Raw genomic sequence first — 57,671 nt, forward strand, 5'->3', positions numbered from 1 at the left:
CGCTTCGAATCGGGCGCTACACCAACTTTCTCGACACTACCTTCGCCTTCGTATCTGACATAGATACCTCCAAAGAACTCGAGACTGCATCGCATCTCGCTTCAACGTTTGCACAAGGCAAACGTTCTATGACGTTCTATAGGTTACCAGCAGCTTTTCTCGCCATCAAGATAATTTCAAACTGATTGCCGCAACGCGGTTGAACGGTTGCGTTTGCGCCGTGAACGGTATGGAAACGCCCGGTGAGATGATCCACCGGGCGCTTTCATACGCAATGTCCTAGATGTCAAAAACGTAGCGAGACCCAACGATCCGCTGACGACCGATGATAAACGGCCGCCGCTGCTCATCGAAAAAGAAGGCTTCCATATAAAACAAGGGTTCGCCAACGGGAACTGCCAACAACCGAGCGACCTCGGGCGACGCACACGCGATCTCAAGCGTGCATGGGTCGGTAAACGCGGGCGTGCGGCCCGTCAGGTTGCGCACGAACTCAAAAATGGATTGGTTAGATAGAGGTGCCGTTGATAGATAGGCGTTGTCCTCGTAAACATATATGTTGTTCTCGAGCATGACAGGGACGCCATCGGCAGTACGCACGCGCTCAACGCAGATCAAGTCAGTTCCAACGGGAACACCAAAGAACTGTGCTTCGGTGGAATCCGCCGGCAGCATCTTTCTCGAAATGACACGCGCCCCCGGTTCCATTCCGTTAACGCGGCATGCGTCCGAAAAACTCTGGACGTCATCCTTCTGGCGAATCTTGCGCTTGAGCTTGGGGGCATTGACAAACGTGCCTTTCCCCTGTCGCTTCGTTAGATAGCCCTGTTGGACGAGCTCCTCAATAGCGCGTCGCACGGTAACGCGGCCAACTTTATAGCTCTCAGCCAATTCGAATTCGTTGGGTATCCGCGCACCTGCCTTGTAGGCACCGGAGTTGATTTCGTTTTTGATGATATCGATAACCTGTTGGTACAGCGGTATCGCTGCTTTACCGTCAGTTAGCCCTTCAGTCGGTGGCATATACCCTCTCCAAGCACAATTAAGCCTAAAACGGACTTAGGGGCATTCAACAAGTCCTTAAGCCCGCATTAGCTTAAAGTATGCTAGGTGTCGCACCAAAATGTCGGCTATTTACTCATCAGACCCGAAAAACGCGCAACTACCGCGCTCCTAAGAAAGCTCAAGCAGTTCCGGCAGCTGGTCGATGATCTTGTCCGCAGCATCTTGGCTAAAGCCAAAGCGCTCCTCGCGCTTGGCAATAACTGTCAGACCGGCGCGCTTGCCGGCAGTGATGCCAGGCACCGAATCCTCAACGCAGCAGCAGCGATTCGCGGGCAGCCTCAGCAGGTCCAGCGCATGCAGGTAGATGTCGGGCTCGGGCTTGCTCTCCTTAAACTGCTCGCCACTCACCACATACTCAAAGGCATCCGACAGCCCGCACGCATTGAGTACTTCCTCGATGCTATCCATGGGCGACGAGCTGGCAAGCGCCACGCGAACGCCGCGGCGCGGCAGCTCTCGAATCGTATCCACGGCGCCTGGGTTAATCAAAGCCTGATAGTCGCGCGGACGTTTATGCGCCCACTCATCCCAACGGGCCAACGCTTCCTCGCCAGTAAAATGCCCTTTACCGGCGCGCTCAAACCAATCGACTAGCATATGCAGGAAGAACTGATGTGAGGTACCAACCTGCCCGTTCAACTCCTCTTGGGTCAGATTCAACCCAAGCTCCTTGGCAAACGCGGCAGTCTCGCCCAGGTAGTAATACTCGGTATCGACAATGACACCGTCCATGTCAAAGATAACGGCGTCGAACGGAAATGCGGACACGGCACCCTCCCTAACAAAAGGGCGCCCGCAAGCAGGCGCCCAAACCATGCATTAATCGGCGATTCTAACCCAGCAGCTTATCCAGCGCCACTGCAATACCGTCTTCGTTGTTGTTGGCGGTCACCATCTGGGCCACGGCCTTGACTTCATCGACAGCGTTACCCATGGCGACGCCGGTACCAGCCCACTCGATCATAGACTTGTCGTTCTGGCCGTCGCCAAACGATACGACCTCGCTGGCATCGATGCCGAGCTTGGGCAGGGCACCCTCGAGCGCACGGGCCTTATCGATACCGGGCGCCGTGTACTCAAAGTACCAGTCGGCCGTAAACATGCCCGAAAGCGTCTGCTTAAAGGGCGCATACATCTCCTCGTAATGCGCCTGCAGGTAGGCCGGATCGCCCGCCGTCAGCAGCTTGTCCACGGGATAAGTGTCCACGACCTCATGCAGGCTCTCGACCTCGCGAATCTTAAGGTCGCACGCATCGCGCTCGTATTTGACGATGTTTTTCTGCGAGCCGTCAGGCAGCGTGATCATGCAATGGTACGAGTCCTCGACGTGCAAATCGCGACCGAGCGAGATGATGGGGATCACGTCAAAATTACGCAGGTGATCAATCAGGCGATGCAATTCGTCGGCAGGCATAGCCTGATCGAACAGCACCTCGTCGGTCTGAGCATCGACGACGTGCGCGCCATTAAAGGCAACTAGCAGACCATCATGGTTCTGAAGGTCGAGCTCCTGCGCCAAGGCATGCAGCCCCCATGCGGGACGACCCGAAGCCAAGATAAGCTTAATGCCCGACTCCTGCGCCGCGAGCAGTTTCTCGCGCGTACGCGGGCTGATGACCTTTTGGTCGTTGGTGAGCGTACCGTCGATATCCATTGCGATGGCTTTGATTGCCATACATGCCTCCCTGACATTGAACAACCTTGTCTGAGCCATCATACAGAACACCCACGGCGGCGTTGTTTGCAACGGGAAAAATGTCATATTGTCCCAAACATGAACGGCGCGCCTTCGACGATTGCGATGCCCGTCGAGGCGCCTCCCGATACATTCCATCCTATCCAAATAGCAAAGGGCCCGCATCCCAACGGATACGGGCCCTTGTCGGCTATGCGTTAGTTTTCGCAGCGAATCCTACTTGCGGTGAGCTCGGTAGAACTCGATGAGCGCCTGGGTCGAAGCGTCCTGTTCGGCCTTGGCGGCGTCGTCGTGGAAGGCCGGGGTGATCTGCTTGGCAAGCTGCTTGCCAAGCTCGACGCCCCACTGGTCGTAGGAGTCGATGCCCCAGACCGTGCCCTCGACAAACGTGATGTGCTCGTACAGGGCGATGAGCTCACCAAGCGCGAACGGGGTCAGCGTGTCGCCAAAAATCGAGGTCGTCGGACGGTTGCCCTCAAAGCAGCGGGCCGGGACGATCTGCTCGGGCGTGCCCTCGGCACGCACCTCATCGGCCGTCTTACCAAAGGCGAGCGCCTTGGTCTGGGCCAGGAAGTTGCCCAGGAACAGCTCGTGCACGTCCTGACCGCTGTCGGTCGCAGGGTTGGCGGTATTGGCAAAGGCGATGAAATCGGCCGGGACCACCACGGTGCCCTGGTGCAGCAGCTGGTAGAAGGCGTGCTGACCGTTGGTGCCGGGCTCGCCCCAGAAGATCTCGCCGGTATCGGAGGTCACAGCGCTGCCGTCCCAGCGGACATGCTTGCCGTTGGACTCCATGGTGAGCTGCTGCAGGTAGGCCGGGAAACGGTGCAGATACTGGCAGTACGGAAGCACGGCGTGGCTCTTGGAACCGAAGAAGTTGACGTACCAGACGTTGAACAAACCCATCAGCGCGACGGCATTGTTCTCGAGCGGCGTGTTGCAGAAGTACTCGTCGATGGCGTGGAAGCCCTCAAGGAACTGCTGGAAACGCTCGGGGCCGAGCACGACGATCAGCGACAGGCCCACGGCGGAGTCGACGGAGTAGCGGCCGCCGACCCAGTTCCAGAAACCAAAGGCGTTAGCCGGGTCGATACCGAAAGCCTCGACCTTCTCGAGTGCGGTGGAAACGGCGACGAAGTGCTTTGCCACAGCCTCGGCGTTCTGCTCATCGGAGCCATCGATGGCGCCCTGAGCCTTGAGCTGCTCGAGCATCCAGGTCTTGACCTCGCGGGCGTTGGTGAGGGTCTCGAGCGTGGTGAAGGTCTTAGAGACGATGATCACGAGCGTGGTCTCGGGATCCAAACCCTTGAGCTTCTCGGCCTGGTCGTTGGGGTCGATGTTGGAGATATAGCGGCAGTCGATACCGGCGTCGGCATAGGGACGCAGGGCCTCGTAAGCCATGACCGGGCCCAGATCGGAGCCGCCGATGCCGATGGACACCAGGTGCTCAATCTTCTTGCCGGTAACGCCCTTCCACTCACCGGAGCGCACGCGCTCGGCGAAGGCATACATGCGATCGAGGACCTCGTGCACGTCGGCGACGACATCCTGGCCGTCGACGATAAGCTGGCCTTTCTCGCTTGCCGGACGGCGCAGCGCGGTGTGCAGGACGGCGCGGTCCTCGGTGGTGTTGATGTGCTCGCCGGAGAACATGGCGTCGCGGCGCTCCTCGAGCTTCACCTCGCGGGCAAGATCGCACAGCAGCTTGACGGTCTCATCGGTCACCAGGTTCTTGGACAGATCGAAGTGAAGGTCGCCGGCGTCAAAGCTCAGCTTGTTCACGCGGTCGGCGTCAGCGGCGAACCAGGCCTTGAGGTCGATACCTTCGGCCTCGAGCTTCTCCTGATGAGCCTCGAGCGCCTTCCAAGCGGCAGTCGACGTAGCATCGATAGGTGCGGCAACAGTTGCCATAGAGTCCTCCTCAGCATACGAGCGCACGCCTCCATGCGCCCGGACATTCAGATGCCACTATTCTAGCGCAGGTCAAGACTATAATCAGCGAGCGTTGCCAATCGGCCCCCAAACGGCAACCGACCAAAAAGGGACAGGTTTATTTTGGCAGGTCAAACGCTTTACAAACCAAAAATAACCTATCCCTTTATGGTAAATATTAGGCCGCGGCGCACACACTGCCGAGCAGCTCGCGCAAGGGCGAGCCGATACCCTCCAGCAGTTCGGGAGCGATGATGGCGAAAACGGGAACCTCGCCGGCACCCACAACGGCGGGCACTTTTCCCTCGGAGACGATGCATCCGTAGGGAACAAAGCCGTCCTCGCCGGCATCGAGCACGGCCATGCGACGAGCGAGTTCGCGCGCAAAGCCCGCCGTATCGGCATCGCCGATCGCCAGGACAAAGTCCACGCCTTCGTCGGTCGCCAGGGCCACGGCTTCGTCGATCAGCTCGTCTCCCCCGTCGCCCTCGACCGAGCCGCAGCGAAATAGCGCGCGCTCGAGCAGAGCTCGATCAAGCGAGCCGAGCGCCGCCGAGACAAGCTCATCGCGTGTATGCTTGTCACCGCCCAGCACCACCAGCGCCTTGGTGCCGCCATAGTGGGCAACCAATCGCCCGCACCAGCGAGCCACGTCCCCATCCGCAACCAAGCGCGTCGGCATACCAAACCCATAGTTAACCATTATCCCCACAACCCTTCCGTGCTTTATGGTGGCATCAATCGTTAGCCTCATGCTACGAAGCGAGCTTTTCCGAGCTGTTTCGCGCTCTTTAGGGCTGCGTTAAAAACTCGATGCAGCCGCACGACCATACCTGCCAAATAGGGACAGGTTTTGACGGTGTCCGGTCGAGCAGGTATTATCGAACAGGTATTCGATAAGAACATGTGTTTGATGGGAGGCACGGATGGCGCACGAGCAGCACACCTACATCTGCATCGACCTCAAGACGTTTTATGCCAGCGTCGAATGCGTCGATCGTGGGCTCGATCCGCTCACCACCAACCTGGTCGTTGCCGACGAATCGCGCGGACGCACGACTATCTGTCTCGCTATCACGCAGGCTATGAAGGACCTAGGGATTCACAACCGCTGTCGCCTGTTCGAAATACCCGATGGTATCGACTACATTAAGGCCGTACCGCGCATGCAGCACTACATGGAGGTGTCGGCGCAGATCTACGGTATCTACCTGGAATACGTCAGTCCGCAAGACGTTCACGTCTACTCAATTGACGAGTGCTTTATCGACGTGACACCCTATCTGGACCTCTATCACACCGATGCGGAAGGCTTCGCCCGTATGTTGCGCGATGAGGTCCTCGCGCGCACCGGCATCACGGCGACGGTCGGCATCGGCCCCAACCTATTCCAGGCCAAGGTAGCACTCGATATCACCGCCAAGCATGTGCCCAGTCGCATCGGCACACTCGACGACGAGACCTTTCGCAAGGAGATCTGGCCCCATCGCCCCATCACCGACATCTGGGGCATCGGCCCCGGCGTGGCGGCCCGTCTCGAGAAATACGGCGTCTACGACCTGATGGGGGTCGCGGCGCTCGACGAAAACCTGCTCTACGACGAGCTCGGCGTCAATGCCGAGTATCTTATCGACCACGCCTTCGGGCGTGAGCCGACAACCATCGCCGATATCCAAGCCTATCGCCCGCAAGCGACTTCGACCACCACAGGGCAGGTGCTCTCGAAGGGCTATGCCTACGAGCAGGCCTACACCGTCTTGCGCGAGATGGTCGACAACGCCGTGTTGGACCTAGTCGATAAGCACGTGGTCTGCGACAGCATCTCGCTCTTTGTGGGCTACGCAAGCGAGCGCGCCGACATACGCCGCCTCGACGCCAGCGGTACAGCGCAATATGTGGACGGATGCGGGCACCTGCGCTCGAGCACGTCGAGTATCGAACCCACCGCAACCGCCGGCCCTGAACTCGCGCCCCGTGCGCCCAAGCCCGTCCAGCGCGATGACGAACGACGCCGCCTGGTGCGGGAGGCGCAGGCTATCGATGGCATCTTTGTGGGAGAGCATGGCGGCAAACCGCGCGGTGGCTATGCCGCACTCTTTGCGCACTCCAACGCCTCGCGCAAGCTGCCCGAGCGCACCAATTCGTTTAAGAAGATCATGGGCTATTTCGATGAGCTCTGGGCGCAGACTGTCGATCCCAAACGACCAGTCAAGCGCATCAACCTGGGATTTGGCAACCTCATGCCGGAGGAGTTTGCCACCATCGATCTGTTTAGCGACGTCGAGGCCGATGAGCGCGAGCGCGACCTGGCCCGTGCCGTCCTGGCCGTAAAGGGCAAATACGGCAAGAACGCGCTGGTTAAGGGACTGAGCTTTACCGCCGGCGCCACCGCACGCGAACGCAACGATCAGGTAGGGGGGCACCGTGCCTAAGCCCCAACAGCAGCCGATGCGGCCACCGACACCTTTTGAACGCCTAGCGGACCCCGAGGGAAGACGTCGCTCCGCCGACCCCAAGCTCACCGCTAACGGCGCCGTCCGTGCCGGCCGTGCCGCGCAGTTTATGCCCTTTGCCGCCCTCACGGGATACTACGAGCTCGTGCGCAAACAAGAGATCACTGTTGAGCCCAAATGCGAACTCACAGAAGAAAAAGCCCTCGAGCTTTCGAAAAAGCTCGAGGGCCTCAAACGCGGCGATTTGGTGCGCGTCACCTATTACGATACGTACGGCTATCGCGCTCGCACCGGAATCCTCGACGAGGTACTGCCTGCCTTTAAACTGCTCAAGCTCAAAGACATCGCCATCGATTTCGATGACATTCTTGACATCGAACTGCGCGGACGAGCCTAGACAAGGAAGTGCATCCAAGGCGGCGCTTACAGCGTCATGACGTAGTAACCCGCATCCTTCACGGCCGCCACGAGAGCACCGCGATCGATTGGCCGCTTGGAGCGCACGCGCGCCGTGTGGTCCGCGTACGTTACCGTTGCCCACACACCATCCAGTGCATTCAGGGCATTGGCCACGTTCTGAGCGCAGCCATCGCAGCTCATGCCGCCGATGAGCAACTCATCGCTATAGGGGTAGTGGGACGGATCGGTATCCGCAACCACTACCTTCTTGGCCTTCTTGCCGCTCGCGCCATCGCTGCAACAACTCTTCCCGTGTGTCGAAGCGACAATGCGACGCAGGCCAAAGAACATGCCAACGACAATCACGGCAAGCACGATGAGATTCGCAGGGTTGAGCAAGTCACTCATGCATTCCCCTTTCAAGTAGCCCTATCTAGATACCCCCATGGGGTGTCCTCATCTTAACCCAAAATCATGTCCGTTCGGTCAATTAGTTTCCCTCTTCAAACTTTTTTGTTGACCAAGGCTTACTTTCTTGTATAAGTTTTCCTAGGTTAACAGTTTAGATTCGTAAGGAGCGCCGTGACTCGAACCATAGACATCCCAACGTTTCAGTCAGCAGTCGTGCGCAACTGCTCTCCAACGCTCGCGGGCATCAAGCCGGCATCGCTCTTTACCTATCCAGGCACCTACGCCCACGGGGACGGCTCGTCCGCAACCGAAAACATCGCAGAACGCCGAGCACGCCTGCTCAACGTTATCGCCCAGTGCAATCGCGAGCTTGACCCACTCGGCATCCACCTGAGTGTTTTGGTCTGGCGGCCCTGCGGAGCGCTCGTGTACGTGTACCGAGCCAAAAGCCTCGCCACCTATTTCGCAGACCCTCGCGCCCAAACGGCGCTCGCCTCGGAAGGCTACGACACGAGAGACCTTTCGACATGCCTTGTGCATTTGGCATCACGCATCACGCTCGCGAGCAATAACGTCGCGGAATGCGCCTGCAGCCAAACTCGATGCGCACTACCCCAGCAAGCTAGCTGCAGCAAAGACTGCGTCTGCGAGTTTCCGCACGAAATAGGTTACTTCCTTGGATATCCCTACGACGACGTGCACGAGTTTATCGTCCAGCGCGGCGAGAACTACAAGGTCTTTGGAGCCTGGAAGGTCTACGCAAATGTCGAGCAGGCGCTTGCGACGTTTGATGCCTACCGTGCCTGCACCCAATACTTCACCTTTGTCTATCAGCAGGGCTGTAGCCTGGCGCAACTTGCCCAGGCAACCCGATAGAACGTACGAGCCGCGGCCAGCGCCGCACAACCGAAAGGACAAAACATGAGCAAGATCGCCGTCGTCTATTGGAGCGGCACGGGCAATACCGAGGCCATGGCAAACCTCGTCGCCGAAGGCGCCACGTCCGCGGGTGCCGAGACTGAGGTCATCCCCTGCGCCGACTTCTCTGCCGACAGGGCCGCCGACTACGACGCCTTCGCCTTCGGCTGCCCCGCCATGGGCTCCGAGGAACTCGAGTACGATGAGTTCCAGCCGATGTGGGACGAGGTCAAGGAGACTCTCGGCGACAAGAAGGTCGTCCTCTTTGGCTCCTATTCGTGGGCCGAGGGCGAGTGGATGGACAACTGGAAGGCCGACGCCGACGAGGCAGGTGTCAACGTCGTCGATTCCGTCATTTGCTACGACGCCCCCGACGATGAGGGCGAGGCGGCCTGCCGCGCCCTTGGAGCCGAGCTCGCCTAGCGGCAATGAGCTCCGCCCGTAACGCGCTCTGCACCAAAACACATTCGCATCCCAACAAAAACGGGAGCTGGATCACATCCAGCTCCCGTTTTCTGCTATGTCAGTCATATAAAGCGGCTACGAGATATTGCCCAAGAACGCCTTGGTGCGTTCGCTCTTGGGATGGTCGAAGACCTCGCTCGGCGTGCCCTCTTCCACGATAACGCCGCCGTCCATAAAGACGACGCGGTCGGCGACGTCGCGGGCAAAGCCCATCTCGTGCGTCACCACGATCATAGTCATGCCATCACGTGCCAGGTCGCGCATAACGCCCAGGACGTCGCGAACAAGCTCGGGGTCGAGCGCCGACGTGGCCTCGTCAAAGAGCATGACGTGAGGGTTCATCGACAGGGCGCGGGCGATGGCAACGCGCTGCTGCTGGCCGCCCGAGAGCTGGCTCGGCATAAAGTCGATGCGCTCGGCAAGACCGACCTTGGTCAGCTCCTCAATGGCAATCTTCTCGGCCTCTTCCTTGCTGCGCTTGAGCACCTTTTGCTGCGCGAGCATGACGTTCTTTTTGACTGACAGGTGCGGGAACAAATTGAACTGCTGGAACACCATACCCAGATGCGTACGTACCTTGTTAAGGTCGACGCCCTTGGCGCAAACGTCCACGCCCTCAACGACGATCGAGCCGCTCGTGGGATGCTCCAGACGATTGATGCAGCGAAGCATCGTCGACTTGCCCGAGCCCGAAGGACCCAGGACTACGACGACCTCGCCCTTGTGCACATCCAGATCGATATCGCGCAGGACCACGTTATCGCCAAAGGCCTTCTGGAGGTTCTTGATGCTGACGACGACCTCGTTCGAGTTATTGGTTTCGCTCATGATAGGACCTCCTTACAGACCGGCGATGTGATCGGCGGGCGTCGCGACGACCTGTCCGGCGCTCTTGGTGGGACGCTTCTTCTTGACTTCGGCCGTACCCAAAAGCCTCGCCTCAAGACCGCTCACCAAGCGAGCAAGCGGCAGAGTGATGACCAGGTAGAACAGGGCGGCAACCACATACGGCGTAATGGAGCCCGTCGTGGCCACGATGGTTCGGGCGTTCATGACGATCTCGACCACACCCACGGCGGCGAGCAGCGACGTATCCTTATAGAGCAGGATAAACTCGCTAGTCAGCGTAGGCAGAACATTGCGGAACGTCTGCGGAATCATAACGTAGAGCAGCGTCTGGAAGGCGTTCATGCCCAGCGAGCGAGCCGCCTCGTTTTGGCCCTTGGGGATCGACTGGATGCCGGCGCGGAAGATCTCGCACAGGTAGGCGGACGAGTTCATGGCCATGACGATGACGCCCAGCACATAGTCGTCAACCTTGACGCCGGCCAGCGGCAGACCGAAGAACGCGATGTAGATCTGCAGGAACGCCGGCGTACCGCGGATGATATTCACATAGATGCCGGCAAGGCAACGCAGGATGCGCGACTTGGAGATGCGCATGAGCGACAAGGCAAAGCCAAAGGGAATTGCCAGCGGAAACGCCACGAGCACGATCGAGAGCGACATGAGGAAGCCTTTGAAGACGATCGGCAGGCTCTGGACCAAAATGACCGGGTTCAGGAACAGGCGAAGGAACATGTTGGAATTCCATGCCTCGACCCACGGCTGCTCCTTAAGGTCGGCCAGGAAGTTATCGAATGCCGTCACGCCCTTAATCTCGACGGAAGGAATCTTAGAAATCTTCTTGGTCGAACCGTCGGCGAGCGTATAGGTGCCGCTGAAGGCCTCATCGCCGCCCTCGACGGGAAACGTCACGCCGTAAACCTCGACACGGAAAAAGCCTCCGGCAGGCGCCGTCTCGCCAAAGTCGATCTTGAGCGTCTGGCCGTCAGCCTTGCACGTGGGCTTCATGGGCGTACGATCCATGAGGTCCTCGCCCGAGAGCATCGTCAATCGCGTGTCATCGGTACCAAACGTCGTGCCGTCGACAAACGTCAGCGAAAGACCGCTCAGCTCCTCGTCGGCATCGGCCTGAACTTCCCAGGTAATGCGCGTCTCGGTGCCGCCGACCACAGCGCTGCCCGAACCGGTGTTGGGTCGGGCAGTAATCTTTGCGGTCTCAAGCGCCTGGGCGGTCGTGGGCGCATATGCCCCCGCGCACACCAGCGCGAGCGCCACGGCCATGACGCAGGATAGCTTTTGGAGCAAGGCGGGCAGTGAAAAACGCTGCTCCGTGGCCCCTTTGTTCAGTCGAGACAAGGTGGCTCCTATCGTAGAAGTTGCCGACAAAACGAGACGGAAACGCTCTCCGTCAAGAGAGGCGCAAAGGCCCTCTCCGCAAAACGGAAAGGGCCCGCGCGCAATCAAGCATTAATTTACTTGATGTTGTACTTAGCCATGAGGGCGTCAACGGTACCGTCGTCGGTCAGGTCCTTGATGGCCTGGTTGATGTCGTCCTTGAGCTTGGTGTTGCCCTGGTTGATGGCGATGGCGTACTCCTCGCCGGTGCTGACCTGCTTGATGGTCTGGCAGGTGTTGAACTGCTCGGCGGTCAGCTGGCTGGCAACGGAGCGGTTGGTGACTACGGCATCGCCCTTATCGGACTGCAGGGCGCTGAAGCACTCGGTGGCGTCCTTGTAGGGAACGATCTTAGCCTTGGGGAAGTTTTCCTGAGCAAAGGCCTCGGCGGTCGATCCAGACTGGACGATGATGGTAGCGTCGGCGTTGTTGAGCTTCTCGCTGTAGTTGTCGGCCGTGATGTCGGTGTTATCGACCTTGGTCACGATAGCCTGATCGTCCATGTAGTAGGAATCGGAGAAAGTGACTTCCTTCTCACGCTCGGGCGTGTCGGTGATAGCCGCGATGGAAACGTCATACTTGGCGCCCGAAGCGACACCCGGAACCAGCGTGTCAAAGTCATTGTTGACGTACTCGACATCCAGGCCCAGCTTGTCGCCGATAGCCTTGATAAGCTCAAGGTCAAAGCCCTGATAATCGCCGTTGTCATCCTTGTACTCAAACGGAGCGTACTCGGCAGAGGTGCCGACGGTCAGCGTACCGTCCTTGACGAGCGCGTACTCCTTGGAGCCGTCGACCTTCTCGACCTTAGCGTCGTCAGAGCTGCTGGAACCGGCATCAGAACCAGAGGTGGCGTTGGACGAGCCGCAGCCCGTCAGTGCGAGGGCGAGTGCCATGGCGCCCGTGGCGGCAAATGCGCCAAGCTTCTTCAGCTTCATAATCAGTCTCCTTCCGGTGACCCCGTTTGATTCAGAGGTCTGCAAAAACTGTTGGTTATTATGCGCCCGTTTGGAAGAATCCGCAATTAGAAAACTGATTGAAACAAACCCATAACGTGAATGGAACACTCCACTTTATGACAGTCATTACTGCTGCAATGACCTTAACAGTTTGATTTCAGCCGCATAACCTGCAAGTTCGTTCGGTGTCTCCAAAATGAATGGCAATGCGCGCAAGCGGCCATTCGATACAATATTCTGCATAACCTGCATACCGCCGCCAAACTCCTCGCTGCCAAGGTAGCCCTTGCCGATGCACTCGTGACGATCTTTATGGGCACCACTGGGGTTCTTCGAATCGTTGATGTGTACTGCACGCAAGCGGTCGATACCCACCACGCGGTCGAACTCGTCGAGTACGCCGTCCAGATCATGGATGATGTCGTAGCCGGCATCGCTCACATGGCAGGTGTCCAGACACACGCCCAGCTTGTCCGATAGCTCTGGACGCCTGGCGGCAGCACCCTCGATAATGCGCGCCAGCTCTTCAAAGCTACGGCCCACCTCGGTACCCTTTCCCGCCATGGTCTCGAGCAGCACCGTCGTCTGCTGCCCCTCAAACATCACCTGACACAAGGTGTCGACGATCATCTGAATGCCGGCATCAGTCCCCTGCCCCACATGCGCGCCGGGGTGGAAGTTGTAGTAGTTGCCGGGCAGCGCTTCCAGACGCTGCAAGTCCTCGGCCATTGCCTCCAAGGCAAACTCGCGTGCCCGCTCTTTGGCAGAACAGGGGTTGTAGGTATAGGGGGCATGAGCCACAAGCGGGCCAAAGTCGTTTTTCTCCATAAGCTCGCGCAGGGCCGCCACGTCATCCATGTCAAGATCTTTCGCCTTGCCGCCGCGCGGGTTGCGCGTGAAGAATGCAAAGGTGTTGGCGCCAATGGATAGCGCCGTCTCCCCCATCGCCCGATAGCCCTTCGTCGTCGAAAGATGACACCCAATCGTCAGCATCTCCAGCTCCCCCTCATCAGTTGCGGTGAAATAGTTCCTGTCGATGCCCTATTCTGCCGCAAACAGGAACTATTCCACCGCAACTTATAAAAGGGGCATCAGGAACGCGTTTTGCAAAAGGCTTTAAGCGCGGCCGTTACGGGGCCAGGCTGGAAACGTCGGCGCACATCGTCGAGACGCTCAGGAATATCGATGTGCTGCGGGCAGTGACGTGCGCATTTGCCGCATTTGACGCAATTGCTCACCAACTTGGGCTCACTCGTCCGCACCGCGCTCGCCGTAAAATACTGCGACAGGCCCGTAAACCAGCTGTGCGCATAGCTTGCGTTGTAGGCGGCGAAACACCCAGGGATATTGATGCCTTTGGGACACGGCATGCAGTAGCCGCAGCCCGTACAGGGCACGCGATTCGATTTCTCAAACTCTCCCAGCACACGCGCGATGGTATCGAGCTGCTCTGTCGTCATCGAATTCGGCAGTGCGCGATCCGCCAATGCCGCGTTCTCGTCCACCTGCGCGGTATCGGTCATGCCCGAAAGCAGCATCGTGACTTGAGGATGGTTCCACACCCACGAAAGGCCCCAGGCGGCAGGAGTGCGCAAATGCGGGTCAGGGGCGCCATCGAGCACAGCGCGGGCCCGCGGCGGCAGCTTGCCCGCTAAACGCCCGCCCAGCAGCGGCTCCATCACAAACACCGCGAGCCCGCGCTCCGCAGCCGCCATGAGTCCCGCCGTTCCCGCTTGGTAGCGCTCTCCAGCGTAGTTGTACTGGATCTGGCAAAAATCCCAGTCATACGCGTCAAGCATCGTGAGGAAGTCCGCCGCACTGCCGTGGTACGAAAAACCTATCTGGCGAATACGCCCCGCAGCCTTTTGGTGCGCAATCCAGTCCTCGATGCCCAACGCCACCACGCGCTCCCACTGGGCGGGCGAGGTAATGTTGTGCATAAGGTAGTAGTCGATATGGTCGGTCCGCAAACGGTGCAGTTGCTCGTCAAAAAAGCGGTCGAAATCCTCCGCACATTTGCACGAAGCGTGCGGCAACTTAGTCGCCAGCAACACCCGGTCACGCAGCCCCAAGCGCTCAAGTGAGGCGCCCACGCACACCTCGTTACCGGGATAAAGATACGCAGTATCCAGATAATTAATCCCCTGTTCCACCGCACGGGAAATGATGGCATCGGCCGTCTTCGCATCGGGGTGTCCCGGCGCACCGGGAAATCTCATGCAGCCCAGACCCAGAGCAGATATTCGGTTACCACTTTTGGGGTCAACGCGGTATTGCACGGCCCCTCCTTTCGCCATCAGCGCCCCGGCAAGACGAAACACAATGGTCACGCGACCGAAACATCGTGGAATCGCAATCGAGAACGTATCGTAACGCAGCAGAAATCGAGCCGTCACGACACCGCTTTAACATCAGCAAAAAGCCCGATGAAAGGAGCAACAAACAAATACGGCCATCCGGTGCACGCAGCATGGTCCGGCGGCATACAATCCATCAGGCGCCCTTTACGCGGGCGCCTTTTATATGGGGAGATGATTCACATGCAGATCAACAAGGTCGCCTTTATCGGCAAGGGCGGCGTCGGCCTGCTCTACGGCAGTATGATTGCCAAGGCCCTCGGCAATGACGCCGTCGAATACGTTATGGATGACGCCCGTTTTGAGCGTCACGCAAACGATGCGCTCACCGTCAACGACAAGCCCTGTGCGCTCAAGTCCGTCCGCGCCAGCAAGGCAACGCCCGCCGATCTGGTCATCCTGACGGTCAAGACCACCGGTCTCGACCAAGCACTCAAGACTATGGAGCGCGTCGTGGGACCCAACACGCTCATCGCCTCGCTGTGCAACGGCATCACGAGCGAGCAAAAGATTGCCGAGCGCTTTGGCTGGGAGCATACCGTTCTTGGTATTTGCCAGGGTATGGACGCCGTGTTCCTCAACGGAGAGCTCACCTTTACCAACACGGGCGAAATCCGCTTTGGCGCGGCGGCCGGTACGGACCCCGCAACCATCACCGCAATCGACGAGCTCTACACGCGCTGCGGCATCGCCCATACCGTCGAGAGCGACATTGCGCACCGCATGTGGGCCAAACTCATGCTCAACGACGGCATCAACCAGACCTGCATGGCCTACGGCGGCACGTACGGAAGTGCCACGGAGCCGGGCTCCGAGCAGCGTCGCTGCCTTGTTTCCGCCATGCGCGAAACGCTTGCGGTCGCCAACGCCGAGGGCGTTGAGCTGACCGAGGCAGACCTGACGCAGATGGTGCACCTCATCGAAGGAATCGATCCCGCCGGCATGCCCTCGATGGCGCAAGACCGCGTCGCGCGGCGCAAAACCGAAGTCGAGGAGTTCGCCGGCACCATCTGCCGTCTGGCGACCAAGCACGATATCCAGGCACCGCAGAACGAATGGCTCTATCAGCGTATTCGCGATATCGAGGCAAGCTGGTAGCGCCCGACTCACCACGTCAACAGACTCAACAGCAAAGCCGCCGCAAGGGCACTCCCCTTACGGCGGCTTTCATCTTCATCTATAACCAGTAGTCGATGTCCCGACGGTTAGAGCTGCGACTCCGAGGCCTGGCCCTCATCGTCGCGACAAAGGACTACACCCGCGCTTCCCAGCAGTGCGGCTGCGATCAGCGCGCCAACCACGATTGGAGCAGCCCCGCATGACCCCTGCATGCCCGCAATGAGCGCGGCCGTAGGACCAAGGCAACCAAGCGTCAATGCAACGGCGGCAACGGCGATATCTCGAGCATTCACAAGACCACTTCCTCCACGAGAAAGACTTTGTTTCTCGTGACTTAGTGTGCCTCGTGCCCATATGCGCGGCGTACGGCCACGGTAAGCGCTCTGTTAACTCAAGCATGCACAAAAAACGGACGCCTTTACGTTGCCCAAAGGCTCGGTAAAGACGCCCGCCCGTCATGTCCAATTGGCTTATGGCAGATTACCAACCGGTATAGTAGTCGGTGGTTCCGGCTGCGCAGCCGGAGTCATAGACCTTGCACTCACCCTTGGAACCGGTAAACGTGGAGCCTTGGGCCTTATCGCCCGCGGCAACGACATAGTAACCATCGGAATCGCGCCAAAAGCCCTCGGAATCCTGCGTCCACTCGCCCGTGCGGTGGTGATACAACACGTTGCTGCTGTAATAAGTCTCGCGGCGGCCGTTATAGTTATTGACGCCGCTCGAGCGCGTCAGACCCGAGCCGTTCGCGTAATACGCAGCAGACGTATAAGACGAGCCGAAGCCGGCGTTGTAATACGAAGCCTGAACGGCCTCAGCGGCCTCGGCTTCGGCTGCGGCAGCCTCGAGCGCCTCGCGCTTGGCATCCTCAAGCGTGGAGCGAAGCTCGTCGAGCTCGGTCGACTTGGCGTCGACTTCCCCCATCGTCAACAGGCTACCCGCACCGTCGATGCAACCCTGCAACACAGCGCGCTCGTCATCGGTAGCATAGTCGCCATACATATTCATAATGATCTGAGCGCGCATCTCCAGGGAATCGCGCTTTGCCCCCATCGAGGCGTTCCACTCCTGCATAGAGCCATAACCGTCGCCGCGGTAGTCGACGGGCTGCACCAGCGTCGCCTCGGACGGCGCAGATCCGACCGTATCGGATAGTGTTGCCGCATGGGCATCAGTTGCGCCGGCGCCCGCCAAAAGTGCCACGGTCAGAGCGGCGGAAAGGGCGGCGGCTTTCGGTTTTCGTGAATCGATCCTCATGTAGCTGGAAACCTCCGTAGTGCGTTTTTGCTGCGTGTGAGCTGCGTGTGATTCAATCGCGCTGCATAGTACCCCGAGCAAATCGCGACCTGCGGTTTTACTCAAAAGGCGCACGTCAATTGCGTAAAACTCACATCCTCTCAACAGGAGTTTTCCACAACTCGAATGCATAAAGCATGTCAAAAACCCTGTTTTTGCACCCTCTCTATGCAAAAAAGGCGCCTGTGCAACCATTGTTCGCACAGGCGCCTTGAGCAGGCATTTTATGCAGTTATACCTATCGAGTCGCAAGGGGTCCTTGCACAAGTCGCCTTACTCGTCCAGCGCGGCGAAGGCCTGCTTCAGATCCCAAATGATGTCCTCGGCGTTCTCGGTACCGATGGAAAGACGGATCGTGGAGGGCGTGATGTTCTGCTCGGCGAGCTCCTCGGCAGAGAGCTGGGAGTGCGTGGTGGTAGCCGGGTGCACGACGAGCGACTTGACGTCGGCCACGTTGGCGAGCAGCGAGAACACCTGCAGATGATCGATGAACTTCCATGCAGCCTCCTGGCCACCCTTAATCTCAAAGGTAAAGATCGAGGCACCGCCACGGGGGAAGTACTTCTGATAGAGCTCGTGATCGGGGTGCTCAGGCAGGCTCGGGTGATTCACCTTGGCGACGTGGCTGTCACCAGCCAGGAACTCAACGACCTTCTTGGTGTTCTCGACATGGCGGTCAACGCGCAGCGACAGAGTCTCGGTGCCCTGGAGCAGAACCCAGGCGTTGAACGGGCTGATGCAGGCGCCCTCGTCACGCAGCAGGATAGCGCGGACATAGGTTGCGAAGGCGGCGGGACCGGCAGCCTCGGCAAACGAAACACCATGGTAGGAGGGGTTGGGCTCAGCGATCTGGGCGTACTTGCCACTCGCCTTCCAATCGAAGTTACCGCCGTCGACGATCACACCGCCCAGCGAGGTACCGTGGCCGCCGATGAACTTGGTTGCGGAGTGGACGACGATGTTGGCGCCGTGCTCCAGCGGACGGAACAGATACGGGGTGCCGAAGGTGTTGTCGACGACAACCGGCAGACCGTGCTTCTTGGCAATCTCGGAGATGGCGTCGATGTTGGGGATGTCGGAGTTGGGGTTGCCGAGCGTCTCGAGATAGATGACCGTGGTGCTGTCCTTGATGGCACCCTCAACCTCTTCCAGGTTATGGGCATCGACAAACGTGGTCTCGACGCCAAACTGGGAGAGCGTATGCTCCAGCAGGTTGTAGGAGCCACCGTAGATGGTCTTCTGAGCCACCACGTGGTCACCAGCCTGGGCAAGAGCCTGCAGGGTATAGGTGATGGCAGCAGCGCCGGAGGCGACGGCAAGACCTGCCACGCCGCCCTCGAGCGCGGCGATACGGTCCTCGAAGACGCCCTGGGTGGAGTTGGTCAGACGGCCGTAGATGTTACCGGCGTCGGCAAGACCAAAGCGGTCGGCGGCGTGCTGGGAGTTGCGGAACACATAGCTCGTGGTCTGGTAGATAGGCACGGCACGGGAGTCGGATGCGGGATCGGCACTCTCCTGGCCAACGTGCAGCTGCAGGGTATCGAAACCAAAGGTGTGCTCGGGGTTGTTGATGAACTGGCTCATGATGATCTCCTTGATCGAACGAAAGTAAGTAAAAGGAGAGAAGTAAGTCGCTGTCTCCTGATCACGCCGACGGGCGCAAACAGGAGCCCGGCATTCGTCTTGGTAAGCAATTCATATGCGGGCCTCCTTTCGCGTCCCGATTCCGTAGTCGGCTTAATAACCTACCGCCTTTGTGTGTTTTGAATAGTACGGGCATTGTCTTCCTCGGTCAATCACTTAAAAGCGCTAACTTGTTATCTGTTTTATAGATAACTATCGAAAGGATGGTGTCGATGACCCTTCAGCAGCTTCGTTTTCTGATCACCGTGGCAGAGTCCGGCTCAATCAACGCCGCAGCTCAACGCCTCTATACTGCTCAGTCCAACATCTCAAACGCCGTCAAAAGCCTGGAACAGGAGCTCCATCTGGAGATCTTTACGCGCTCCAGCCGCGGCGTCACGCTCACCAACGACGGCACCGAGCTTTTGGGCTATGCGCGCCAGGTCGTAGAGCAGGCCGACATGCTCGAGGCACGCTACGAGGACGGCGGCACCCCGCAAGCCCGCCTCGCCATTTCCGCCCAGCACTACGCCTTTTCGGTCGAGGCCTTTGTCAACGTAGTCGAGCGCTGCCGCGACAGCAAGTTCGAGTTCATCATGCGCGAGACCACCACATCGCAGATCATCGACGACGTGCGCGCGTTTCGCAGCGACATCGGCATCCTCTATCTGGACGACTTTAATACCCGTGTCTTGCAGAAGGCCTTCGCCGATGCCCGCGCAAGCTTCCATCCCCTCTTCGACGCGACGGTCCACGTCTTCGTCAGCGAACGCCATCCGCTCGCACGCCGCCCTCAACTGTCCCTTGCCGACCTCACGCCCTATACGCGCTACAGCTTTGAGCAGGGAACCTCAAACTCCTTCTATTACGCCGAGGAACCCTTTAGCTATATCCCTTGCGACCGCAACATACGAATCTCGGACCGCGGAACACTTACCAACTTACTTATCACGTCGAACGGTTACACCCTGTCGACCGGTGTCCTCTCCAATGAAATGCAATGGGGCATGGCATCGATCCCGTTAGCAGACGCCCCAACGATGCACGTTGGCTACATCATGCACGACGAGCGCAAGCCCTCTCTCCTCTTGCAGCAATACCTCGACGAGCTCAACCGCATCATCCATGCCAGCTAACAGTCGGAAGACGGGGCAGAAATCGTAGATTGCTGGCCCCCGGCGGGCATGGCGCTACAATGGTCACTCACATGAAATGCACTCAAAGAAAGGAAACCCGTGAAGGTCATCATCTATACCGACGGCTCGGCCCGATCAAATCCGGGACGCGGCGGCTACGGCGCCGTGCTCAAATACACCAACCCCGCCGGCAAGACCTTTACCTCCGAGCTTTCGCGCGGCTACGCCAAGACCACCAACAACCGCATGGAGCTCATGGCCGTTATCGTGGCGCTCGAGGCACTCAACCGCCCCTGCGAGGTCGAAGTCCATTCCGATTCGCAGTACGTCGTCAACGCCTTCAACAGGCACTGGATTGACGGATGGAAAAAACGCGGCTGGAAGACCGCCAACAAGCAACCTGTCAAGAACCGCGATCTGTGGGAGCGCCTGCTCACCGCAAAGAGCAAGCACAAAGTGGAGTTCATCTGGGTTAAGGGCCACGCCGGCCATGAGCTCAACGAGCGCTGCGACGAACTTGCCACCACGGCGGCCGACGGCAGCAACCTCGATATCGACACTGGCTTTAACGAGAGCGACCTGTAACGGCGTTTTCGTACGCTATTTCCTGCCTCCTCGCGCTACACTCATCCTGTAAACCGAACGGCACGAGGGGGATACATGCTGCGCATAGCGACCATCGGCACATCCATGATTACCGACGACTTTATCCAAGTCGTCAACGCCAATGACCAAGCCGCGTTTGTGGGCACGCTTTCACGCGATGCCGATCGCGGTGCTGCCTTTACCGCCGAGCGCGGTGGCGAGCGAAGCTTTACTTCACTCGATGAGCTTGCGGCAGCCGCCGACGTCGACGCCGTCTACATCGGCAGCCCCAATGCGCTCCACTACGAGCAGGCGCTCGCCTGTATCGCCGGCGGCAAGCACGTTATCGTCGAAAAGCCTTTTTGTGCCACCGAGGCGCAAGCGCTCGAGGTCTTTCGCGCAGCCGAGGCGGCGGGCGTCGTAGCCCTCGAGGCCATGCGCCCGCTCCATGACCCTGCTTTCCACGCCGTCGAGGACGCCCTGGGCGAGATTGCGCCCATTCGTCGTGCATCGTTGCGCTTTGGCAAGTATTCTTCGCGCTACAACGAGGTTCTCGCGGGGCGCGCCACCAATATCTTCGACTGCCACATGGCATCGGGTTCCCTCATGGACATCGGCGTCTACACCGTCGAGCCCATGGTCGAGATCTTCGGCATGCCCTCCGGTCTTACGAGCATGACTACTCTGCTCGACCCCACCACGCGACAGCTCACGCACGGCCCCATCGACGGCTGCGGCTCCATTCTCGCCAGCTATGGCGGAGGCCGCATTTCCGTCGAGCTTGCGCATTCCAAGATCACCAACGATCTGCTGCCCTCGCAAATCGAAGGTGAGCGCGGCACCATCCAGATTGATCATCTGTCCACGCCCCGCAACGTACGCATCGACTATCGCGGCGACGTCGTACGCGGCTCGGCGACCGAGGCACCGCGCGAACAGGGCGACAATGGCCGCGTGCTCGACCTGCCCAAATCGTGCAACACTATGGAATACGAACTCGCAGACTTTATCACCGCTATCGGCGGCATCGATAACGTTAAGGAAGAGATTTGGGAGACCCCAGCGGGACGCCACGAGCTTGGCCACTACCGCGATGTCACGCTCGTGTCGCTGCGTATCATGGATGCCGTGCGTCAGCAGGCGGGTATCGCCTTCCCGGCCGACGCAGGCAAGCAGGCATAGCGATGGGCTTCTTCGATACGTTCTTCTCCAGCGTCACCGGAGGCAGTCGAGAGCCTCAAAAACCATCAAACATTGAGCTCGAGTTGCGCCGCAGGCTTACCGTGCTCGCAAGCGACGAGGCCACTCAAGACACTCCCCTGCGCTATTTCCTGCGCTGGGCGGGGCAAGTCCAAGGCGTTGGTTTTCGCTTTACCAACACCAACCTCGCGCAGGCACGCTCCCTCACCGGCTGGGTGCGTAATATGGAAGACGGCTCAGTCGAGATGGAGATACAGGGAGCTCCGGCAAACGTCCTATCTCATCTCGAGGCGCTTCATGCCTCCTACGAGCGCATAGGTACGCGTTTTCGCCTCGTAGACGCCCAGGCCCGAGCCCCACTTGCCAATGAAGACGGTTTCACGCCTCGTTATTAGTATTGTGTGCTAAATACGGTATCATTTACCTACGACCGTTGATAGAAAAGAGGCGAGGCGCATGGCGGTGCAAAGAAGGAATACCAGGCAGCGAAAGTTGGTTCTTGACGCCGTGCGCCAAAGCTATAACCATCCCACCGCCGACGAAATCTACAACGTCGTGCGCGCGCAGGATGACAAAATCAGCCGCGGTACGGTCTACCGCAACCTCAATCTCTTGGCCGACGCCGGCGAGATTCTCTCCATCAAGACGCCGGGCGGAAGTCGCTTCGATCGCACGATCGAGCCGCATGCGCATATCATCTGCACCTCATGCAGCCGCGTCATCGACGTACCGCTCCCCTTCGATGCCCAGCTCGACGCCAAGGCGTCCGAGCAAATCGGCTGGCACGTCACGTCGCACTACACCATCTTCGAGGGTCTCTGCCCCGACTGCCGGTAGATGTTCAGGACATGCCTTAAAATCCACCTTTCCGCGCTTTGCAGCAAAAAATAGATTTCTAGGCATGTCCCAAATATCTACTCAGCAAGCAGGCGATGCAATTCCTCTTCGACCGTGCGCACGTAACGGACGCGGTCGTTGATGCCACGCATAGAGGGATTGCAGCTCTCCATTAGATAAGGATGGCCCACGACGTTGAGCATGTCGCGGTCGTTTTCGTTATCGCCAAACGCCATCATCTCATCGGGCGAAATCCCCAGCGCACAACCATAATCGGCAAGCGCGGACCCCTTGCCCGAATCAAAGCCGATAAAGTCGGTCCATTCGGTTCCCGATGTCATCACATCGACCCGGTCGCTAAAGCGACGCACAAAATACTCCAGCGCCGCCGGCTGCTCCACCTCGGGCGTCTGGAAGGCAATCTTAATGACGCCCTCGTCGATGTCCTCTGGACGGTCGACCACCGCCACATCGCAGTGGACCTCATAACGCAGGTGGTCAACAAACGCGTCGTTGCCGCTCATGGTGTAGAGGTGCCCCTCACACGAAAGGGTCACGTCGGCATGGGGGTACGCAACCACGGCATTCGCGATATCCATGGCCAGGCCACGCTCCATAGAACGCTTGACAACGGCACGCCCCTCGCTCATGACCAGGGCTCCGTTTTCGCATACATAGGCGAGTTCATCGGCCACCGGGGCAAACAGGTAGCGCAGGCTCGCATATTGACGGCCACTCGCCGGCATAAACACGATACCGCGACGATGCAGCTCATCGATAAGCTCAAAGGCCTCGGAACGCGGCTCGCGCTCCCCCGGGTGCAGCAACGTGCCGTCCAAATCGCATGCAATCAGCTTGATTCCCTCAAGACCCATATGCTTCCCCCAAAGCCTCCTATCAACAGCAAGACGGACCTTGATCGGTCACCCCTCAAAGCCCGTCTTGCGCATACGCGCGCTTAGTCGCGAGTCTTTTTAACGATGGTAAAGTCCGGAGCCATGCTCACGACAACATCGGCCGCGCTCGACGCAAAGCGTCGGCCCGCATCGAGCTCGCGCGAAACGATCGAGATCCGAGCTCCCTCGACGCCGCGAAGCATGCGGCCCAAAACAGGCTGCACCGGCGTATACATGCGCACGGTATGCTCGTCCGAATCGCCTCGGAAAAGCGGCGCGTGCATATTGCCGATCTCCCAGCACGCATGCGCGAGCGCAATCGGGTCCATGCGGTCAACTTCGACCAAATAAACCTCGGCACTGCGCAGGCGCACGACAACCGCCACGGGCACCATGCCCGAACGGTCGATGGCGAGCACGTCGCCGTCGGCAAGACGACTGCCGTCGGCAGCATCCAGCCGAACATCGATCGTGCGCCCCAGCTCCGTCACGCCCGCAAACGCGCATACATCAGCCCGGTCCCAATCGAACAGTAGCTCGTCAACTTCAAAGACGCCGCCCAACTTCCGGCGAAGCAGGAGTTCATAGGACGGATCGTTGAGATTTCCCAAGCATGTCGTCGAAACCAAGCGTTCAGGCATACTCTAACCCTCGACCTCAACGAGCTCGATATCAAAGTTGAGGTCCTTGCCGGCCAGCTCGTGGTTGGCGTCGAGCGTCACAGCCTCGGGCGTTACGTCGATGACCACGGCGGGAACGGGCATACCGCTCGGCGTGGACAGGAAAAGCTTCATGCCCTTCTCGATCTGCTCGATGTTGGGAACCTGTTCGGCCGGGAAGGTCAGAACCATCTCGGGATTGTGCTCGCCGTAGGCATCGGCAGCAGGAATGTGCACGGTCTTCTTCTCGCCCACCTGCATGTCGACAACAGCGGCGTCGAAGCCCTTGATCATCTGACCGGCGCCGCAGGTGAACTCCAGCGGCTCGCCGCGATCGTAGGAGCTATCGAACTGCGTGCCGTCATCGAGCGTGCCGCGATAATGGGTCTTGACCTTCTTGCCCTGGTTGGACATGGTAACCTCCGTGATAAGGGCGGCGCACAACGCGGGCCGCCGTGAACATATGGCGCTAACTATACCCTAGTCATACAATTCAATGACAGTTTGCAAAGAAACGCTGCAACCGGAGGAACCATGGCATATCCCGTATTTGACCTACACTGCGACACTGCCGACCGAATCGGCTGGGCCACGCTCGATCTCGACCTGCGCTTTACCGCCGGCACCGACGGTTATTTCCCCGGCGACGAAACGCATCCGCAAGATTTCGACCTCATCGAGGGTAACGCCTGTGCCATCTCGCTCGCAAAGATCGGCAACACGCCGTGGGCACAGTGCTTCGCCACGTTTGTCCCCGACGAGATTCCCACCGCCCACGCCGCGCGCTTCCAGGCGCAGATCATGGCGCATATGAGCGGCCAGGCAATGCTCAACCACGACCGTATGGTCAACGTGCGCAGCGCCGCAGACATTCGCCCCGCGCTCAAGGACGGCAAGGTCGCTTGCATCCACACCATCGAAAACGCCACGTTCTTTGCCGAGGACCCCGCGCTGATCGAGGTGCTCAAGAGCCTGGGCGTGCTTATGTCGTCACTCAGCTGGAACGCGCAGGGACCGCTCGCGAGCGGCCACGACACCCACGCCGGCCTCACCGCCGCCGGCATCGAGGCGCTTACGCAGATGGAGCACGCCGGCATGGTGCTCGACGTCTCCCACCTCAACGATGAGTGCTTTGACGAGGCCGCCGCCCGCGCCACGCGTCCCTTCGTCGCCAGCCACTCCAACTCCCGTGCGGTTTGCGGCGCCAAACGCAACCTTACCGACGACCAGTTCCGCACCATTCGCGACATGGGTGGCATCGTCGGCCTCAACTACTGCAGCGAGTTCCTTTCCAACGACGCAACCGACAAGACCGCCGCAGACGTCACCTTCGACCAGCTGGCGGCGCATATCGAGCACTGGCTCGACCTGGGCGGCGAGGACGTCATCGCGCTCGGCGGCGACTGGGACGGCGCCACGGTGCCCGCTTTCCTCTCCGATGCCAGCAAGATGCCCGAGTTCCAGAACATGCTTTCCAAGCATTTTGGCAAGACCGTGATGCAAAAGCTCTGCAGCGACAACGCGCTTGCCTTCTTCGAGCGTTATTAATTTCACATCCCTTGAGCGGGCCGGCATGCCGAACGGTCGACATGCCGGCCCGTCCCCGATCTGAAGGACCGCTTTTGACGCAGCAGTTTACGATTTCCGCATCCCGACCGGATGGGACGACCATCCCCGTCGTCGTTACCAAAAAGCGCGTCAAGAACTTCAACCTACGCGTCACATCGAGCGGCGAGGTCCACGCCAGCGCACCGATCGGCGCCAGCCGCGAGCGTATCGAAGCGTTTGTGAAGCGCAACAGCGCCTGGATTATCAGCCGACTTGCCCAGCGCGAGCAACGTCAGGCGACGGCACGAGAGCCGCTCAGCCCCTCGTCCATCATTGCACTTTGGGGCAAGCCCATCACGGTACAGGATGCACTCGATCACAACTTTGCATCACCCGCACCGCGACCCAAACAGGCCACCTTCGCAAGTTTTATGGGTACCGATGAATCGGACGAAGGCCCACAGGCCAAGCGGCACGCAATCCTCGACGGCCTAACGTCCGATGAGCTCCAAGCCCGTATCGACCAGCTCTATGCAACCGAGGTCACCACGGCACTGTACGATATGGTGCACGCGTACGAAATCGCAATGGGCGTCACCGTGGCCCGCGTCTCCGTGCGCAGCATGAAAACGCGCTGGGGATCATGCACGCCCAAGACCGGCGCCATTCGCATCGCGCGCGAGCTCGCCGCCTACCCTGTCGAATGCCTCGACATGGTTGTCGCCCACGAGCTCGTCCATCTGCTCGAGCCGAGCCACAATCAGCGCTTTCACGCCCTGCTCGACACGTACTGTCCCAACAATAGAGCACTGTCTCAGCGGCTCAAGCAGCCACCCCTCAACAAGCTCTAGCGTCGACTAGCGCACGCGCTCGATCTCGACGCCGCAGCTTGCCAGGGGCAGGCCAACAGGAGCCCACGGCTTATCGAGCTTTATGCGCACACCAAGCAGCGAGGGATAACGGCGCAGCAGCATCTGGGCTGTCCCCTCGGCTGCCGCCTCGATGAGCTTAAACGTATGCTCGCGCAGATAGCCATCGACATCGTGGCACACCGAGCCGTAGTCAATCGAGGCGTCCAGGTTATCGTGCTCCCCCGCCGCGCGCAGGTCGGCATAGAGCACCAGAGAAACGATGAACTTCTGACCCAGCGCGTTCTCCTCGGGATACACGCCATGGTTGGCAAAAACCTCAAGACCGTCAATGACAATACGATCGGCATGGCGCAAATCGTCATAGCTCACGTGAGGCACCGCCGTTGCGGTGGATATTTCGCCCCTTCCACGGCGGGCGAGCTCGGCGCCTTCGGTCTTGGTTGCATTCTCGGGCAGTTTCTTGTTACTCAACGCGATCGTCTCCTTCGTTTAGAACCCCGACCGCGCAAACTAACTACACGCGAATCGACAGGTTCTTTTTATCATCGCTCCAGTTGCAAGCATTGCGCGCGGGGCATGCAAAGCAGGCGCGCGACGCTTTGTCGGCTGCATAGAGCAGACGCTCAAGCGGTTGGCTGTTCACGCGCAGCTTTCGATGGCCCAGAATGGCCGTCTTAATGGCTGCGGCATCGGCCGGCTCAAACGCCACGTCATCGGGCATGCCGCCGAGAATCGCATCAGCGACGCGTTCGCTTGCAACATCATGGGATATACCCGATTCATACTGTTCATCTTTGCCGATATCGTGAAGAAGTGCCGTGGCGTAGATGACCTCGCGGTCAAATTCGAGCTGTTCCTCGAGATTCTTGATCCACATAATGCGAGCGACATCGAGCAGATGGTCAATACCGTGGCGGCAGAAGATGCGCCCCGATTCCAACTGTACGATGTTGCCCAGGTGCCGCCGGAACAGCCCGTTGGCACAAATGTAATCAATGCGAGGCATGGCACCAAAGGGGGCCAGGCCCGAAGCCATAAAGCCGCGACGCGACGTCCCCTCATCGGTCTTCGATGTAAAGTCGTTGACGACTCTCATGGTTAGCGGCCCAGCATCCTAAAGAAACGCTCCTCGAGCGCGGGATCGGTCTCAAAGACGCCGCGGCGAGCAAGCGTCACGGTCTTGGTGCCGGGCTTTTGCACGCCACGCATCGTCATGCACATATGCTCGGCCTCCATCAACACAATCGCTCCCTGGGGAGCGAGATAATCCATGAGGGCATCGGCAACCTGTGCGCACAGTTGCTCCTGCAGCTGAAGACGGCGGGCATAAACCTCAACCGTGCGGGCGAGCTTGGAAAGCCCAGCCACCCGACCGTTAGGGATATAACCAATGGCGGCCTTGCCATAAAACGGCAGCAGATGATGTTCGCACAGCGAGTAGAACGTGATGTCGCGCTCGATAACCAAATCGTTCGAAGCGACGGCAAAGGTTTTGGACAGGTGTTCCTCGGCACTCTGGTCCATACCGCCGGCGATCTCACCATACATACGGGCAACGCGCGCCGGGGTCTCCAGCAGGCCCTCACGAGTTGGGTCCTCGCCTATGCCCTCAAGCAACAGCTTAATGGCGGCCTCGACTTTTTCCTGATCGACCATCTGGGCCTCACTTTTCCGATTTCACGTTCGCGCTATGGTACCACGCCCTTCGGCATCGACCACAAGCTACATAGTATGGGTCGAATAGACCGGATCATCACGCCAAAGTTCAACCGCATCACAAAGCGCAACGCCCTCGCGCTCAGCACGGGCGCGCGTAGCGTTCATATCGATCACGCGCTGGTTGCTCGAGCCCCTAAAGCGCAACGAGATATCGTACAGGTCCTGAACAAACGGGCCGTCCACCAACATGTCAAGGCAGGCAAGGATGCGATCCGTCACCTCGGTATGATGGCAACCGCCCGGCATAAGCTCCTCGAGCACATCGCCGGTAAAGCACCAAATAGTCTTCCCCGACTCCATCGGGTAAGCCGCACGCACGCGCTCAATGAAATCAACGAGCCCCGCCTGATTCTCGGGCTCCATAGGCTCGCCGCCCAGAATCGTCAGGCCATCGATAAAGGGATGATCGAGGCTCTCGATAATCTTGTCCTCGACGGCACGATCAAAGGGCTCGCCCGCAGCAAAGTCCCACGCAACAGAGTTAAAGCAATTCTTGCACCCACGACGGCACCCGCTCACAAACAGAGAAGTGCGGACGCCTTCCCCATCAGCAATGTCGAAATACTTAATGTTCGCGTAGTTCATAGGTAACTCTCCCGGGAGGCCGGGACATATCATCCCGTCCTCAAACATTCTCGGCCTGCGGCCTGCGAAACTGCGGGCGGGACGATATGTCCCGGCCTCATGCAAAAGGCAACTCAATGAACGAAGCGAACATCGAGTATAGGGTTCGAGGTCCAATAAAAACTGGGTTGCGGCTCAACCGCCATCGCAAGTAAATCGCAGCTGCAGCTCGAATTATTTCCGCTAAGAACTTCGAGGAGTGAGCAGACCGCATGCTGCATCTCAGCTACATCAACTTGGCCGCCCCGTAGCGAGGCCCCGGACCTTTGCTCGATATGAGTTCCGCACGAACAGGAGGCGCCAGTGGCGCCTCCATCGTGAGCCAGGACTGTCCGAAATAGCGAGTAAAGGTCCGGGGCCTCGCTACGGGGCGGCCTGGGATGGTTATTAGAGATGCAGCACGCGGTCGCGGATCTCCTCGGTTCGGCCCTGGTTCCAGAACTGGGTACCGATGTAGCCGCACGTACGACGAGCGACGTTCATCTTCTCCTGGTCTCGGTTGCCGCAGTTGGGGCACTCCCACACCAGCTTGCCATCGTCCTCAACAATCTTGATCTCGCCATCGTAGCCGCACACCTGGCAGTAGTCGCTCTTGGTGTTGAGCTCGGCGTACATGATGTTGTCGTAGATGTACTGCATCACGCGAATGACAGCCTTGAGGTTGTCCTGCATGTTGGGAACCTCAACGTAGGAGATAGCACCGCCCGGCGAAAGCTGCTGGAACATGCCCTCAAACTTAAGCTTGTCGAAAGCATCAATCTCCTCGGACACGTGGACGTGATAGCTGTTGGTAATGTAGCCCTTGTCCGTCACGCCCGGAATAATGCCAAAACGACGCTGCAGGCACTTGGCGAACTTGTAAGTCGTCGACTCCAACGGCGTACCGTACAGCGAGAAATCGATATCGCTTTCGGCCTTCCACTCGGCGCACTTGTCGTTCATGCGCTGCATGACGGCCATGGCAAACGGCGTGCCTTCCTTCTCGGTGTGGCTGTGGCCCGTCATGTACTTGACGCACTCATACAGGCCAGCATAGCCCAGGCTGATGGTAGAGTATCCGCCCACGAGCAGTTTGTCGATCGTCTCGCCCTTCTTCAGACGAGCGAGGGCGCCGTACTGCCACAAAATCGGTGCGGCATCCGAAAGCGTACCCATCAGGCGCTCATGACGGCACAGCAGGGCACGGTGGCACAGCTCAAGGCGCTCGTCGAAGATCTTCCAGAACTTGTCCATGTCCTGATGCGAGCTCAGCGCGACATCGGGCAGGTTGATGGTCACAACACCCTGGTTAAAGCGGCCATAGTACTTAGGTTTGGTCGGGTCATAGTTCAGCGCGTTGGCTACGTTGTTAAATCCGTTACCGGAGCGGTCGGGCGTCAAGAAGCTGCGGCAACCCATGCAGGTGTAGCAATCGCCGTTGCCGGCGGTCTCGCCCTTAGACAGCTTGAGCTCGCGCATCTTCTTCTCGGAGATGTAGTCGGGCACCATGCGCTTGGCGGTGCACTTGGCAGCCAGCTGGGTCAGGTAGAAGTACGGGGAATTCTCGTGAACGTTATCGTCCTCGAGTACATAGATGAGCTTGGGGAATGCCGGGGTAATCCACACGCCGGCTTCGTTCTTAACGCCCTCATAGCGCTGGCGGAGCGTCTCCTCCACAATCATGGCAAGGTCGTGCTTCTCCTGCGCTGAGCGAGCCTCGTTGAGATACATGAAGACCGTCACGAACGGCGCCTGGCCGTTGGTGGTCATAAGGGTCACGACCTGATACTGAATCGTCTGGACGCCGCGACGGATCTCGTCACGCAGGCGGTCCTCAACAACCTCGCGGACCTTTTCGGGAGATGCGGAAACGCCGAGCTCCTCGAGCTCGCGGGCGACCTCGCCGCGAATCTTTTGACGGCTCACCTCGACGAACGGGGCAAGATGGGTCAGCGAAATCGACTGGCCACCGTACTGGGAGGAAGCAACCTGGGCGATAATCTGCGTCGCGATGTTGCAGGCAGTCGAGAAACTGTGCGGCTTCTCAATCAGCGTGCCCGAGATAACAGTGCCGTTCTGGAGCATATCCTCCAGGTTCACTAGGTCGCAGTTATGCATGTGCTGGGCAAAGTAGTCGGAATCGTGGAAGTGGATCAGGCCCTCATTGTGGGCATCCACGATCTCCTGGGGCAGCAGCACACGCTGAGTCAGGTCCTTGGAAATCTCGCCGGCCATGTAGTCACGCTGAACGGAATTGACGGTCGGGTTCTTGTTGGAGTTCTCCTGCTTGACCTCTTCGTTGTTGCACTCGATGAGCGACAGAATCTTGTCGTCGGTCGTGTTCTTCTGGCGCTTCAGGCTCTGAACATAGCGATAGATGATGTAATGGCGAGCGACCTCGTAGCAGTCGAGACGCATGATCTCGTCCTCGACCAGATCCTGAATCTCCTCGACCGACACGGTGTGGCCCGCGTTCTCGCATGCCTCGGCGACGTTTTGCGCCGCATAAACCACCTGGCGGTCGGTAAGACGAGAGCCCTCCTCGACCTCCAAGTTGGCGGCGCGAATCGCATTGACGATCTTATCGATGTCAAAGACAACCTCGGTGCCGCTGCGCTTGATGATCTTCATCCTCTTGCCTCTTTCGCGTCGTAGTCTCATTGCGTTTCAGAGCCAAACGATGCCCGGCAGGGCTTACCCCCGTCTTGCGGCGCCGTCGCGCAATCTGTGTTCTCGATAAACCATAAGCCTCAATGCGGACACTCCCAGGAGCCGATCAAGCGGCTCAAGGACACGTTCAAAAGAGGCAGTTAAGGTCTTCGTTCTCTGTCCGCCATCTATCATACGACAAAGAGGCATCTATATCCTGTATTCTTTTTTTAGGTCAAACACAACATATAGTGTTTCAGCAGGTCAAAGCAATTGGTCATTTTGCAGACGCATTAATTATGAGGGGTTCTTGGCAAGTCGGTAAAACGTTACCAGCACGGCTACCTGCATGGCAGTTATAAAACCCCCTTAGTTAGGCCGCTGACAAATCCTACCAAAACCAAGCCACTCACGCCAAAAGAATCCAAAAGATTATGCTTGACCAACATGTTGCGGTCGTGCCTTGCCGAGCCTCATGCAACCGCGGCACGAATCCTTGAAAGATATGTGTATGCAAACGGAGAAGACGAGAGTTTCCTCGGATGACTGCTGAGAAGCATCCCGGAAGATCAAAAACTCGAAATTTGGTGACGTATTTGGCGACCAAAACAAAACAGCTCAGGGGCTAAGCCTCTGAGCTGCGAACATTTGGTGGGCGTTAGAAGATTTGAACTTCTGACCTCTTCCGTGTCAGGGAAGCGCTCTCCCCCTGAGCTAAACGCCCAAATGGAGCAGACAACGGGGCTCGAACCCGCGACCCCAACCTTGGCAAGGTTGTGCTCTACCAACTGAGCCATGTCCGCTTACGAGGATTAATCTTACGTGATGCCCGCATCCTATGCAAGAACTTTTTTTGAAAAGTTTCGCGACGCCCTCGCGAGCCTCATGAAGGCATCAGACACCACGGAAGGCGCAGGCAAACGCAAACTCGCCGCAAGAGGCCCCTACAACTCAGCGAGCATGATCCAGGCAGAGCTGTCCTGCACGAGCCTGCCGTCTGCGAGCGGTGATGAGGTGAGCAGGACCCTGCCCGCCGGCAGCTCCACGGGCGCTGCACCGAAGTTCGTCACACACGCCCAGCCGTTGTCGCGGCGATAGGCGATGACGCCGCCCTCAGCGCCCTCGGCACCATCCGCAAGGCCGGTGCGCCCGTCAAGATCGAGCCACGCGAGATCGTTGGCGCACCCGCGCAGCTTGCGCCGCAGCCAGAGGGCGTCACGATAGAGCGCAAGCATCGATGTCGGGTCCGCTTCTTCCCTATCGGCAGCGTAATCGGAAAACCATGCAGGCTGCGGCAGATGGGGCGCCGCATCGGCGTCCGCCGGTGAAAACCCAAACGATCCGCCCTGCGCGGGATCGTCCGCCGCCACCCACGGCAGGGGGACACGGCAGCCGTCGCGCCCCTTCTCGCGCTTCGGTCCGTGCGTATTGGTCGCAGTAGGATCTTCGAGTACAGCCCACGGAATGTCAGCCACCTCAAAAAGGCCGAGCTCCTCACCCTGATACACGTATGCCGAGCCCGGAAGCGCCAGCTCGAGCAAAAGGGCCGCCCGCGCGCGGCGCTCGCCGAGTTCACGTTCCTCGTCATAAGACGACCCGTCGCGTAAGAGCCAGTCGAGCGCAATCTGGTGGTAGCGCGTCGCCTTGATCTGCGGCAGGGCATAGCGTGTCGCCACGCGCGGCACGTCGTGGTTGGAGAGCACCCAGGTCGAGGCGGAATCGGATTCTATAGCTGCCTTCAAGCCCTCCTCGATTGCAGCGTGCATGTCATCATAGGTCCAAGTGGCCTTGGCAAACTCAAAGTTGAATGTCTGGCCAAGCTCGCTGGGACGCGCGTAGAGATACTGGCGATCGGGCAGCACCCACGCCTCGGCAACGGCGCTGCGTGGCGGATCATAGCGGTCGAACACGCGGCGCCACTCGCGATAGATCTCGTGGACCTCGTTGCGGTCCCACAGCGGATGGGTGCCGTCCTCAACCATGTCATCGCCCTCGGCGAGATGCCACCGGTCGAGGTCATCGCGGTCGAGATCCTTGGCGAGACCGTGCGCCACATCAATGCGAAAGCCATCGACGCCTCGATCGCTCCAAAACGCCAGGACGTCGCAAAAGAACGCATGAACCTCGGGGCACGACCAGTCAAAGTCCGGCTGCTCGGGCGTAAACATGTGCAGATACCACTGACCGTCCGCGACACGCGTCCAGGCGGGGCCGCCAAAGTTGGCATTCCAATTGGTGGGAGGCAGCTCGCCATGCTCGCCGCGACCATCGCGGAAGATATAACGGGTGCGCTCGGGCGATCCGGGGCCGGCGGCAAGAGCGGCTTTGAACCAAGGATGCTGGTTAGATGAATGGTTGGGCACGATGTCGACGATGACCTTGATGTCGCGCGCATGAGCCGCAGCGATCATGTCATCGAAGTCATCAAGCGAGCCGAGACGTGGGTCGACATCGCAGTAGTCCGCCACATCATAGCCGCCATCGACAAGAGGCGATGGGTAAAACGGGCTCAGCCAGATAGCCTCGATGCCCAGCTGCTCAAGATAGTCCATCTGCTGGGTAATGCCCGCGATATCGCCCAGACCCGAACCAGTCGAATCCTTAAACGAGCGCGGGTAGATCTGATAGATCGCGGCGTCGGACATCCATGAGCGCGAAGAAGACTTTTCTGTAGCCATGGGGCGTATCTCCCTTGCAACGAGGTTATGCGAGATGCCCACGATGATACGCCCAAAGCGGACATTCGCGGCAAACAACGCCACAGCCACGCCCCAAACGCTCGCTCCCTCTCGGGTTCGAGTCTCCTGGGACGAATCGATCGATCAGTGAAAAGAACGGAAGGCCCACTCCTCCGGCCACGACAGCGAGCGGGCTCCGGGTGCCCCAAGTTGCCGCGAAAGAGGAGGGAAGCGTACTTTATGTACGCGACCGACGATTGAGGGGCAAGATGGGGTGCCCGGGGCTCGCGCAGCGTCAACAAAAAACGCGGTTCGTTAGAACCGCGTAAGATAGTTGGAGCGGACAACGGGGCGTCTGCGTATCCGCTTCGCGGATCCGCACCGGCTTCGGTCGCCTGTCGGCGTCCTCGCCAGCTCGCTACAAACGCTCCGCGTTTGCTTAACGCTCGCTCCCTCTCGGGTTCGAGCCCATACGATGGGTACGAAAAAGCCCGGCTACCGTAGTAGTCGGGCTGTTGCGTTTGGAGCGGACAACGGGGCTCGAACCCGCGACCCCAACCTTGGCAAGGTTGTGCTCTACCAACTGAGCCATGTCCGCATATGTAAAACAAAACGGGCGCCGGAGCGCCCGGATGTTGCTTGGAGGCGAAGCCCGGATTCGAACCGGGGGTAAAGGCTTTGCAGGCCTCTGCCTTACCACTTGGCCACTTCGCCGAAAAAGGACCGCCTAAACGGTCCGGAAATGCAATGGAGCGGACAACGGGGCTCGAACCCGCGACCCCAACCTTGGCAAGGTTGTGCTCTACCAACTGAGCCATGTCCGCTTGCGGGTTATTAATTTACGCGAGTTGTCCAAAAGACGCAAGTACTTTTTTCAAAAAACTTGTCTGCCGCATGTTCTTAGTAGCTAAACGCGCTAAAGCGATTGGCTAGGCACACGATTCCAGTGCTCCGCTAAACAGCTTCACCATCTGCACGCGCGTGCCAGCGCCGTCCGTACGACGAGCAACCTCCACGTTATCGACGAGCATACGCATAAGCTTGATACCGCGGCCGCGTTCCTCGGATGCGACCGGCTCGCTCGTTTCATCGATAGAATAGCCAGCACCTCGATCAAGCACCTCAACCACAACGCGATCGCCATAGGCCTGAACCGTCAGGACGCACCCGATACCGCCCGCATGGTCATAGGCATTACCCAGTGCCTCCCCCGACGCCAATGCGACATCGTAGCGCTCGTCACGGCGCAACGGAAGCGATTCAAGGAGTTCGGCGATGCGATGTCGGTAGTATGGAAGATTCTCGATACCCTGACGGACCTCGACGCTCTTACTCCAGCGAGGCAGCTCCCCCACCGGAATGGCGGGAATAGGCTCCCGTGCCGGCCCCGCGACATGAAGGATATCGACAAGACGAGCAATCTCCAAAAAGCGAACAACTTCACCTGATGCATTGACGAGCGAAAGCAGGCCTTCTCGCCTCATGAGCTCACGAGCGCGCGTAAGCAGGAATGCCAAGCCCGTCGAATCGATAAAGCTAACAGCCTGACAGTTGATGACGACACGACGCACGCCGCGGCCAATCAAAGCATCCAACCGCCGACGCAGCGCAGGCACCGTGGCGATGTCGATATCGCCTGGTGGCGTCAAAACCGCTATGTCATTCCACTCATTCATACGACCATGGTTCCCCAAAAGAGCTTGTTCGATGCATGCCTTTCCGCAACCGTGCGGATTCGGCGCGCCCAGCGTCGCTGTTTAGGACCGGCCCCGCAAAAACTCAAGAGACACTAATGCGATGTCATCGTCCAGCGCCGATTCGGTAAATCGGTCGAGCTCGCCCAAGACCTTGCCGCAGATTCCCGATACGCCCTCACCCGAGACAGAGAGCAGAAGATCACGAAGGCGCTGCTCGCCAAAGAACGCTCCGGTGCGGTCGCGGGCCTCAATCGTTCCATCCGTATACATGAAGAGCATGTCGCCAGGAGCGAACGTAAACACGCCCGTCTCGTAAACCATGCTCTCAAATGCACCGATTACGCCCGATTGGCATCCAAGCAGCTCGACCTCTCCCCCACGGGCCTCGCCGCCACCCAGCGGCATCGACTCTGGCCTGATGACCATGGTCGGAGGATGGCCCGCCGAACAATACGTTGCGCGTCCGGTTTTAAGGTCAATCTTGGCGATAAAGGCCGTCACGAACGTCTCGACCCTCGAGAAGCCCATGAGCATGCTGTTAAGGGAGCGTGCCATGCGGGCCGGTCCAGCGCCCTCCCAAGCATATGCCGTCAGGGCCGTCTTGACGAGCGCGGACATCGATGCGGCCTCAATGCCTTTGCCAGACACATCACCCAGAATCATGACGGCGCAGTCGTCGGGAAGACGGATGAGCGTATAGAAATCGCCGCCGACCAACGCCGAGTTCGTGGCCGACAGGTACACCGAATCGGCGGCGATTCCCGGAACATCCCCCAGGGAATTTCTCATGCCAATCTGAAGGGTCTGAGCGATATGGCGCTCCTCGCGCTTTTGAGATTCGCCTTCGTAGATCAGTTCAAAGTCATGCGCCAAGTGCACCAAGTAGTCATATTCGAGGTCATCAATCGGCTCTTGGCTACCATCACGAAGCAGCAGCGCGCGCGTCGTCGGCCCCTTCGCAACAGAAGCAGGAACAATCGCGTCGTTACTGTGTTTGCCATCACCCTCAGAGCGCGGGCGCCCCGCCTCGATGCCGGAGTCGACGTAGAGACCTTGACAAGGCAGACCATGCGCCCTAAGCCAGCCTCCCATAGGCATCGATTCGTCAACGCGAGTTATACGGACGTGTTTAAGGTCCTCGGCACTCGTGCCGCCCAAAACAGATGCCTCAAAGCCATCAGGGCCAGCCCCCAGACGTGCCGCCGGCGCCGTCGTGGAAAAGAATAGCTTCTCGGGATCGTCCGGCAAAACAACGCGACTGCCGCCTTCAAAATCTATGACGTAGGAGTCCAGACTGGCGTCATACTCAACAGGACAAAAATGGCAGTTGAGCATATTGCAGATCTCGGACGATACCGCCTGGGTAGCCGCGGCGGAATCGTCTAGAAAGGTAAACAACTCATCCCGCAAGACATTGAGCGAGCGGCCAAGCTCGGCCGTGCGACGGGAGCGAAGGCTCGATGCCATGCCGACCAGCTGGATAGACAGGTAATCGCAAATGACCTCAAGTACATTAACATCATAAGCGAGCGGTGCCTGGGGGCGTTTCCAACCAACTTCCAGCACGCCGAGGATCTGCGTACCGTAAAAAACGGGAAGACAGATTTCACTGCGGTACGGAGGCATATCCTGCATGCGCAACAGGTGCTTAGAACGATTATCCAGGTCCATGAACATACCGGAGGCGGCCTTATCGCCCTCAAGGTCCTGTTGAATCGACAAGCGACAGGCACGCGACTCGCGAAGAACATACGTCGGAATGCCAGCGCCATACGGCAAAAACTCGGGCAGGTAGCTGTCGAGCAGCTCCTTGGAAACACCGCGGAGCTTAAAGCCGCCGCTCTCAGAAAAATAGATAGCAGCACCCGAAGCATCGAGCGTTCCTACAAGCTGGTTCAAAACGGTATCAAGCAGGCTGGGTAACTCATCGGAGCCCACAGTGCTCATAATGACCGAGAGCGTGCCAGAGAGACGCTTGTTCGCCACTCTAAGCTCCGATAACGCACGCTTGAGTTGCCGGTCGTGAGAATACTGTTCCTCAATACTGTGAAGCGCCACCAGGACACGTGGCGCGCGGCGCCCAAAGATACGTGGAGGCGTTACGGAGCCTGCGCGAACCAATACGGGAATAAAGGAGCCATCGCTCAGCTTGAGCATCAGTTCGCTCTCGGAGCCATCAGTTTCAAATGGCAAACGATGTTCCGTCGCACGTTCAAAAGCGGACGAGTACAGGACGTCTTTAACATCTCCACCGATGACGTCGGCGCGTTCCTCGCACATCAAACCAAGTAAGCGATTATTCACATGCAGAATGGTTCCGTCGAGCTCGCAGATGATGACAGCATCGCTCGTGATCTCGACTAGTTGGGCAACGTCTGCCCACTCGTTGCGTTCAAGCGTTTCCATCGTGGACCCCACCGTCTATCGGTAACAAAAAAGCCTCCGAAGAGGCTTCTCAAATGCGATGGTGTCGGAGGCGGGACTTGAACCCGCATGACCAAAAAGCGGTCACTAGCACCTCAAGCTAGCGCGTCTGCCAATTCCGCCACTCCGACATGCTATGTTGTTGATTCGCAGTTCGTTTTGTTCGACCCGCGCGTTCAACGAAGAAGATGATAACCTATGATTCGAGAACTGTGCAAGCACTTTTTAAAAAAAGTTTACGAATTTGTAAATGCGCTGGTAGACGGACCTGTTCGGGTCGGAATGAGGTTGCTTTCCAACGCGTCCTCGGGCATGCGGCATTATTTTGATTCGCGCTTCGCGCTACAAAATAATGCCGCCCCCTGCGGAATGCGTTGGAAAGCAACCTCATTCCGGCCCTAGGAGTATGTACTCCGGGCACAGTTCTCAAATATGTTCTGGGGCTGATAAGAATTTAGTGGCTCGGCTTTGCCGAGCCCTTATATGGGAAGGCCGGAGCCAAAGCTCCGGCCTCGCTCAATTTCCTATTAGATTAAGTGAGCGATCAAGGAATCGCCCCCCCTGCAGCGGTAACACAGGGCCCGTGCTGGACTTAGTTTTCAGAACATTCCGCAGACCAGGAAACCCCCTTATCCGCAGCTCCGAAGGAGCAGGATAAGGGGGTTTCCATGGTCGAGGACGTTCTGAAAACTAAGTCCAGCACGGGCCCGAACGATAACAACCGACTACAGGTCGATGTGCGATTCCTTGATCGGGAACGGCTCGGCGAAGTGGCAGGCGCAGCAGTGACCCGGTGCGACTTCCTTAAACTCGGGAAGCTTCTCGGAGCAGATGCCCTGCGCGATCGGGCAGCGCGTGTGGAAACGGCAACCGGTCGGCGGATCCAGCGGCGACGGCGGATCGCCAGCGAGAATGATGCGCTTGCGGGTCTTCTGGATATCCGGATCGGGCACCGGCACGGCAGACAGCAGCGACTGCGTGTACGGGTGGTGCGGCTCACTGTAGAGCGTCTTCCAGTCCGAAACCTCGACCATCTTGCCCAGATACATAACGGCAACGCGATCAGAAATGTGCTGCACGACAGAGAGGTCGTGAGCAATGAAGAGATAAGCCGTACCGAACTTGTCCTGGAGCTCCTTAAGAAGGTTCAGAACCTGGGCCTGAATGGATACGTCAAGCGCAGAGACGGGCTCATCGCAGATAATCAGCTTGGGCTTGAGCGCAAAGGCGCGGGCAATGCCGACACGCTGGCGCTGGCCGCCCGAGAACTCGTGCGGATAGCGGTTGATGTGCTCGGGGTTCAGACCGACGACGTCCAGCAGCTCGCGGACGCGCTCGATACGCTCTTCCTTTGTACCCACGCCATGAATGGTCATGGGCTCAGAAACAATTTCGCCGATGGTCATACGAGGGTTGAGCGAAGCATAGGGGTCCTGGAAGATGAACTGCATCTCGCGACGCATATCCTTGATCTCGTGCTTGCTCATCTCGGCAACGTCTTTGCCCTGGAAGAACACTTTGCCTGCCGTCGGCTTGGTCAGGCGCATGATGGTGCGGCCCGTCGTGGACTTACCGCAACCAGACTCACCAACCAGACCAAAGGTCTCACCAGGATAAATCTCAAACGAGATGTCGTTTACAGCAGAGACGACGCGCTTGGAAAAACGCTTGGCGAACATGCCGGACTCTGCGGGGAACTCCTTAGAAAGGTGCTCGACCTTCAGCAGCGGAGTGCGCTCGTTATTGTCTGCCATTTACGCCTCGCCTCCCTTCTTGGAATCCTTGCGCGTGCGGGACGTCTCAGGCGCGTTCTTGAGGAACTCGGGGTCACCGGAATAATGGCACGCAGAATAGTGGCCGGACTCGGTGACAACGCGCTCGGGGCGCTGCTTGCGGCACTTGTCCGTCGCATAGGGGCAGCGAGGAGAGAAGACGCAGCCCTCGGGCAGGTTCATGAGCGAAGGCGGGTTGCCGTGAATCGGCGTCAGCGGCTTCTTCTCCTCGATGGCCTGCTCCGGAATGGAACGAATAAGACCCCAGGTGTAGGGATGGCGGCTCTCGTAGAAGATTTCCTCAGCTGTACCGAACTCGACGGGACGGCCGGCGTACATAACCATGATCTTATCGGCCATATCGGCGACGACGCCCAAGTCATGGGTAATCATGATAATGGCGTTGCCGTTCTTCTGCTGCATCTCCTGCATGAGCTCGATAATCTGAGCCTGAATGGTAACGTCCAGAGCCGTCGTGGGCTCGTCGGCAATCAGGATATCGGGATCGCAGGCAAGCGCCATGGCAATCATGACGCGCTGACGCATACCGCCGGAGAACTGGTGCGGATACTCATTGACGCGCTTCTCGGGCTCGGGGATACCCACGAGGTCCAAAAGCTCGGTGGCGCGCTTGAGCGCCTCCTGCTTGGAGTAGCCACGGTGCAGACGAAGACCCTCGCCCACCTGCTTGCCGATCTTATAGACCGGGTTCAAGGAGGTCATAGGATCCTGGAAGATCATCGCGATGTCGTTACCGCGAATGTGTTGCATCTCTTCCTCGGTCATCTCGAGGATGGAACGACCGCGATAGCGAACGTCACCGCCCTCAATCTTTCCCGGAGGCATCGAGATAAGGCCCATGATGGTCATGGCGGTCACGGACTTACCAGAGCCGGACTCACCGACGACACCCAGGGTCTCACCGCGATCGAGCGTGTAGGACACGCCATCGACAGCGCGAACGACGCCATCCTCGGTGTGGAAATACATCTTAAGGTCATCGACCTCGAGCAGATGCTGGCCCTCGGGAACCGGCTGGTCCTTCAGGTCCACATAGTTCTTGTTCTTCTTCATCCTTATGCGTCCTTCATCTTGACGTCGAGGGCGTCGCGCAGACCGTCACCCAGCAGGGTGAAGGCGAGCACCGTCGAGAGAATTGCCAAACCGGGCATGATCATCATCCAGGGAGCAGTCAGAAGATACTGCTGACCGTCCTGAATCATGGAGCCCCACGAAGGCGTAGGCGGAATAACGCCCATGCCGAGGAAGGACAGAGCGGACTCGGTCAAAATGGCACCACCAATGTTCATGGTCGCGTAGACCACGATGGAGGCGACGGAGTTCGGGAAGATGTGACGCACGACGATACGAGCATCGGATGCGCCCATCGCGCGCGCAGCGTCAACATAGTCGTTCTCTTTGACCGTTAGGATCGCGGATCGGAAGACGCGCGCAATCGAAGGCCAGCCGAGAATGCCGATGGCGATAAAGACATTCTGAAGACCACGACCGATAACGGCAATCATGGCAACAACGAACAGCACGTACGGGAACGCCAGGAAGATGTCCGCACAGCGCATGATGATCGTATCCCAGATGCCGCCATAGAAACCGGCGAGGGCGCCCATGACCAGACCGATCACCGTGGAGATGGCGGTGGCCATAATACCGACGGAAAGCGAAACGCGTGCACCGTAGATAACACGGACGAGAATGTCACGACCAAGAGAGTCGGTGCCAAACGGATGCTCGGCACACGGAGCCAGCAGAGAAGTCTCGGCCATGGTGGTCGAGTCGGAAGCCGTAGGAGAGCCGAGCCAGGGCTTAGCCCACAGATCGGCGGTCAGGGCGACCACAACAACGATGATGATCCAGCAGACACCGATAACGGCGAGCTTGTTCTTACGAAGACGCTTAAAAGCGTCGCCCCACAGCGTGCGGGACTTGGCGGGAGCAGATGCGGCCTTGGTGGCGGTAGCCTGCTCCTGAGACTGAGAATCAGTTTCCTGCATGAGACGTACCTCCCTTAGGCCTTATCCGACGGACCGCCAAGGCGGATGCGCGGGTCGAGGAATGCATAGCTAATGTCGACGAGCAGGTTGATCACCATAACGACGACAACAATGAGCGTAACGCCGCCCATAACGATGGGCCAGTCGCGCATGCTGATGGCGCGGTAGACCTCGAAGCCGATGCCGGGCCAGTTAAAGACCGTCTCGGTCAGGATGGCGCCCGAAAGCATGCCGCCGAAGTCGACACCAATATAGGTAACGACGGGGATGAGTGCATTCTTAAGCGCATGCTTGACGATGATCGCGCGATTGGAGAGACCCTTGGCCTTTGCCGTGCGGATGTAATCCTGGTTCATGACGTCGAGCAGCTGCGAGCGCATGATGCGGGCAGCATAGGCGGTCGAAACCGAAGCCAGCGTAATGGTCGGAAGCACGTAGTGCATCCAATCCTGATACTGGGAGCTGGCACCGCCGGCACCCGAGATCGGCATGGAGAATGCGCCGCCGGTGGCATCCTTAAGGATGACGCCGAAGAACAGCTGCAGCAGCATACCGAGCCAGAAAGCCGGGACGGCAACGAGGATCGACGTGGTCAGCGTTACCAAAATATCCCAGAAGGAATAACGCTTGACCGCCGAAATAATACCCGCACCGATACCCATGATTGCCTCGAGCACGATAGCGCACGCGGCAAGTTTGACCGTATACGGATACTTCTGGGCAAAGATTTCCGTAACCGGCAGCTTGCGCTGGTACGAATTGCCCAGATCGCCATGAAGCAGACCGTTCATGTAATACAAATAACGGTCCACGAGCGACGTTTGAACGGGATCGCCGTTCTCGTCAAGGATCGCGTTGCCGTCCTCGTCCGACTGGACCAGGTGATAGCGCACGCGAAGCTGAAGCTCCACCTCGGGGGACAGAGCCTTGTCTCCACCGATCAGCTTGATCGGGTCTCCCGGCACGATATTCTGGAGGGCGAACAGAATCAGCGTAACGCCCAAAAATACCGGGATGAACTGAAGCACACGTTTAACGATGTACTTACCCATACCACTCCCCTATCTAGGGATTAACCTAAATGGGATGCCGATCGCCAGACCGGCATCCCAAAATTACCATCAGCCAGTTTACCCCAGGTTAGGGAGAACTGTATGTTTCCCATGAGGTCTACGTAAATACTTGACCCTCACGGAAGCTGCAAAACCCTTAGGCGAGCTCGGCGGTACCCAGATCGGCGTGCTTCTGCGGATCAACATAGAGATGCTTGACGCGGTCAGAGCCAGCGATGGTGTGCGTGTAGAACATCACCGGGATAACCGGGCAGTCAGCAGCGACCATGGCGTCGGCCTCCCGCATCTTGGCGATGCGCTCCTCGTCATCAACCGTGGTGCGGGCCTCGTCGACCTTGGCATCGAACTCGGGGTTGTTGTAACCGGAGCGGTTGTCGCCACCGAGGGAGTCGGAGTGGAACAGAGGGTACAGGAAGTTGTCCATGATCGGGTAATCGGCGATCCAGCCCAGACGGCCGAACTGATAGTTGAAGTTCTGATACTGCTCGAGCAGGGCAGACCACTCGGGAGTATCGGAGACGGCGGTGACGCCCACCTTGGCGAGGTCGCCGATGATGGACTCCATGATCTCCTTGTGGCCACCGTCCTGGTTGTAGGAAAGGGTCACGCTAATGCCACGATCGCCGTTAGCGCCAGCGGGAGCGACCTTGTCGAGGTACTCGTTAGCCTTGTCGACGTCATAGGCGCAGAACTCCCATGCGCCCTCCTTGTAGCCGGCGATTCCCGGAGGAACAATACCGTCGGCGGGGGTACGGGTACCCTTGAAGATGGTCTTGCAGATGGCCTCACGGTTGATGGCCAGGGAGATGCCCCTGCGCAGGTCGGCGTTATTGAACGGCTCGGCCGTGGTGTTGCAGGTCAGATAGTACGTGGAAGGCTCGGCACCGAGCAGCATATGCTCGCCGTCACCCATGGTGTAGCCGTCCTTGGACTCGCCACGGTCCTTCTTTGCGGCGTCGATCTGAGCAACGGGAACGTCGCAGACATCGAGGTTACCGGCCTGGAACTCCTTGTAAGCGGTCTCCATGTCCTTGATGACCTGGAAGTGGATGGCGTCGATCTTGGCCTTGTCGCCATAGTAATCATCGAACTTCTTGAGGTTGATCTCCTGGCCATCCTCCCACTTACCGTCCATCATGAACGGGCCGTTACCGACCGGGGCAAGGTAGAAGCTCTTAACATCGGACTCGGCGCACTCGGGAACCGGGGACAGAGCCGGGTGAGAGGCGACGAAGGGGAAGTCGGCGTAAGCGGAAGACAGCTTGACGACGAGGGTCTCATCGTCGGGGCAAGTAACACCGCTGAGCTCGGTAGCGTTGCCGGCAAGCAGATCGTCATAGCCCTCAACCATGGAAAGGTGATAGGAGACCTCGGAAGGACCATACTCGGTGGCGATGGCCGACTTGGTGTTGACTAGACGCTCCCAACCGAGCTTGAAGGACTTGGAGGTAACGTCGTCACCGTTGTGGAACTTAGCCTTCTTGATCTTGAAGGTGAACTCGGTGGCGTCGTCGTTAGCCTCGAAGGACTCGCAAGCCAGCGGAACGATCTCGCCCTTCTCGGGGTCGTACTCCGTCAGAGCGTCGAAGAGCTGGTACTCGACCTGAGTGCCCTGATCCTCCTGGACGTTGTAGGGGTCGATGCAGACCGGGTTGTTGATGTAGAAGTTCAGCGTCGAACCGGAGTCAGATCCGGAAGCGTCGCCGCCCTTCTTGCCGCACGCGGCAAGAAAAGCCATGGAGCTCGCAGCGAGGGTGCCGCCAACAAAGGCGCGACGACCCATAACGGGCTGGTGGAACATAGAATCAGCCATGCCATCCTCCTTATGAGATAGGACAAAGTGAATTCGGCCGGGCAACGTCGAGACAGCCCATTCGAACCATTCAAACGCGGTCCGCCGTTATGGCTGGTTATGCAATGCGGGCCAACGTTTTGCAATACAGTAGCGCATTTTATGCACAATTTGGCGCTGATTCCGGTTAACGGTCGAGAATTTCTTTAGTTAGGCGAAGTATGTGGGGATATTTTGATTCTATTACAAGTCTGTAAACAAAAAGGGCCCCGCACATGCGGGACCCTTTACAAACGTATATACGCCGATGCTTAGTAGCCGACGATGCCCTGCGGGAAGAAGAACATGCACAGAACGACACACACGGCAAAAACGACGGCCATAATTACCGTCAGGCGATCGAGGTTCTGCTCCATAACGCCCGTGGCAGAGCTGGAGTTATACAGCGAGCTGGCAATCATATCCGAAACGCCGGTACCCTTACCGGAGTGCATCAGGACGAGAATCGTCAGCGCCACGGCAGAGACAGCCCAAACGACAAACAGAAGAATCTGGAACGGACCCATAGATAAGCTCCTTAATAGAACAATTCAAACTCCAGTACTGTACCACAACCTCCAACACTCCCCCACCTGCCATTTAGGGACGGGGTAGAAATGGCAGAAATACCAAAAGGGGGTTGCCCGAATATGGGCAACCCCCTCGCATGAAAACGCTTGGAGTTTTCTCTTAGGCCTCGGTGGCGAGCACGCGACCCGTCATCTCGGCGGAAGGCTCAATACCAGCCATGGTGAGCATGGTCGGAGCGATATCGGAAAGACGGCCGTCCTCGATACCGGTGAGCTGGGCCTTCTCATCAACGATGATGAACGGCACACGGTTGGTGGTGTGAGCCGTAAACGGATGCTTGGAACCGTCGGAAGCGACGTCAAACATGTGGTCGGCGTTGCCATGGTCGGCGGTAATCAGCGCAAAGCCGCCCTTGGCGAGAATCGCCGGGACAACCTTGGACAGAGCATCGTCAACAGCCTCGACGGCCTTAACGGCGGCGTCGAAGACACCGGTGTGACCAACCATGTCGCAGTTCGCGAAGTTCACGATGTAGAAATCAGCGCGATCCTCGTTGATTGCGGCGACGAGCTTCTCGGTAACCTCGGGAGCGCTCATCTCGGGCTGCAGATCGTAGGTAGCAACCTTAGGGGAAGCGACGAGCACGCGCTCCTCGCCCTCCTTGGGCTCCTCGATGCCGCCGTTGAGGAAGAACGTCACGTGGGCGTACTTCTCGGTCTCGGCGGTGTGCAGCTGCTTCAGGCCATTGGCAGCGATAACGTCGGCCAGAACGTTCTCGGGGAACGTCTTGGGGAAGGCGACCTCGACGTCAAACGTCGGATCGTACTCGGTCATCGTCACAAAGTGCGAAAGCTTGATCTGTTCGCGCTCAAAGCCGTCGAACTCCTTGTCCGTGAACACGCGGGTCATCTGACGAGCGCGGTCGGGACGGAAGTTGAAGAAGATGGCCGCGTCGCCCTCGTGGATGCCCTCATTGTGGGCAGCGAAGGGCTCGACGAACTCATCGCCGCGCGGATCCTTCTCGTAGTAGGCCTTGATACCGGCCACGGGGTCGGTATCGGCATCGGATGCGTTGACCATGACATCGTAGGCACGCTGGATGCGCTCCCAACGGTTGTCGCGGTCCATGGCCCAATAGCGGCCCGAAACGGTGGCGACGCGAGCGTCGCAACCGGTCTCCTCGGAAATCTTAGCCAGGAAGGCGCAGAACTCGCTCATGTAGCCGGCGCCGGACTGCGGGTCAACGTCGCGGCCATCCATGAAGGCGTGGACGCGAACGGTCTTGACGCCGTGCTCGGCAGCCATCTTGACCAGAGCCTCGACGTGGTTCATGTGAGAATGAACACCGCCAGGGCTCATAAGGCCCATGAGGTGCAGGGTCTTGCCGTCAGCCTTGACGTCGTCCATAGCCTTGACGAAAACCTCGTTCTTGGCGATGGAGCCGTCCTTGATGGCATTGTTGATGCGCGAAAGCTCCTGGAACACGATGCGGCCGGCACCGATGTTGAGGTGGCCTACCTCGGAGTTGCCCATCTGACCGTCGGGAAGGCCCACGTCCTCGCCCGAAGCACCGAGCGTGGTGTGGGGATACTGAGCGTACAGGCTATCAAGGAAGGGCGTCTTGGCAGCGGCGACGGCGTTCTCGCCATCGGCCGGAGCAAGGCCGCAGCCATCCATGATGATCAGGAGTGCAGGAAGATGACGCTGTGCCATATGTCCTACTCGCCTGCCTTGACGACCATAGAGGCGAAGTCGGCAGCCTTGAGCGAAGCGCCGCCCACGAGGGCGCCGTCAACGTCAGGCTTGGCGACGAGCTCGGCGATGTTGCCGGGCTTGGCAGAGCCACCATAGAGAACGCGGATGCCGTTAGCGAGCTCCTCGCCAAACATCTCCTTGAGGGTCTCACGGATAGCGCCGCAGACCTCCTGAGCGTCCTCGGCGGTAGCGGTCTTGCCGGTGCCGATGGCCCAGATGGGCTCGTAGGCGACGACGACCTGCTTGGGGCAGGTGATCTCAAGACCGGCAAGGCCAGCCTTGACCTGGTTCACGACGTGCTCGACATAGGTGCCAGCCTCGCGGACCTCGAGGGACTCGCCGCAGCAGAAGACGGGAACAAGACCGGCGGCAACGAGGGCCTTGGCCTTCTTGTTCTGATCCTCGTCGGTCTCGTGGAAGTAGTCGCGACGCTCGGAGTGACCGATGATGCAGTAGGTGCAGCCAGCGGACTTGAGCATGTCGCAAGAGGACTCACCGGTGAAGGCACCCTTGGCCTCCCAGTACACGTTCTGTGCACCGAGGGCGATGGGGGCAGCCTGAATGCGGTCATGAACCGTGGTGATGTCAATGGTCGGAGGGCAGACGAGCACCTCGACGCCAGCCGGAACCTCGGGCAGAGCCTGAGCCAGCTCGTCGGCGAGCTTGGCGGCCTCGGCGACGTCGTTGTTCATCTTCCAGTTACCAGCGATAAGAAGGGTGCGATTAGGCATCGAGAAGCGCCTCCACTCCGGGCAGGGCCTTACCCTCGACGAGCTCCATGGAAGCGCCACCACCGGTGGAGATCCAGCTCATCTTGTCGGCCAGGTTGAACTTGTTGACAGCCGCGACAGAGTCACCACCGCCGATGATCGAGGTGCAGTCGGCCTCGGCGACGGCCTCGGCGATAGCCTGGGTGCCGTGAGCGAAGTTGTCGAACTCGAAGACGCCCATGGGGCCGTTCCAGAACACGGTCTTGGCGCCCTTGACGGCCTCGGCGTAGAGCTCCTCGGTCTTGGGGCCGATGTCCATGCCCTCACGATCGTCGGGGATAGCGTCGGAAGCGACAACCTCGGGGACAGCGTCCTCGCCAAAGTGATCGGCAACGCGGTTGTCGATGGGGAGCAGGATCTTGACGCCCTTCTCCTCGGCCTTCTTGAGCATCTCGCCGGCGCGCTCGACCCAGTCCTCTTCCTTGAGGGACTGACCGACGGTCAGACCCTGAGCCAGGAAGAAGGTGTAGGCCATGCCGCCACCGATGATCAGGGTATCAGCGGAGTCGATGAGGTGATCGAGAACGCCGATCTTGGAGGAAACCTTGGAACCGCCGACGATAGCGACGAAGGGGCGCTCGGGCTCGGCGAAGATGCCGGTCAGCGTGTCGACCTCCTTCTCGAGCAGGAAGCCGGCGACGGCAGGCAGGTAAGCGGCGGGGCCCACGACGGAACCCTGGGCGCGGTGAGCGGTGCCGAAGGCATCGAGAACGAAGACGTCACCATAGGAAGCGAGCTTCTTGGCGATCTCGGGATCGTTCTTCTTCTCACGCTTGTCAAAACGGACGTTCTCGAGAACGAGGACCTTGCCCGGCTCGACGGCGGCAACAGCCTCAGCAGCCTTCTCGCCGTAGGTGTCGGCGACAAAGGCAACATCGAGACCAGAGAGCTCAGCGAGCTTCTTGGCGACAGGCTCAAGGGAGAGCTCGGGCTGGAAGCCGGTGCCATCGGGACGGCCGAGGTGGCTCATGAGGATGACGCGAGCGTTGTGCTCAACGAGGTAGTTGATGGTGGGCAGGGCAGCCTTGATGCGGGTGGTATCGCCAACGACGCCATCCTTGATAGGCACGTTGAAGTCAACGCGGACGAGAACGCGCTTGCCGTCGACATCGATGTCGCGGACGGTCTTCTTGGTAAAGGCCATGTTTGCTTCTACCTTTCGTACGTGTCTGCCTCCCATTACGGCAGACGATTTCCTATAAAAAGGGCGCGACCCTAGGGTGTAAGCCCTATGAGGCCGCGCCCTTCTTTAGACGCTCAACGAGCTATTCGCTAAAAGCTAAATTAAGCAACGAACTTCTCGAAGTACTTGATGGTGCGGACCATCTGAGAGGTGTAGGAGTTCTCGTTGTCGTACCAAGAGGTGACCTGAACGAGGGTCTGGCCGTTGCCGAGGTCAGAGCACATGGTCTGAGTGGCGTCGAAGATGGAGCCGTGGGTCTCGCCGATGATGTCGGTGGAGACGATGTCGTCCTCGTTGTAACCGAAGGTCTCGGAGATGGTGGAAGCGTAGGCCTTCATAGCGGCGTTGACCTCGTCGACGGTGACCTTCTTGTCAACGACAGCGTAGAGGTTAGTGATGGAGCCGGTCGGCGTCGGGACGCGCTGGGCGGCACCGATGAGCTTACCGTTGAGCTCGGGGAGAACCAGGCCGATAGCCTTGGCAGCACCGGTGGTGTTGGGGACGATGTTGACGGCGCAGGCGCGGCTACGACGCTTGTTGCCCTTGCGCTGCGGGCCGTCGAGCGGCATCTGGTCGCCGGTCCAGGCGTGAATGGTGGTCATGATGCCGGACACGATGGGAGCGAAGTCGTTCAGACCCTTGGCCATCGGGGCGAGGCAGTTGGTGGTGCAGGAAGCAGCGGAGATGATGTTGTCCTCAGCGGTCAGCGTCTCGTGGTTGACGTTGTACACGATGGTGGGCAGATCGCTGCCGGCCGGAGCGGAGATGACGACCTTCTTGGCGCCAGCGTTGATGTGGGCCTGAGCCTTAGCCTTGCTGGTGTAGAAGCCGGTGCACTCGAGAACGACGTCGACGTCGAGGTCGCCCCAAGGCAGGTTGTTGGCGTCGGCCTCCTTGTAGATCTTGATCTCCTTGCCGTCAACGGTGATGGAATCCTCGCCAGCAACGACCTCGTGATCGCGAGCGTAGTTGCCCTGCGTGGAGTCGTACTTCAGCAGGTAAGCGAGCATATCGGGAGAGGTGAGGTCGTTGATAGCGACGATCTCGGAGCCCTCATGACCGAACATCTGACGGAAAGCCAGACGACCGATGCGACCGAAGCCGTTAATAGCAACCTTTACTGCCATTGTGTCTCCTTTCGTAAGGCCCCCGCAAGCTACAGCGCCCGCCGTTGAGGCCCACAAACTAACCACTCGCCTAATATACCTTTTTTTTGACTTGAATTTCACGAGAATGCTCGAAATTGAAAATCAAATTTACGTTAAAACGTTTTAAAGAATAAAATAGCAGCTAAATCCGTATATAAGTCGATACTATAAACTACCTGTTTGCTTCAATGAGCTTTTCAAGCCTCAAAACTCGATGGTAGAGGGCCGACTTCGACAAGGGAGGGTCAGCCATCTCCCCTAAATCACGCAGCGACAGATCGGGATAGCGCTCGCGCAGGTCGCAAAAGACCGCCAAGGCATCCGGAAGCGCATCGCGAAGGCCGCGCTGCTCGAGCTCATCGATAAGCGCAAGCTGATGTTGGGCAGCACCGGCGCTTCTGGTCTGGTTGGCGAGCTCGGCGTTCACGCGACGGTTCACATCGTTCTTAACCAACTTGACCGCGCGCGCCTCCTCAATCTCGGCAACGCTGCGCTTGGCACCAATCAGCTTTAATAAATGCTCGATTTCCTCGGCGCTCTTAATGTACACGGCATATGACCCCCGCCGCGCATTAACACGAGTATGGACCCCAATCTGCCCCAACAGGTCGCAAAGCCCCTTGGCATATTGCTCGCCCTGCACCGCGATCTCCAAATGAAAATCGCCGCGTGGATCGGCCACGAAGCCGCCCGCGATGAGCGCGCCGCGGATGTAGGCAAGCCTGCAGCAGGGACGGGCAACGATGTGTCGGGGAACACCAGCAACGAGCCCTCCCCTGCGGTCTAGAATGCCCAGCAGCACCAGAGCCTTGTCCAGGTCGGGTTGATCGGGCAGGGTAATGAGATAGTTACGGACCTTATGCAAGACCGATTTACGAACGGTGAATTCCGTTTTGAGCTTAAGGATGCGATGCGTCAGCGTGATCATCGTGCGCGCGACGGCGCCCGTCTCGGTCGCGACCGTCAAACGATACCGCCCGGAGCCGGCCAACGAAAGCGTACCGCTCACACGCGTCAGGGCGGCAAGCGTCGACAAATCGCAGTATTCACATTCGGGTTCGCAGCGCGCAAGCTCGTCGCGCACCTCAGCGGTAAACGACATGCAGGCCTATGCCTTCGTGTTGGCGCGCGACAGGTCGCGGTGGGAGATGCTCACGTGATACTGGGCGCCTTCCAGGTAACGGGCCGTGGCCTCGGCAATGGCGACGCTACGGTGCTGTCCGCCCGTGCAGCCGATGGCGATAGAAAGCTGCGGCTTACCCTCCGCGATATAGCCCGGCATCACCGTATCGAGCAGCTGCGTCCAGGCCTTCCAGAACTCCTGGGTCTTGGGATGGTCCAGAACAAAGTCGGAGACTTTCTTATCGAGACCGGTCATGGTACGCATCTCGGGATCGTAAAACGGATTGGGCAGGAAGCGAACGTCGATCATAATGTCCGCCTCGACGGGCATACCGTGCTTAAAGCCAAACGAGAACACGTGAACGTCCATGAGCTGCTGGTCGGACAACTCGGAGAACGCCATGCGCAATTTGTTGCGCAGGGCAGAGGTGCGCAGGCGGCTCGTGTCGATAATCATATCGGCTCGATCGCGCACGCCCTGCAGCTGAAGGCGCTCGCGCTGAATGGCATCGGCCGTAGTCTCCCCCGGCTTGGCAATGGGATGACGGCGGCGATTTTCGCTGTAGCGACGAATCAGCACCTCGTCAGAAGCCTCCAGGAACACGATGTCGCAGCTCATCTCGCGCTCTTCGAGCGCGGCGACCGCATCGAGCAACTCGTCAAACAGTCCCTGGCTACGCAAATCGCAGGTGACGGCGAGATGCCTGCCCACGCCCGTATTGATGCCGACGAGCTCGGCAAGCTGGGCGATGAGACGCGGAGGTAGGTTATCAATGCAAAAATAGCCCATGTCCTCGAACACGTGCATGGCCTGTGTGCGGCCCGATCCGGACATTCCGGTGATGATGACGATATCGGGGATGCGCTCCGAGCGCTCCGCCGCATCCATGGCATCTCCCTTTTGCATGTGTTGCCTCCCGAAAACAAGCGCGGGACCCAGCAACCCGGATCCCGCGCGGTCAATTGCCTATATTGAGTATACCGCCCCGAGCGGATACGAGGCCTGTCTTACGCCTCAAGCGCAGCCTTGAACCAACTCGTAATACTCGTGGGGTGCGTGATGGCGGTGCCGACGACAACGGCCCAGGCGCCCGCATCGATCGCGGCGCGAGCCTCCTCGGGCGTGTGAACGCGGCCCTCGCAGATGATGGGAAGACCGGGAAATTCCTCGGTCGCCTGACGCAGGAGCGGCAGATCGGGGCCATCGGCCATGGTGCAGTCGATGGCGGCGACACCATGAGAAAGCGTGGTGGATACAAGGTCGAAGCCCATATCAACCGCACGGCGAATGTCCTCGATGGTGGCACAATCCGCCATCAGGAGCACACCCTCCTCGTGCAGCGGGCGGAAGATATCCTCGACCGTCTTGCCATCGGGGCGCGGACGATCGGTGGCGTCGATCGCCACGATATCGGCACCGGCAGCAACGCAGGCGCGAGCGTGACGCAGCGTCGGCGTGATGTAAACGCCCTCGTGTCCATCCTTCCACAGGCCGATGACGGGAACCTCACAGCGACCCTTAATAGCGGCAATGTCGGCAAGGCCCTGACAGCGAATGGCGGCGGCGCCGCCAAGCTCGCAAGCGCGAGACATTTGAGCCATGGTCTCGGGCGTACGAAGCGGCTCGCCCATATACGCCTGAACGCTCACGACGAGCTTGCCCTTCAGGGACTGGATCAAAGGATCAACGGTCATGTTCGACTCAACCTTTCTCAAAACAGCCTTCTGAGACACCGCACCTTGACGTTCAAACCGTCGCTCGCGTACCGAAGTACGCTTCGCTCCTCTTTCACGTCAATCTGCGGCACCTCAGAAGGCGCACTTGGTAGTTATGTTTACTTCAACGACGCAAGAAGGTGTTCGGCGGCGCCGATGAGCGGCGCGTCGCCCTCCAGAGAACCGATGAGGATCGGCGTGTCCTGAAGCGGATCGAGCGCCTGGCTGGCATAGCCCTCGTGCACCGAATCCTTCCACGTCTGCGAACGCCAATCGGGACCTTGGTGAATCACACCGCCCGAAAGCACGATGACCTCAGGGTCCAGGATGTTAGCGAGCGAGCCCAAGCTGGCACCCAACGCAAAGCCGGCGTCATGGATGACCTCGGTTGCCTTTGCGTCGCCCGCGCGGCACAGGTCGTTCACATCGCGACCGACCGAAGGACGGCTGGGGTCGACGCGGCCAAAGCGCTCATCGTACATACGACCAATGGAAGTGCCCGAAGCGACAGACTCAAGATGGCCGGAACGCCCGCAGGCGCAGGGAATGCCGGCGGCAGCCGAGCACTCGATGTGGCCCATATGGCCAGCAGCACCATGGAAGCCCTGCATCACGCGGCCGTTCTCGACATATGCGCCGCCAATGCCCGTACCGATGCCAAGACACAAGACGGAGAACTTGCCCTTGCCGACGCCCCAGTGGGCCTCGCCCAGAGCATGAGCCTGCACGTCGCCTACAACGGCAACGGGAAGACCGAGATCCTCACGCAGACGCGGCCCCAACTGAACGCCGGACCAGCCGGGCATGATCTCATTGGCATACGCGATGGCGCCCGTCTTGGGATCGACGACGCCGGCGGCACCGATACCGACGCCAAGGACCTCGACATCGGGATTCGCCTCGAGAGCAGCCTTGATGGACGCCTCAATACGCTGGAAGACGGCCTCGCCGCCCTCTTGGGCCTCCGTGGGAACCTCGGCCTCAAAAACGGGATGGGGCACACTACCGTCAGCCGGGTACTCCATGATGGCAGTCGCAATCTTAGTTCCGCCGATATCGACAGAGCAGACGTACTTGTTCTCCATGTCGCTCTCCTTCGGAGATAAAAACAACTACAGGAAATGCGCCGTCAGGCTAGCCGTCACAGCGCAGTAAAGGTTATCCAGGTGCCCAAGATCGCCGAGAAACCGTGTGGCCATTGACCGAATGGGTCATGGCCACACGGTTGAACGGCGAGGTCGGGTGCCTGGGAAAGCTTTACAGGAGACCGTTGTCCTGGAGGACCTTCTTAATAGCCTCAACGTTCTCGCCGGTCATGGCCTTCACCGGGCGCGGCATGGTCGGGCTGTCGAAGATGCCCATGAGGTTCATAGCGGTCTTGAAGGCGCCGACGCCACCGGCATAGCCCTGGACGCCCGAGGTGACATCCCAGATGTGCGAAATCTCATTGAGGCGATCCTGCTCGGCCTTGACGGTAGCCCAGTCACCGGCTTGAGCGGCCTTCCACTGACGAACGTAGCCCTCGGGCTCAACGTTGGCGAGACCCGGGACGGAACCGTCGGCGCCACCGAGGTAAGCGCCGTCGACAACAACCTCGTGACCGGTGAGGATGCTCATCGGATGGCCGTTCTTCTCGTTCTCCTGAACGAGATAGCGGAACGAGATGTCATCACCCGAGGAATCCTTGACGCCAGCAAGGACGCCCTCGGCGCCGAGCTTGGCAAGGAGCTTCCAGGGGAGCTTGGTGTGAACGCAGACGGGAATGTCATAGGCAAAGATGGGCAGGTCGAGCTCCTCGTGCAGGATGCGGAAGTGCTCCTCGACCTCGGTCATGCCCTGCAGGGCATAGAACGGGCAGGTGGCGACAAGCGCATCGGCGCCCAGCTCCTGAGCGACCTTACCGTGCTCGATCATGCGCTCGGTCTCGGTATCGATGATGCCGACCAGGACGGGCACGCGGTGGTCGACGATACGAACGGCCTCGGCGATGATCTGGCGACGACGCTCATCGGTGGAGAAAACGACCTCGCCCGAAGAGCCCAGGAAGAACAGGCCATCGACGCCGGCATCGATCATGCGGTTGATGCTGCGCTCAAAGGAGGCAACGTCGAGCTGGTGATCTTCGGTATCGGGAACAACGACGGGAGGGATAACGCCGGTGAATTTCTGAGTTGCCACAAGAATCTCCTTAGTTGTCTGGCGGGCGGCCCTATGCCACCCACTCTTGTTGGCAGTGTCCAGGCCGTCTAGGCCAAAGAACACGGGTAGAACGTTTGGTTAAAAAAGTCGATGACTTCGTTTTCGAACGCGTTGATGCGCTCATGAGCGTATTTGGCATAGATGATATGCCTCCGGTCACACTCAAGACCGTTGAATACGGCAAACTGGCCCTTGGGATCACTCACGGCATCCATGAGCGATGTGCCCATGAGCACCGATCCACGCACCCGAGACGACAACGCCTCGAGGCCACCGGGAATTGGATTGGCAACCGCCGTGCAGGCGAGGCCCCGCTCGTCCAGAGCAGAAACCGCCAGCGCGACTCCGCCGCCAAGCCCCTCGCCCCATGCAAAGATGCGGTCGGGGTCCATGCCATCAAGATTGCGCGCGACCTCCGCCAACGCGCAGCCCCAACGGACGCGCCTGACAAAAGCAGGCGAGGTAATCCCCTGTCGCAGATCGCTGGGTCCAATCGCCTCATCGTCCAGCGCAAGCACGGCATATCCCATGGCCGCAAATCTCGTCATGTGATGCCAGCCGCGCACAGGCCGATCGATGTCGTGGAACATCAGGCACAGCGGCACGCGCTCAGAAACCCGGGCACGACCGACAGGCTCGATCAAACGAGCGTGAATCGCATCGTCACCGAGCTCAAAGGAGACCTCCGAGTAACGGGCGCAGGGGTTAACAAAGTCAATCGCCGTAATGGCCAGGCCTTGAATCTCAAGATTCGAAGCACATGTCTCCAAATCAGAAACATCTGCCTGAACATCACCGTGCCAGTCCCGATATTCAGAGAGCCTTGACGAAACCGTCCCGGGAATCCCCACAAGGTCGGGGACAATCAGCTCGCCGACATTGCTCTCGCACTTAGACATGAGCCTCCCCTCCCTTGCAGAAAAACGGAATGATCAGATCGTCAAAATCCTGAATCTCCTCGTGGCCAAAGCCTTCAAAGAACTCATGACGCTTTTCACAGGTCAGGTTGTTATAGACCGCAAACTGCGTCGCTGGCGGACAGACGGTATCGGCTGTGCCGGTGCCAAACAGCACGGGGCATTTGACCATAGGGGCAAAGTTCTTGGAATCGAAGTACGCCAGCTTGGCATAGGCTTCGTCGATACGAGTCGAGTCCTCGTCAAACCAGCGAGACCAATAGCGCAGGCCCTCGTAGGCAATGTCGTCGGCATCCAAGTCCCAGACCAGGCGGAAATCCGACAGGAAGGGATAGAGGATGGCGGCGCGATTGATAAGCTCGCTGTTAAGTGCACAGGTCGCAATGCCCAAACCGCCGCCCTGCGACGCGCCGTTCACAAACACACGGGCAAGATTGATGCCCTCGAGCTCGCGAACGATGCGACACAGGATGCGAATATCTTGGTGCAAGCGGACATAGTAGAGGTTGGCCGGGTCGCCGTCGATACCGGCGACGATATGGCCCGCGACCGTTGTGCCCTCAAATCCACCAATGTCCTCGGAGGGACCTCCTTGACCGGGGCAGTCGAGGGCGATGAGTGCCATGCCCATGCCCGCAAACGACGCCTGCTCAAACCAGCTGCGGCTTGCACCCGGATATCCATGGAACTGAAGTACCAATGGCACGGGCTCGTCCGAGACGGGTTTAAGGTACTTGGCATGCAGGCGAGCGCCACACATGCCGGTATACCAAAGGTCGAAAAGCTGGCAGGTCACGGCATCGGTGACCGATGCCGTCTCGATCGCATAGTCAAGCCCGACGGCGTCGGCCTCGGCCATGCGGTCCTTCCAAAAGAGATCGAAATCTGATGGACGGGGCATGGCGCCCCGATACCCACCAAATTGCTGTTGTAGCTCCTGAGCACTTGGCATGGCTCGTGAACCCAACCTTTCGAAATCGCAACGGAGGTGCGCCCGGCAAGGGAACCGGGCGTACGGGAGGGAAAGCGAGGCTACTCGCCGAGCTTGGGATGCAGCAGCGACGGCGCAGCACCGAGCAGCATCTTGGTGTAGGGGTCCTGAGGGTGCTGGAAGACCTGCTTGGCCTCGCCCTGCTCGACGATCTTGCCGCCATTCATAACGATGATGTCGTCAGAGATATAGCGGACCGTCTGGATGTCATGGC

56 protein-coding genes and 6 tRNA genes (1 of these 62 running past the window's edge) are annotated in these 57,671 nt (G+C 58.9%); 13 read left to right on the forward strand and 49 right to left on the reverse strand.

Features of this window, described 5'->3' with window-relative positions; translation table 11 throughout:
• On the forward strand, window positions 1-185 hold a 185-nt coding region (locus DW211_RS10275), incomplete at its 5' end, for a hypothetical protein (RefSeq protein WP_233540925.1).
• Window positions 186-279: 94 nt separating this feature from the next.
• Here the strand turns inward: DW211_RS10275 and DW211_RS02650 are convergent.
• The 5 genes from DW211_RS02650 to DW211_RS02670 all read right to left on the reverse strand — a co-directional run bounded on the left by DW211_RS02650 (window position 280) and on the right by DW211_RS02670 (window position 5,396).
• Complete coding sequence (locus tag DW211_RS02650) at window positions 280-1,023, reverse strand: GntR family transcriptional regulator (protein WP_117716558.1); 744 nt, start codon at window positions 1,021-1,023, stop codon at window positions 280-282.
• Between the two features lie 150 nt (window positions 1,024-1,173).
• Entirely contained in the window at window positions 1,174-1,833 is a 660-nt protein-coding gene (locus DW211_RS02655; RefSeq protein ID WP_369832367.1) for an HAD family hydrolase, read from the reverse strand.
• A gap of 64 nt (window positions 1,834-1,897) precedes the next feature.
• Window positions 1,898-2,740 (reverse strand): Cof-type HAD-IIB family hydrolase, encoded by an 843-nt coding sequence (locus DW211_RS02660; RefSeq protein WP_199576660.1) that lies wholly within the window; start codon window positions 2,738-2,740, stop codon window positions 1,898-1,900.
• A 237-nt stretch (window positions 2,741-2,977) separates the two neighbouring features.
• Entirely contained in the window at window positions 2,978-4,672 is a 1,695-nt protein-coding gene (pgi, locus tag DW211_RS02665) for a glucose-6-phosphate isomerase (RefSeq protein ID WP_117637472.1), read from the reverse strand.
• A gap of 199 nt (window positions 4,673-4,871) precedes the next feature.
• Window positions 4,872-5,396: an iron-containing alcohol dehydrogenase gene (locus DW211_RS02670; protein WP_158568471.1), complete on the reverse strand. Its 525-nt coding sequence runs from the start codon at window positions 5,394-5,396 to the stop codon at window positions 4,872-4,874.
• A 223-nt stretch (window positions 5,397-5,619) separates the two neighbouring features.
• Between DW211_RS02670 and DW211_RS02675 the strand changes: the two genes are divergently transcribed.
• Together DW211_RS02675 and DW211_RS02680 are read left to right on the forward strand one after the other, a co-directional pair.
• The gene (locus tag DW211_RS02675; RefSeq protein WP_117806478.1) at window positions 5,620-7,125 is read left to right on the forward strand and encodes a DNA repair protein; all 1,506 of its coding nucleotides are present in this window, start codon (window positions 5,620-5,622) and stop codon (window positions 7,123-7,125) included.
• Window positions 7,118-7,543, forward strand: coding sequence for a YolD-like family protein (locus tag DW211_RS02680; protein WP_233540926.1), 426 nt, complete (start codon window positions 7,118-7,120; stop codon window positions 7,541-7,543). Before DW211_RS02675 ends, DW211_RS02680 begins: the two co-directional genes overlap by 8 nt.
• A gap of 26 nt (window positions 7,544-7,569) precedes the next feature.
• Here DW211_RS02680 and DW211_RS02685 read toward each other — a convergent pair whose 3' ends face one another.
• Window positions 7,570-7,953, reverse strand: coding sequence for a heavy-metal-associated domain-containing protein (locus tag DW211_RS02685; protein WP_118259071.1), 384 nt, complete (start codon window positions 7,951-7,953; stop codon window positions 7,570-7,572).
• Window positions 7,954-8,127: 174 nt separating this feature from the next.
• Here DW211_RS02685 and DW211_RS02690 point away from each other — a divergent pair, with 174 nt between their 5' ends.
• Window positions 8,128-8,832, forward strand: a complete 705-nt coding sequence (locus tag DW211_RS02690) for a DUF3793 family protein (RefSeq protein ID WP_118259073.1) — start codon at window positions 8,128-8,130, stop codon at window positions 8,830-8,832.
• 45 nt (window positions 8,833-8,877) lie between these two features.
• Window positions 8,878-9,297, forward strand: coding sequence for a flavodoxin (locus DW211_RS02695; RefSeq protein ID WP_118259075.1), 420 nt, complete (start codon window positions 8,878-8,880; stop codon window positions 9,295-9,297).
• A gap of 117 nt (window positions 9,298-9,414) precedes the next feature.
• On the opposite strand, the gene DW211_RS02700 is transcribed toward DW211_RS02695, so the two are convergent.
• The 5 genes from DW211_RS02700 to DW211_RS02720 form a co-directional block, all read right to left on the reverse strand.
• Entirely contained in the window at window positions 9,415-10,167 is a 753-nt protein-coding gene (locus DW211_RS02700; RefSeq protein ID WP_117629740.1) for an amino acid ABC transporter ATP-binding protein, read from the reverse strand.
• Window positions 10,168-10,179: 12 nt separating this feature from the next.
• Window positions 10,180-11,541, reverse strand: coding sequence for an ABC transporter permease subunit (locus tag DW211_RS02705; protein ID WP_233540927.1), 1,362 nt, complete (start codon window positions 11,539-11,541; stop codon window positions 10,180-10,182).
• A gap of 116 nt (window positions 11,542-11,657) precedes the next feature.
• A complete protein-coding gene (locus tag DW211_RS02710; RefSeq protein WP_117629739.1) occupies window positions 11,658-12,518 on the reverse strand; it encodes an ABC transporter substrate-binding protein in 861 nt (286 codons plus the stop codon).
• Window positions 12,519-12,665: 147 nt separating this feature from the next.
• Window positions 12,666-13,532 carry a deoxyribonuclease IV gene (locus DW211_RS02715; RefSeq protein ID WP_117716548.1) on the reverse strand — a complete coding sequence of 289 codons (867 nt, stop codon included), beginning with the start codon at window positions 13,530-13,532 and terminating at the stop codon, window positions 12,666-12,668.
• 98 nt (window positions 13,533-13,630) lie between these two features.
• A complete protein-coding gene (locus DW211_RS02720) occupies window positions 13,631-14,818 on the reverse strand; it encodes an aldo/keto reductase (RefSeq protein ID WP_117583893.1) in 1,188 nt (395 codons plus the stop codon).
• Between the two features lie 261 nt (window positions 14,819-15,079).
• Here DW211_RS02720 and DW211_RS02725 point away from each other — a divergent pair, with 261 nt between their 5' ends.
• Window positions 15,080-15,994, forward strand: a complete 915-nt coding sequence (locus DW211_RS02725) for a ketopantoate reductase family protein (RefSeq protein WP_233540928.1) — start codon at window positions 15,080-15,082, stop codon at window positions 15,992-15,994.
• Between the two features lie 107 nt (window positions 15,995-16,101).
• Here DW211_RS02725 and DW211_RS02730 read toward each other — a convergent pair whose 3' ends face one another.
• From DW211_RS02730 to DW211_RS02740, 3 genes are all read right to left on the reverse strand, one after another.
• Entirely contained in the window at window positions 16,102-16,308 is a 207-nt protein-coding gene (locus DW211_RS02730; RefSeq protein WP_118259078.1) for a hypothetical protein, read from the reverse strand.
• Window positions 16,309-16,495: 187 nt separating this feature from the next.
• Complete coding sequence (locus DW211_RS02735) at window positions 16,496-17,272, reverse strand: hypothetical protein (RefSeq protein WP_118259079.1); 777 nt, start codon at window positions 17,270-17,272, stop codon at window positions 16,496-16,498.
• Window positions 17,273-17,584: 312 nt separating this feature from the next.
• Complete coding sequence (locus DW211_RS02740; RefSeq protein WP_118256426.1) at window positions 17,585-18,895, reverse strand: O-acetylhomoserine aminocarboxypropyltransferase/cysteine synthase family protein; 1,311 nt, start codon at window positions 18,893-18,895, stop codon at window positions 17,585-17,587.
• Window positions 18,896-19,167: 272 nt separating this feature from the next.
• On the opposite strand from DW211_RS02740, the gene DW211_RS02745 reads away from it, so the two are divergent.
• The 5 genes from DW211_RS02745 (at window position 19,168) to DW211_RS02765 (ending at window position 22,692) form a co-directional block, all read left to right on the forward strand.
• On the forward strand, window positions 19,168-20,070 hold the full coding sequence (locus DW211_RS02745) for a LysR family transcriptional regulator (protein ID WP_118259081.1): 903 nt from the start codon (window positions 19,168-19,170) through the stop codon (window positions 20,068-20,070).
• Window positions 20,071-20,169: 99 nt separating this feature from the next.
• Window positions 20,170-20,655, forward strand: coding sequence for a ribonuclease HI (gene rnhA, locus DW211_RS02750; RefSeq protein ID WP_118259082.1), 486 nt, complete (start codon window positions 20,170-20,172; stop codon window positions 20,653-20,655).
• Between the two features lie 75 nt (window positions 20,656-20,730).
• Window positions 20,731-21,837, forward strand: a complete 1,107-nt coding sequence (locus tag DW211_RS02755) for a Gfo/Idh/MocA family protein (protein ID WP_118259084.1) — start codon at window positions 20,731-20,733, stop codon at window positions 21,835-21,837.
• Window positions 21,838-21,839: 2 nt separating this feature from the next.
• The gene (locus DW211_RS02760; protein ID WP_118259086.1) at window positions 21,840-22,250 is read left to right on the forward strand and encodes an acylphosphatase; all 411 of its coding nucleotides are present in this window, start codon (window positions 21,840-21,842) and stop codon (window positions 22,248-22,250) included.
• Window positions 22,251-22,311: 61 nt separating this feature from the next.
• A complete protein-coding gene (locus DW211_RS02765; protein ID WP_172677978.1) occupies window positions 22,312-22,692 on the forward strand; it encodes a Fur family transcriptional regulator in 381 nt (126 codons plus the stop codon).
• A 77-nt stretch (window positions 22,693-22,769) separates the two neighbouring features.
• Here the strand turns inward: DW211_RS02765 and DW211_RS02770 are convergent, their stop codons facing one another.
• The 3 genes from DW211_RS02770 to DW211_RS02780 form a co-directional block, all read right to left on the reverse strand.
• On the reverse strand, window positions 22,770-23,567 hold the full coding sequence (locus tag DW211_RS02770) for an HAD-IIB family hydrolase (RefSeq protein ID WP_118259087.1): 798 nt from the start codon (window positions 23,565-23,567) through the stop codon (window positions 22,770-22,772).
• 83 nt (window positions 23,568-23,650) lie between these two features.
• On the reverse strand, window positions 23,651-24,229 hold the full coding sequence (locus tag DW211_RS02775; protein ID WP_118259089.1) for an urease accessory protein UreE: 579 nt from the start codon (window positions 24,227-24,229) through the stop codon (window positions 23,651-23,653).
• 3 nt (window positions 24,230-24,232) lie between these two features.
• Entirely contained in the window at window positions 24,233-24,661 is a 429-nt protein-coding gene (locus DW211_RS02780) for a peptidylprolyl isomerase (RefSeq protein ID WP_035138874.1), read from the reverse strand.
• A 120-nt stretch (window positions 24,662-24,781) separates the two neighbouring features.
• Between DW211_RS02780 and DW211_RS02785 the strand changes: the two genes are divergently transcribed.
• Together DW211_RS02785 and DW211_RS02790 are read left to right on the forward strand one after the other, a co-directional pair.
• On the forward strand, window positions 24,782-25,795 hold the full coding sequence (locus DW211_RS02785; RefSeq protein WP_117773764.1) for a dipeptidase: 1,014 nt from the start codon (window positions 24,782-24,784) through the stop codon (window positions 25,793-25,795).
• A 74-nt stretch (window positions 25,796-25,869) separates the two neighbouring features.
• Window positions 25,870-26,646 (forward strand): M48 family metallopeptidase, encoded by a 777-nt coding sequence (locus tag DW211_RS02790; RefSeq protein WP_231501581.1) that lies wholly within the window; start codon window positions 25,870-25,872, stop codon window positions 26,644-26,646.
• Window positions 26,647-26,652: 6 nt separating this feature from the next.
• Here the strand turns inward: DW211_RS02790 and folB are convergent, their stop codons facing one another.
• The 32 genes from folB to DW211_RS02950 form a co-directional block, all read right to left on the reverse strand.
• Window positions 26,653-27,138: a dihydroneopterin aldolase gene (gene folB / locus DW211_RS02795; RefSeq protein WP_055251396.1), complete on the reverse strand. Its 486-nt coding sequence runs from the start codon at window positions 27,136-27,138 to the stop codon at window positions 26,653-26,655.
• Window positions 27,139-27,181: 43 nt separating this feature from the next.
• Window positions 27,182-27,763, reverse strand: coding sequence for an HD domain-containing protein (locus tag DW211_RS02800; protein ID WP_172622418.1), 582 nt, complete (start codon window positions 27,761-27,763; stop codon window positions 27,182-27,184).
• A gap of 2 nt (window positions 27,764-27,765) precedes the next feature.
• Window positions 27,766-28,323, reverse strand: a complete 558-nt coding sequence (gene folE, locus DW211_RS02805; protein WP_022094399.1) for a GTP cyclohydrolase I FolE — start codon at window positions 28,321-28,323, stop codon at window positions 27,766-27,768.
• Window positions 28,324-28,389: 66 nt separating this feature from the next.
• Complete coding sequence (nrdG, locus tag DW211_RS02810) at window positions 28,390-28,971, reverse strand: anaerobic ribonucleoside-triphosphate reductase activating protein (RefSeq protein WP_118259091.1); 582 nt, start codon at window positions 28,969-28,971, stop codon at window positions 28,390-28,392.
• Window positions 28,972-29,397: 426 nt separating this feature from the next.
• Window positions 29,398-31,620 (reverse strand): anaerobic ribonucleoside-triphosphate reductase, encoded by a 2,223-nt coding sequence (gene nrdD, locus DW211_RS02815; protein ID WP_117806470.1) that lies wholly within the window; start codon window positions 31,618-31,620, stop codon window positions 29,398-29,400.
• 667 nt (window positions 31,621-32,287) lie between these two features.
• Window positions 32,288-32,362: transfer RNA gene (locus DW211_RS02820), tRNA-Val, on the reverse strand.
• A gap of 3 nt (window positions 32,363-32,365) precedes the next feature.
• Window positions 32,366-32,441 (reverse strand) — tRNA-Gly (locus tag DW211_RS02825).
• A gap of 141 nt (window positions 32,442-32,582) precedes the next feature.
• Window positions 32,583-34,316, reverse strand: a complete 1,734-nt coding sequence (locus DW211_RS02830; RefSeq protein ID WP_233504098.1) for a glycoside hydrolase family 13 protein — start codon at window positions 34,314-34,316, stop codon at window positions 32,583-32,585.
• A gap of 522 nt (window positions 34,317-34,838) precedes the next feature.
• Window positions 34,839-34,914 (reverse strand) — tRNA-Gly (locus DW211_RS02835).
• A 42-nt stretch (window positions 34,915-34,956) separates the two neighbouring features.
• Window positions 34,957-35,030 (reverse strand) — tRNA-Cys (locus tag DW211_RS02840).
• Between the two features lie 34 nt (window positions 35,031-35,064).
• Window positions 35,065-35,140 (reverse strand) — tRNA-Gly (locus DW211_RS02845).
• Between the two features lie 105 nt (window positions 35,141-35,245).
• Entirely contained in the window at window positions 35,246-35,992 is a 747-nt protein-coding gene (locus DW211_RS02850; RefSeq protein ID WP_117735800.1) for an anti-sigma factor antagonist, read from the reverse strand.
• A gap of 81 nt (window positions 35,993-36,073) precedes the next feature.
• Window positions 36,074-38,419: a GAF domain-containing SpoIIE family protein phosphatase gene (locus tag DW211_RS02855; protein ID WP_118259092.1), complete on the reverse strand. Its 2,346-nt coding sequence runs from the start codon at window positions 38,417-38,419 to the stop codon at window positions 36,074-36,076.
• Between the two features lie 59 nt (window positions 38,420-38,478).
• Window positions 38,479-38,568: transfer RNA gene (locus DW211_RS02860), tRNA-Leu, on the reverse strand.
• A gap of 594 nt (window positions 38,569-39,162) precedes the next feature.
• Window positions 39,163-40,191, reverse strand: coding sequence for an ABC transporter ATP-binding protein (locus DW211_RS02865; RefSeq protein ID WP_006236139.1), 1,029 nt, complete (start codon window positions 40,189-40,191; stop codon window positions 39,163-39,165).
• Complete coding sequence (locus DW211_RS02870) at window positions 40,192-41,283, reverse strand: ABC transporter ATP-binding protein (protein ID WP_117766059.1); 1,092 nt, start codon at window positions 41,281-41,283, stop codon at window positions 40,192-40,194.
• Between the two features lie 2 nt (window positions 41,284-41,285).
• A complete protein-coding gene (locus tag DW211_RS02875) occupies window positions 41,286-42,221 on the reverse strand; it encodes an ABC transporter permease (protein ID WP_118259094.1) in 936 nt (311 codons plus the stop codon).
• A gap of 14 nt (window positions 42,222-42,235) precedes the next feature.
• Complete coding sequence (locus DW211_RS02880; RefSeq protein WP_118259095.1) at window positions 42,236-43,273, reverse strand: ABC transporter permease; 1,038 nt, start codon at window positions 43,271-43,273, stop codon at window positions 42,236-42,238.
• Between the two features lie 157 nt (window positions 43,274-43,430).
• Complete coding sequence (locus DW211_RS02885; RefSeq protein WP_118259097.1) at window positions 43,431-45,107, reverse strand: ABC transporter substrate-binding protein; 1,677 nt, start codon at window positions 45,105-45,107, stop codon at window positions 43,431-43,433.
• A gap of 290 nt (window positions 45,108-45,397) precedes the next feature.
• A complete protein-coding gene (gene secG, locus DW211_RS02890) occupies window positions 45,398-45,652 on the reverse strand; it encodes a preprotein translocase subunit SecG (RefSeq protein WP_006236144.1) in 255 nt (84 codons plus the stop codon).
• Between the two features lie 163 nt (window positions 45,653-45,815).
• Entirely contained in the window at window positions 45,816-47,369 is a 1,554-nt protein-coding gene (gene gpmI / locus DW211_RS02895) for a 2,3-bisphosphoglycerate-independent phosphoglycerate mutase (RefSeq protein ID WP_117803873.1), read from the reverse strand.
• Between the two features lie 5 nt (window positions 47,370-47,374).
• The gene (tpiA, locus tag DW211_RS02900; protein WP_022094882.1) at window positions 47,375-48,142 is read right to left on the reverse strand and encodes a triose-phosphate isomerase; all 768 of its coding nucleotides are present in this window, start codon (window positions 48,140-48,142) and stop codon (window positions 47,375-47,377) included.
• Entirely contained in the window at window positions 48,135-49,325 is a 1,191-nt protein-coding gene (pgk, locus tag DW211_RS02905; RefSeq protein WP_117564871.1) for a phosphoglycerate kinase, read from the reverse strand. Before pgk ends, tpiA begins: the two co-directional genes overlap by 8 nt.
• 140 nt (window positions 49,326-49,465) lie before the next feature.
• Complete coding sequence (gene gap, locus DW211_RS02910; RefSeq protein WP_099431436.1) at window positions 49,466-50,491, reverse strand: type I glyceraldehyde-3-phosphate dehydrogenase; 1,026 nt, start codon at window positions 50,489-50,491, stop codon at window positions 49,466-49,468.
• Window positions 50,492-50,684: 193 nt separating this feature from the next.
• The gene (whiA, locus tag DW211_RS02915; protein WP_118259098.1) at window positions 50,685-51,614 is read right to left on the reverse strand and encodes a DNA-binding protein WhiA; all 930 of its coding nucleotides are present in this window, start codon (window positions 51,612-51,614) and stop codon (window positions 50,685-50,687) included.
• 6 nt (window positions 51,615-51,620) lie between these two features.
• The gene (gene rapZ / locus DW211_RS02920) at window positions 51,621-52,541 is read right to left on the reverse strand and encodes an RNase adapter RapZ (RefSeq protein ID WP_022094878.1); all 921 of its coding nucleotides are present in this window, start codon (window positions 52,539-52,541) and stop codon (window positions 51,621-51,623) included.
• Between the two features lie 101 nt (window positions 52,542-52,642).
• Entirely contained in the window at window positions 52,643-53,329 is a 687-nt protein-coding gene (locus DW211_RS02925; RefSeq protein WP_118259100.1) for an N-acetylmannosamine-6-phosphate 2-epimerase, read from the reverse strand.
• Window positions 53,330-53,469: 140 nt separating this feature from the next.
• Complete coding sequence (locus DW211_RS02930; RefSeq protein WP_022094876.1) at window positions 53,470-54,435, reverse strand: ROK family protein; 966 nt, start codon at window positions 54,433-54,435, stop codon at window positions 53,470-53,472.
• Window positions 54,436-54,607: 172 nt separating this feature from the next.
• Window positions 54,608-55,528: a dihydrodipicolinate synthase family protein gene (locus DW211_RS02935; protein WP_035138887.1), complete on the reverse strand. Its 921-nt coding sequence runs from the start codon at window positions 55,526-55,528 to the stop codon at window positions 54,608-54,610.
• A gap of 68 nt (window positions 55,529-55,596) precedes the next feature.
• A complete protein-coding gene (locus tag DW211_RS02940; protein WP_118259101.1) occupies window positions 55,597-56,448 on the reverse strand; it encodes an acetylxylan esterase in 852 nt (283 codons plus the stop codon).
• Window positions 56,441-57,418: an acetylxylan esterase gene (locus tag DW211_RS02945; RefSeq protein WP_089573613.1), complete on the reverse strand. Its 978-nt coding sequence runs from the start codon at window positions 57,416-57,418 to the stop codon at window positions 56,441-56,443. The genes DW211_RS02940 and DW211_RS02945 overlap by 8 nt, the downstream gene beginning before the upstream one ends.
• An 80-nt stretch (window positions 57,419-57,498) precedes the next feature.
• Window positions 57,499-57,671, reverse strand: partial view of an ABC transporter ATP-binding protein gene (locus tag DW211_RS02950; RefSeq protein WP_006236159.1) — the end only. The gene runs 655 nt beyond the window's last position; the window shows 173 of its 828 coding nt (coding positions 656-828); the start codon falls outside the window, past its right edge — the gene reads right to left on this strand; it ends in the stop codon at window positions 57,499-57,501.

The organism is Collinsella sp. AM18-10, from assembly GCF_003471585.1.
In the GTDB taxonomy this organism is placed as follows: domain Bacteria; phylum Actinomycetota; class Coriobacteriia; order Coriobacteriales; family Coriobacteriaceae; genus Collinsella.

Coding starts and splice junctions, on each gene's coding strand:
- DW211_RS02870 (WP_117766059.1), bottom strand. CDS start 41,283: ATGAAGAAGAACAAGAACTATGTGGACCTGAAGGACCAGCCGGTTCCC.
- whiA (WP_118259098.1), bottom strand. CDS start 51,614: ATGTCGTTTACCGCTGAGGTGCGCGACGAGCTTGCGCGCTGCGAACCC.
- DW211_RS02715 (WP_117716548.1), bottom strand. CDS start 13,532: ATGCTGACGATTGGGTGTCATCTTTCGACGACGAAGGGCTATCGGGCG.
- DW211_RS02880 (WP_118259095.1), bottom strand. CDS start 43,273: ATGGGTAAGTACATCGTTAAACGTGTGCTTCAGTTCATCCCGGTATTT.
- DW211_RS02675 (WP_117806478.1), top strand. CDS start 5,620: ATGGCGCACGAGCAGCACACCTACATCTGCATCGACCTCAAGACGTTT.
- pgi (WP_117637472.1), bottom strand. CDS start 4,672: ATGGCAACTGTTGCCGCACCTATCGATGCTACGTCGACTGCCGCTTGG.
- DW211_RS02830 (WP_233504098.1), bottom strand. CDS start 34,316: ATGGCTACAGAAAAGTCTTCTTCGCGCTCATGGATGTCCGACGCCGCG.
- DW211_RS02930 (WP_022094876.1), bottom strand. CDS start 54,435: ATGGAGAACAAGTACGTCTGCTCTGTCGATATCGGCGGAACTAAGATT.
- DW211_RS02800 (WP_172622418.1), bottom strand. CDS start 27,763: ATGAGAGTCGTCAACGACTTTACATCGAAGACCGATGAGGGGACGTCG.
- DW211_RS02735 (WP_118259079.1), bottom strand. CDS start 17,272: ATGAGGATCGATTCACGAAAACCGAAAGCCGCCGCCCTTTCCGCCGCT.
- DW211_RS02850 (WP_117735800.1), bottom strand. CDS start 35,992: ATGAATGAGTGGAATGACATAGCGGTTTTGACGCCACCAGGCGATATC.
- DW211_RS02780 (WP_035138874.1), bottom strand. CDS start 24,661: ATGTCCAACCAGGGCAAGAAGGTCAAGACCCATTATCGCGGCACGCTC.
- pgk (WP_117564871.1), bottom strand. CDS start 49,325: ATGGCCTTTACCAAGAAGACCGTCCGCGACATCGATGTCGACGGCAAG.
- tpiA (WP_022094882.1), bottom strand. CDS start 48,142: ATGCCTAATCGCACCCTTCTTATCGCTGGTAACTGGAAGATGAACAAC.
- DW211_RS02770 (WP_118259087.1), bottom strand. CDS start 23,567: ATGGGTCTTGAGGGAATCAAGCTGATTGCATGCGATTTGGACGGCACG.
- DW211_RS02785 (WP_117773764.1), top strand. CDS start 24,782: ATGGCATATCCCGTATTTGACCTACACTGCGACACTGCCGACCGAATC.
- DW211_RS02710 (WP_117629739.1), bottom strand. CDS start 12,518: ATGAAGCTGAAGAAGCTTGGCGCATTTGCCGCCACGGGCGCCATGGCA.
- DW211_RS02875 (WP_118259094.1), bottom strand. CDS start 42,221: ATGCAGGAAACTGATTCTCAGTCTCAGGAGCAGGCTACCGCCACCAAG.
- DW211_RS02745 (WP_118259081.1), top strand. CDS start 19,168: ATGACCCTTCAGCAGCTTCGTTTTCTGATCACCGTGGCAGAGTCCGGC.
- DW211_RS02725 (WP_233540928.1), top strand. CDS start 15,080: ATGCAGATCAACAAGGTCGCCTTTATCGGCAAGGGCGGCGTCGGCCTG.
- secG (WP_006236144.1), bottom strand. CDS start 45,652: ATGGGTCCGTTCCAGATTCTTCTGTTTGTCGTTTGGGCTGTCTCTGCC.
- DW211_RS02885 (WP_118259097.1), bottom strand. CDS start 45,107: ATGGCTGATTCTATGTTCCACCAGCCCGTTATGGGTCGTCGCGCCTTT.
- DW211_RS02940 (WP_118259101.1), bottom strand. CDS start 56,448: ATGTCTAAGTGCGAGAGCAATGTCGGCGAGCTGATTGTCCCCGACCTT.
- DW211_RS02865 (WP_006236139.1), bottom strand. CDS start 40,191: ATGGCAGACAATAACGAGCGCACTCCGCTGCTGAAGGTCGAGCACCTT.
- DW211_RS02925 (WP_118259100.1), bottom strand. CDS start 53,329: ATGACCGTTGATCCTTTGATCCAGTCCCTGAAGGGCAAGCTCGTCGTG.
- DW211_RS02755 (WP_118259084.1), top strand. CDS start 20,731: ATGCTGCGCATAGCGACCATCGGCACATCCATGATTACCGACGACTTT.
- DW211_RS02760 (WP_118259086.1), top strand. CDS start 21,840: ATGGGCTTCTTCGATACGTTCTTCTCCAGCGTCACCGGAGGCAGTCGA.
- DW211_RS02695 (WP_118259075.1), top strand. CDS start 8,878: ATGAGCAAGATCGCCGTCGTCTATTGGAGCGGCACGGGCAATACCGAG.
- DW211_RS02945 (WP_089573613.1), bottom strand. CDS start 57,418: ATGCCAAGTGCTCAGGAGCTACAACAGCAATTTGGTGGGTATCGGGGC.
- DW211_RS02765 (WP_172677978.1), top strand. CDS start 22,312: ATGGCGGTGCAAAGAAGGAATACCAGGCAGCGAAAGTTGGTTCTTGAC.
- folE (WP_022094399.1), bottom strand. CDS start 28,323: ATGGTCGATCAGGAAAAAGTCGAGGCCGCCATTAAGCTGTTGCTTGAG.
- gap (WP_099431436.1), bottom strand. CDS start 50,491: ATGGCAGTAAAGGTTGCTATTAACGGCTTCGGTCGCATCGGTCGTCTG.
- rapZ (WP_022094878.1), bottom strand. CDS start 52,541: ATGCAAAAGGGAGATGCCATGGATGCGGCGGAGCGCTCGGAGCGCATC.
- DW211_RS02775 (WP_118259089.1), bottom strand. CDS start 24,229: ATGCCTGAACGCTTGGTTTCGACGACATGCTTGGGAAATCTCAACGAT.
- nrdG (WP_118259091.1), bottom strand. CDS start 28,971: ATGAACTACGCGAACATTAAGTATTTCGACATTGCTGATGGGGAAGGC.
- DW211_RS02700 (WP_117629740.1), bottom strand. CDS start 10,167: ATGAGCGAAACCAATAACTCGAACGAGGTCGTCGTCAGCATCAAGAAC.
- DW211_RS02650 (WP_117716558.1), bottom strand. CDS start 1,023: ATGCCACCGACTGAAGGGCTAACTGACGGTAAAGCAGCGATACCGCTG.
- gpmI (WP_117803873.1), bottom strand. CDS start 47,369: ATGGCACAGCGTCATCTTCCTGCACTCCTGATCATCATGGATGGCTGC.
- DW211_RS02660 (WP_199576660.1), bottom strand. CDS start 2,740: ATGGCAATCAAAGCCATCGCAATGGATATCGACGGTACGCTCACCAAC.
- DW211_RS02685 (WP_118259071.1), bottom strand. CDS start 7,953: ATGAGTGACTTGCTCAACCCTGCGAATCTCATCGTGCTTGCCGTGATT.
- DW211_RS02670 (WP_158568471.1), bottom strand. CDS start 5,396: ATGGTTAACTATGGGTTTGGTATGCCGACGCGCTTGGTTGCGGATGGG.
- DW211_RS02855 (WP_118259092.1), bottom strand. CDS start 38,419: ATGGAAACGCTTGAACGCAACGAGTGGGCAGACGTTGCCCAACTAGTC.
- nrdD (WP_117806470.1), bottom strand. CDS start 31,620: ATGAAGATCATCAAGCGCAGCGGCACCGAGGTTGTCTTTGACATCGAT.
- DW211_RS02740 (WP_118256426.1), bottom strand. CDS start 18,895: ATGAGCCAGTTCATCAACAACCCCGAGCACACCTTTGGTTTCGATACC.